Raw genomic sequence first — 57671 nt, forward strand, 5'->3', positions numbered from 1 at the left:
TCGCCTCGCCCAGCGATCCGATCGACAATCTCCAATATTCCGACGAGGAGATCGCGGCTGCCGTCTGGGAGGCGCAGTCCTGGGGAAGATACGTCATGGCCCATGCCTACACGCCCCAATCCATCACGCGCTGCCTGAACCACGGCGTCCGCAGCATCGAGCATGCCAACCTGATCGACGAGGCGACCGCGAAGCTGGCGGCGGAAAAGGAAGCGTTCGTCGTCCCGACCCTGGTGACCTACGACGCCCTCAACCGGTTCGGCGCCGGCCTGGGCTTCCCGCAGGTCAGCCTGGACAAACTGCAGGTAGTGCTGTCCGCCGGCCTGAAATCGCTCGAGGTGTTGCGCCGAGCGGGAGTCCGGACCGGCTTCGGGACCGACCTGCTGGGGGACATGCACCAGCACCAGTCGTCCGAGTTCTCGATCCGCCGCGAGGTCATGAGCGCCGCCGAGATCCTGATCTCCGCCACCTCGGTGAACGCGGCCCTGGTCCAGAAGGAAGGCGAACTGGGCGTGGTCCGCGCGGGGGCGCTCGCCGACCTGCTGCTGGTCGACGGCAACCCGCTTGACGATATCAACCTGCTGGAGCATCACGGCCGTAACCTGGCGATCGTGATGAAGAACGGCAGGATCTACAAGGATGCGCTGGCCGCCTGACGGGCCTTCGACCGGACCCGGACGGGGCTGGCGGGCGCGTAACCCTCCGGATCATTCTGTCCAAGTCGACGACGGCGGCGGCGTTCCAGCCCCGCCCGTCGGACGGTACTCCTTCGCCCGTGCGATGAGGCTCGCTGGCGCGTCGCCGCTTCTGTGTCTTCGACAGAAGCCGGGTGCGTACTCCACACTCCCCCTGAAAGGAGATCCCCCGATCGGGCCGGGAAAACTTGATGCAGGTTATGGTATCCCGGGAAGTCTCAAGTAATCGTTCGGTCCGGCTGACATGCAGCCGACGCAGAATCGGAGTTCTGACCATATCTTCTGAAACGATTTCTGAACTGATGTCTAAGGGCTGGTTCAGGTCGTAGGGATCGTATGAAACGAAATCATGTTGTCCCACCCGCAACTGCATCGGTCCTAAAGAAGGCTCACCGGATCGGCCCAGATCCGGAGCAAAATGTATCTACAAATCTTTATGGGGACGACTGCCATGAGCGAGACCCGTTCGGATGAGGATCTGATCACTCCGCAGGAGCTTCGACACATCTCCGAAGAGAAGGAAATGGAGGAGATCCGCGCAGCCCTCGAACAACAGAAGAAACTGGAGGCGCAGCAGCAGGATCTCTACCAGGCCTTCATGAACCAGCACATCCGGCCGGACGCCAAGGAGCGGTTCACGGCGGCGGTGCGCCATGCGGCCGAACGCGGCCTCAACGAGATCCAATTGCTCCGTTTCCCGAGCGACTTCTGCACGGACGGCGGCCGGGCCATCAACAATTTCGACCCCGACTGGTCGAACAGCCTGACGGGATTCGCCAAGGAGGCCTTTGATGCCTGGGACCGGCATCTCCGGCCGTCCGGCTACAAGCTCCGCGCCCAGATCCTGAACTATCCCGGCGGCATGCCGGGCGACGTGGGAATATTCCTGCGCTGGTGACCGGGCCCAAGGCGCCGATCGGCCGGAAAACGTCTTAACGGGCGGCAGCGGGCCGCAAGCGGGGAGGTGCGAGGGTCATGTCCATTCTCCGGCAATCCTGGCGGCCAGGGAGGGAACGGGGCAGGCGCATCGTCCTGGCCGGCTTCTGCGCCGCCGCGCTGGCCGCCTGTTCGCCGGAGGAGGGCGCGCAGCAGGGGGCGGCGCCGCCTCCCCCGGTCGCGGTCGCCGTGGCGCCGGTCGCCCGCAAGGACGTCACCGTCGGGGCGGGGTTCGTCGGCCGGGTGGTCGCGGCCGAGGATGTCGATATCCGCGCCCGGGTCTCCGGTTTCCTGGAGAAACGACTCTTCACCGAAGGCCAGGACGTCCGGGCCGGCGATCTCCTGTTCACCATCGAGCAGGCCCCGTACAGGGCGCAGGTCGCCCAGGCCAGGGCCAACCTCGCGAGCGCCGAGGCGGCCGCGGTCAATGCGGCCGTCCAGTTGCAGCGCGCCCTCGACTTGGTGAAGAACAAGAACATCTCCGAAGCCGTCGTCGACCAGCGCCGCGCCGACGACGCGATGGCCAGGGCCGCCGTGCTCCAGAACCAGGCCGCCCTGGAACAGGCCGAGATCAACCTGGGCTATACGGAGATCCGCGCTCCCCTGTCCGGGCGGATCGGCCGGTCGAGATATTCCCCGGGCAGCCTGGTCGGGCCCGAAGCCGGCACCCTCGCCGCCATCGTCAGCCAGGATCCGGTCCACGTCACCTTTCCCGTGAGCCAGAGGGAGATCCTGCAGTTCAAGCGCCGCGCCGCGCAGACGGGCGAGGGGGCGAACCGAGCCATCGTCCGGCTCACCCTGGCCGACGGGCAGGCCTATCCCCATCCGGGCCGGGTGGACTTCCTCGACGTCAAGGTGGACCCGGGCACGGACACGCTGACCGTCCGGGCGGAGCTGCCCAATCCCGACCGGCTCCTCACCGACGGCCAGTTCGCCACCGTCTCGGTGGAACGCGAGGCGCCGGAGCAGGCCCTGGTGGTGCCTCAGGCCGCGGTCCAGGCCGACCAGGCGGGCACCTTCGTGCTGGTCGTCGGCGGCGACGGCAAGGTCGAGGTCCGCCGGGTGGCGCTGGGACCGGGCCGCCACGGCGAGACGGTCGTCGAGAAGGGGCTCCGGGAGGGCGAGATGGTGATCGTCGAGGGCGCCCAGAAGGTCCGTCCCGGGCAGGCGGTCGATGCGGCGCCGGTCCAACAGCCATCGGGAGCCTGAGCCATGCTGTCGAGCGTGTTCATCCGGCGTCCCCGGCTGGCGATGGTCATCGCCATCGTCACCACTCTGGCCGGGCTGATGGCCATCGCCATCATCCCGGTCGCCCAGTACCCGGACATCGTGCCGCCCCAGGTCAGCGTCACCGCCGTCTATCCCGGCGCCGGGGCCGCCGTCGTGGAATCCACCGTGGCCCAGCCGATCGAAGCCCAGGTCAACGGCGTCAGCAACATGCTGTACATGAAGTCCACGAGCGGCAACGACGGCAGCTATACCCTGACCGTCTCCTTCGCGCTCGGGACCGATCCCGACATTAACACGGTCAATGTCCAGAACCGCGTCAGCCTCGCCGAATCGAAGCTCCCGGAAGAGGTGAGGCGGCAGGGCTTGAGCGTGAAGAAGAAGTCGGCGGCGCTGCTCCAGGTCGTGAATCTCTATTCGCCGAAGAACACGTATGACTCGCTGTATGTCAGCAACTACGCCACCATCAACATCCTCGACACGCTGGCCCGCATCGACGGCGTCGGCGACGCGTTCCTGTTCGGGGCGCTCGAATACAGCATGCGGGTCTGGCTCGATTCGGACCCGATGACCAGCCTCGGGCTCACGCCCGCCGACGTGGCGAACGCGATCAGGAGCCAGAACACCCAGGCCGCCGTGGGCCGCATCGGGGCCGAACCGATCGGATCGGACCAGGCTTTCCAGCTGAACATCCAGACCAAGGGCCGCCTGGCCGACCCGGACGAATTCGAGGCCGTGGTGATCCGGGCCAATCCCGACGGCTCCGTGGTGCGGGTGCGCGACATCGGCCGGGTGGAGCTGGGGGCGAAGTCGTCGGACTCCTTCAGCCGGGTGAACGGCAATCCCGGCGTCTCGATCGCGATCTATCAGTCGCCGGGCGCCAACGCGGTCGCCGTCGCGGCGGCGATCCGGGCCGAGATGGACCGCCTGGCTCAGCGCTTCCCCGAGGATCTGGCCTACAGGATCGGCTACGACACGACGCTGTTCGTCACGGCCACCATCGAGGAGGTGATCCATACGCTGGTCGAGGCCTTCGTCCTGGTGGTCGTGGTCGTCTTCCTGTTCCTCGGAAGCTGGCGGGCGACCCTGATCCCGACCGTCGCCGTGCCGGTGTCCCTGGTCGGCACCTTCGCCGTCATGCTCGCCCTCGGCTACTCGGCCAACACCATCTCGCTGCTGGCCCTGGTGCTGGCGATCGGCATCGTGGTCGACGACGCCATCGTCGTGGTCGAGGCGGTCGAGCGCGTCATGGAGGAGGAGGGACTGCCGCCGAAGGAGGCGACGGCCAAGGCGATGGGGGAGATCACGGCGCCGATCATCGCCATCACCCTGGTCCTGCTGTCGGTGTTCGTGCCGATCGGCTTCATCCCCGGCCTGACCGGCGAGCTGTACCGCCAGTTCGCGGTCGCGGTCTCGGTCTCCATGGTGCTGTCGGCGATCAACGCCCTGACTCTCAGCCCGGCGCTCTGCGGCATTCTGCTCAAGCCGGCCCACGGACCCCGGCGGGGGGTGATGGGCCGCGTGACAAGGGCGATCGACCGGACCCGCGACTTCTATGCCGCCGTCGTCGCCCGGCTGGTGCGGCGGGCCGCGTTCGGCATCCTGTTCCTGCTGGTCGTGGCGGGAGGCGTCTACGCCCTGTCCAGGGCCACGCCGACCGGATTCCTGCCTCAGGAGGACCAGGGCGCCTTCTTCGTCGAGTTGCAGCTGCCCCAGGGATCGTCGGTCAAGCGGACGCTCGCGGCGGTGGAGCAGGTCGAGGACATCGTCCGCCCGATCGGCGGGGTGGTCGACGTGACCTCGGTGGTGGGCTACAGCATGATCAGCGGCCTGTCCCAGTCCAACGCCGCCTTCCTGATCGTCACCCTGGCGCCCTTCGGGGAGCGGACCGATCCGCAGCTCGGCGTCGGGGCCATCACGGCCAGGATCCGCCGGGAAGGCGCCGCCGTCCGGACCGCCGCCGTCATCCCCTTCCAGCCGCCCCCGATCATCGGCCTGGGCACCACGGGCGGGTTCGAGTTCCAGCTCCAGGACCTCGCCGGCGGCACGCCGGAGGACTTGGCGGCGGCGGCCCGCGGCCTGATCTTCGCGGCCAACCAGCAGCCCGCGCTGTCGGGGGTGTTCACGACCTTCGCGGCCGACACGCCGCAGCTCTATCTCGACATCGACCGCAACAAGGCCCAGACGCTGGGCGTGGCCATCGACGACATCTTCACGGCCCTCCAGGCGACGCTCGGCGGGTTCTACGTCAACGACCTGAACCTGTTCGGCCGGGTCTGGCAGGTCAACCTCCAGGGCGAGGCGGACGACCGCGACCAGGTGACCGATGTCTACCGCATCAACGTGCGCAATGCGAAGGGCGAGATGGTGGCCCTGCGGTCGCTGGTCGAGGCGCGCCTGATCCTGGCGCCGCAGTCCCTCACCCGGTACAACAACTACCGGAGCGTGACCATCAACGGCAGTCCGGCGCCGGGCGTCAGCTCGGGCACGGCGCTCGCCGCCATGGAGCGGCTGTCGGCCGCCACCCTGCCGTCCGGCTACGGCTACGAGTGGACGGGCACGGCGCTCCAGGAGAAGCAGGCGGCCGGGCAGACCACGGTGATCCTGGCGCTGGCGGTTCTGTTCGCCTACCTGTTCCTGGTCGCCCTCTACGAGAGCTGGAACATCCCGGTCCCGGTCCTGCTCTCCGTCAGCGTGGGGCTGCTCGGCGCCTATGCCGCGCTGATCCTGGCGGGGCTGCCCGGCGACGTCTATGCCCAGATCGGCATCATCGTGCTGATCGCGCTCGCCAGCAAGAACGCGATCCTGATCATCGAGTTTGCCAAGGAACAGCGGGAGCGGGGCCTCCCGGTCGCCGAGGCGGCGGTCGCGGGCGCGCGGATGCGCATCCGCGCGGTCATGATGACCAGCTTCGCCTTCATCCTCGGGCTCGTGCCGCTGGTGACCGCGCAGGGTGCGGGCGAACTGAGCCGTCGCGGCGTCGGCACCGCCGTGTTCGGCGGCATGCTGGCCGCCTCGCTGGTCGGCGTCTTCCTGATCCCGGTCCTCTACGTCGTGTTCCAGCACCTGCGGGAGAGGGTTGGCCGCGAACCGCCCGCGGAGCCGGCGGCGTCGCCCTCGGCGCCTGCCGTCGTGCGCCCGGCGATGACCGGGGAGCTGCCGCGCGGAGCCCACGGCGACTGACGCCGGTGCCGGTCAGAGAAGCCGGTCCAGGCCGTCGCACACGGCGGTGAGCACCTGGATCCGCGCGGCCCGCTTGTCGTTGGCCGGCACCAGAACCCAGGGCGCCCCGGTCGAGCCGGTCCTGGCCACCATCTCGTTGACCGCCATCAGGTAGTCGTCCCAGCGCTCGCGGTTGCGATAGTCCTCCTCGGTGATCTTGTAGCGCTTCCGCGGGGTGTTCGCGCGCTCCTCGAACCGGCGGAGCTGCTCGTCCTTGTCGATGTGCAGCCAGAACTTCAGCAGCAGCGAGCCGTGGTCGGTCAGCTGCCGCTCGAAATCATTGATCTCGTCATAGGCCCGCCGCCACTCCTCGGGCCGGGCGAAGCCTTCGACCCGCTCGACCAGGACCCTGCCGTACCAGCTCCGGTCGAAGATCAGCATCTTGCCGGCGTGCGGCAGGTGCCGCCAGAAGCGCCAGAGATAGTGGCGCGCCCGCTCCTCGTCGGTCGGCGCCGCGACCGGCACGACGCGGCAATTGGCCGCCTTCATGCTCCAGACCAGCCGGCGGATGGCGCCGCCCTTGCCGGCGCTGTCCCAGCCCTCGAACGCGAGCACGGAGGACAGGCCTTCCCGCCTGGCCCTCAGGGACAGCTTGTGGAGGCGCCGCTGCTGGTCCTCCAGCCGGTCGCGGTAATCCTCCTCCGCGATCCGGCGGGACAGGTCGAGGCTGCCCAGGACGTCCACCGGCCGTGCCGCCGGCTTCAGGGCCTCGGCGGTCCGGGTCGCCGGCGCGGCATCCGCCTCGTCCAGCCGGGCCGTGAAGGCGGCCAGCAGGTGCTCCGCGGCGCGCAGGTCGCGATGGCGGGCGTCGGTGCTCTCCACCACGGTCCAGGCGGCGCCGCCCGCGCTGGTCTCCTGCAGGTAGCGTTCGCACAGCGGCTTGATCTCGTCGTAATGCTTGAAGATGATCCAGTCGCGCTGCTCCAGCTGCCAGCCGGAATCCTTCCGCTTCAGGCGGCGCCTCAACTCCTGCCTGGGCAGGTGCAGCCAGATCTTCACCAGCAGCATGCCGTCGGCCACGATCGCGCGCTCGAAGGTCCGGACATGTTCCATCCGGGCGGCGAAGCCGTCGCTGTCGATGCGGCCGAGATAGCGGTCGGCGATCGCGTCCAGCGCCAGTCCGCCGAAGAAAATGGCGGCGCGCCCCCGGGGCGGCAGCGCCATCCAGTAACGCCAGAATCGGGGCCGCTGCCTTTCCTCCTCGGTCTCCTCCTCGAACACCTGGGTATCGAGATAGCGGGCGTCCAGCCACTCGTTCAGCCGGTCTATCAGCTCCTCGCAGCCGATGCGGTCGTCGCCGGCGACCGCGATCAGGACCGGCACGTCTTTGCGCCTCAGGTGGAACTGCGCTTCCAGCAGCCGGGCCCGGAGGTCGGGCATGCGGGCCTTGTAGTCCTCCTTCGCCAGGGTGCTGCCGATTTCCGCCACGTCGAACATCGTTTCCCCTCCCGTAATGATCTTTCGTGATGGTCGCCGGGTCACCGGCCGCCCGGCACCGGCGCGTCCTCGTCCTTCCCCCACTCCTGGATCAGGCTGTAGCCGATCGCCAGCAGCGTCGGGCCGAGGAAGATCCCGATGAATCCGAAAGCGATGATGCCGCCCATCACGCCGAAGAGGATCATGAGGATCGGGAGGCTGCCGCCCCGGCTGATGACGTAAGGCTTCAGGAAATTGTCGATCGTGCCGACGACCAGCAGGTTCCAGATGATGATGAAGATGCCCCATTCCCGCTGCCCCTCGGCGAACAGCCAGGCCGCCGCCGGTATCCAGGCCAGCAGGAGGCCGCCGGGAAAGAGCGACAGGAAGAACGAGAGGAAGCCCAGGAGGAAGGCGCCGGGAACCTGCGCGACCCAGAAGCCCGCCGTCGCCAGCACCGCCTGGACCAGCGCCGTGCCGAGCACCCCGTGGACGACGCCTTTGATGGTGCTTCCCGCGATCTCCATCAGCCGGCGGGACCGGTCGCCGGCGACCCGCCTGAACACGGCGTCGGCCATCCGGACGACGGCGGTCCCGTGCACGTACAGGAAGAACGCGGTCAGGACGCTGACCGCCGTTTCGAAGATTCCGCCGGCCAGGGCGGCACCCTGGGCGAGAGCCCAATCCCGGGCAGGTCCGACATAGGGCCGGAGGGATTCGGCCAGCCCCGCCCCGTCATGGGCCATCTCCTCCCAGGCGCGGGTCAGGTCGGGACCCAGGAAAGGCAAGTCGGCGATCCACCGCGGCGGCGGCGGCGGTCCCTGCTGGAGCAGCGACCGGATCCCTTCGGCGAGGCCGACGACGCCCTCCGCCAGGCGCGAACCCAGAATGACGAGGGGCAGCAGCAGCACCAGGGCGACCAGGAGGGTCATCACGACGGCGGCCGGTCCCTCGCGCCCGCCGAGGCGCTTCACCAGGAAACGGTAGATCGGCCAGGTCGAGAAGGTCAGGATGACCGCCCAGAGGATGGCGGCCAGGAAAGGCCGGAGGATGACGAAGCAGCCTACGGCCAGGGCGAGGAGAAGCACCAGTCCGGCGGCTTCCTGCACGTAGGCCCGCGGCCCCGGCGCGGCGGCCGGTGCCGTTCCGGGCTTCGGCGTCGTCGCGACCATGTCCTCAGGCATCCGGGTTCTCCAAAGAGCACCTCGAGGATCACCGGGCAGCCCTCCCGGCCGGGTCAGCTTTCAGCCAAGTCTACGGCGATCACCCGTTTTTCCGTAATCCGGGATTTCCCCTACGCCGGCTTGGCCGAGCGCCAAGGAAATGCCCTCGCGCACTTGCCTTACGGGGCGGGGCAGGCCCTTATGCTCCAGGCTCGCCCCTTACTGGTTCGGATCCTGGTGTAAATGCGGAATGAAAAGTCGGAAAGCGGAAATCCGATCCCTGGATACGGTTCAAGACATCGAAAGGAGTGGTCGGATACGGGTGCCGCGATATTCGTCGTGACCATCACGGCCTGCATGGCGGCGGTACCGCTTATCGGTAACGGGTACTTCTACTTTTCCGATGATTTCCAGATGATGATCATGCCGGTCATGCTGGAGATCGCCCGCCAAGTCACGGAATGGCAGATGCCCTTCGTCACCGGGCGATCCTGGCTCGGCGGTGCCATCTCCGCGGAATACCAGTACGCTATCTGGAACCCGGTATCGGTTTCCCTCTATGTCCTGATGGACCGTTTCGGCCGTTTGGACCAAGCCGCGGCCTTCTTCTCGATCTTTCATCTCTGCCTGCTGTCGGGCGGCATCTTCACGTTGTGCCGGGGATTTGGCATCCCGCGGGCCGGAGCCGTCGCCGCCGCGCTGGCCGGCGGAACCAGCATGTGGGTGGTTTATTGGGGCCAAGCGTGGGTGAACGCCCTGGTCGGCATCGCTTGGCTGCCCTGGGCGTCGGCCGCGCTCCTGCTGGCCTACCGGCGTGCGCTTCATGTCGGGCCGGCGGCGGTCGTGACCGCCCTGTCCCTCGTCAGCGGCTGGCCCTATACGGCAATCGCCCTGATCGTGGGCGCCGGCATCGCCCTTGCCGCGAGCCTCGTCCTGACCGGCCGGTTCCTGGCCTGCGTCCGGGTCGTCCTCGCCATGGGCCTGGGCGGCGCCATCGCGGCTCCGGCCTATCTTCCGCTGCTGTACTTCCTGCTGGAAGCGTCGATGCGCTCCCACGGCGCATCCTCGGATGTCCTCACGGCGCATTTCGACACCCTCCTCGCCGTCAGCCTTCCGATCTTCCCCAACGTCCTGAAGACCTTCAGCGGCGTGGAGCGCACCGCGCCGTCCCCGCCGATCCACTATGTGTCCTGGTTCATCCTGCCCGTCCTGGCCAATGCCCGCTGGACGGCCCTCGGCTTGAAGGACCGGCGGGGAGGGCTCGGCCTCGGCCTGGTCCTGGTGGCGGCCGCCTTCGGCCTGCTGTCCATGTACGGGGCCGGCTGGTATTTCCGCTGGCCCTTCCGGCTGCTGCCCTACTACCACATCGCGATCGCGGTCCTGGCGGGATGGCTGATGACCCGGACAATGGGGGACGGGCAGGGGGTCTGGAATATGGGCAGGACCGCTCTCGCCTTCGCCGTTCCCCTGGCGCTCGGGTTCCTCAACCAGTCCGGCATGGCCACGGACCAAGCCATCCTGCTCTCGTGGATCTGCGTGCTGGTCCTCCTCACCCGGTACTTCCAGAGGTCATGGCCGGAGTACTGGATGGCGATCCCCGTGGTCGGGCACGTCACCATTTTCGTCTACCTGACGGCCGTCTTCCCCCACAACGGCATGGTACCGCGATGGACGCCTCCGGTGGAGCGGCAGGCCCTGCCCGGCATCGTCGATGCCCCCGGGGTGCGGCAACTCGCCCTTTACCAGCCGCCCGGGCGGGATGCGTCCTTCGGTTCCGGCAAGGCTTTGGACGATGCTTTCTGGTCCGAGCTGATGCCGGGAAACAACCTGCTCCACCATGACGTGGAGGCGATCAACGGCTACTCCGCCCTGGACCCACGGGGACTGCGCGAGGCCTTCTGCATGGATTACATCGGGGCCAGCTGTCCCGACGCCGCGAAGCGGATCCTTTCGCCCGCCACGTCCGCGGATGGCGCCGCCGGGCTTTCGCTGCTCGACCTCACCCGGGTCGAGCGCGTGGTCGCCCAGCGGGGGCTCCATGCCGCGATTTTCGCCGCGGAGGCGGGAGGCACCTGGGTCCGGGCCGGATCGGGCAGGCATGCCGATGTCTTCGTGAGGCGCGAGCCGCTCCCCCCGCGGCCGGGCAGCGTCTCGGTCCAGCCTCCGGACGTGCAGCTGCGGCTGGTCGAGAGGGGGCCGGACCGCGAGGCCTATCATCTGGACAAGGGGCATGGCGGCGGGCGGGTCGTCTGGGCACGGGCCTGGTATCCCGGGTACCGCGCCTTCCTGGCCGGCCGGCCTCTCGAGGTCGAGCCGGTACTGGGATTCCTTCCGTCCGTCGTGCTCCCTCCGGGCGAAGGGGGCGAACTGGTCCTCGACTACGTCCCGGCGGGGCTGCGGCCGGGCTTGGCGATCGCCGGCATCGCCCTGGCACTGGCCGGCGCCTTCTCACTCGGAAGCCTGCTGCTGAAACGGGAAAGGCGGGCAGGGGAGGGGATGTCGGTGACTGCCGAGGGCTAGGCGCCGGGCCGCAAGGATCCGCCGGCCCGGCAACCATGATGTTCCCGATGTGTCACAACCAGGGCTCGGGGGAAAGCACTGTGATGGAGGATTGTGGCGCGGTAACCGACAAGGGAAAGCCGTCGCTTCGGCTGACCGGAACCGCCGGGCGGCGATGCCGAAGACTTGACGGCGAGGAGAAGGAGCAAACATGGACATGGATCTGTGGCATCTGGGAATCCTGCTCATTCTGACTTGGCTGGCGTGGTTGAACAGGCGCATCATCGTGTACTATCTCCGCTCGCGGCACCTCTTGAACCGGACCTTGGCCCGATATGTCTTGTTTTCATCCTCGGATGTCGTTCTCTCGAGCCTGATCCACCTGGGTGGATTCATCGGCGTGATTCTTGTCTGCGAGGCCTACTATAGTTGGCATATGAGCGTGGCCGAGTACAACCTCCCCCGCTGAAGTCCCCTCGCCGCAGACATGTCGCCCTGCTCCCTTCTGCACGGAGGATGCCGAGGCCTGCGCCTTCAGGACGAAGTCGTAGGCGAGCCTCCGCCAGGGCCCCGCGCTCCCGTCCGGCGCGTCGCCGGGAGCGCCCTGCGGGCACGCCACGACCAGAGAGGGCTTGACGCCGAACGCCGCGTCGTCGGCGAGGTACGGGCCGTCGGCCGGGAAGAGCTGGGTGACCAGCGTCTCGTACCCCTCCGCCGCGATCCTGAAATGGATGTGCGCCGGCCGGAAGGGATGTCGCCCGGTCGCGTTCAGCAGTTCTCCCACCGGGCCGCCTGCCGGGATCGGGTAGTGGGACGGCAGGATCGACCGGAAGGCGAAGCGGCCCCGGCCGTCGGCGCGGAAGCGCGCCCGCAGCGTCGGTTCCGTCAGTTCCGGGCGCTGCATGTCGTAGTAGCCGTTCTCGTCCGCCTGCCAGACATCGACGACGGCGTTTGCGAGCGGCCGCCCGTCGCCGGACGACACGGAGCCTTCTACATGGAGGCGCTCGCCCGGCTGCCCCCGCGCCATGTCGGCGCCAAGCGGCAATTCGGGGGCGTCGGCGGCGTGGAACGGGCCGGGCGGAGCGGTCTCGGTGGTTCCCCCGGCTGTCGGGTGGTTGATGGAATCGACCAGCATGGTGACGCCGAGCACGTCCGACAGCAGGACGAATTCCTGGCGTCCCTCGGTGCAGGCCCGGCCGGCGCGGGCCAGGAATTCGAGCGCGGCGCCCCACTCCTCGACCGTGAGCTCGACGTCTTGCACGAAGCCGTGCAGGTGCCGCACGAGGCTCGCAATGACGGCCTTCAGGCGCGGATCGCCGGTGTCGGCGAACCGGTCGATCACCTCCCGCGTGAGGGAGTTCCCGTCGAGATCCGTCATGAAATCCGGCATGGCGGCCGTCACCCGGGAATCATGACGCCCAGATAGGGCGCTGTCGGCTTCTCGGACGGGCCGGCAAGGTCCGGCACCTTGTGCTGCACCGGCTTGAGGCTCCTGAGATAGGCCGCAAGGGCCTGGGCATCGGCGTCGGTGAGCTTGCCGTAGCTGTGATAGGGCATCACCGGGGCCAGGACACGGCCATCCGGGCGGACGCCGGTGCGGACGGCCGTGACGATGTCGGCCTCGCTCCAGCGACCGAGGCCGGTTTCCGGCTCCGGAGTCAGGTTGGGCGGGTAGAAGGTTCCGAGTCCCGGGACTTGGAATCCTACCTCGGAGCCGCCGAGGTGACGCTGCGGATCGGGCTTTCCCAGCAGTGCCCCGGTGGTATGGCAGCCGCCGCAATCCATGATGGATGCTAGATATTCGCCCCGCTTCACGGTCTCCTCCGCGGCGGTCGGCGAGGTCGTCACGAGGGCCGCGCCGAGCAGCAGCGAGGTGGCGGCGGCACCGGCGGTCAGAATAGTGCGCATGGTCCGAAAATCCCTTGATCATCGTTGGATGACCGGAGTCTTACCGCGCGCGGCTTTCCCGGGCTCTCGCCGGACTTTTCCTGAACTGTCCGGAATTTTCCCGGATCTCCTACTCGGGCACCCCGGCTTTCCTGAGCCCTTCGATGAACACGTCGCGGTGGGCGAACTTGCCCAGGTTGCGGCGGAGCACGCTCAGGCAGAGGGGGGGACCCACCCTGTTGCGGATCTCGATGAACTCCCGGGCCTCGTCCAGCAGGCCCAGGTGGCCGCAGCAGCTGATCAGGGTGTTGTAGTGCCCGGAATATTCCGCGAAGGAGGAGACCGAGGCCCGTAGGAAGGGCAGCGCCTCCTCGAAATGCTGCGCCCCCAGGAGCGCCAAGCCGTGGATCGCCGTGTAGAGCCCGGAGAAGCCGTCCAGCGGGCTCATGCGCAGCGCGCGGCCGGTCTCGGCGATCGCCTCGTCGAAATGGCCTGCCCGCAGGAGCGCCCAGCCCAGCGCCGTGCGGCCGAGCGCGAAGCTCGGGTGGAGGCCGAGCGCGGTCCGGAGCTCCCCCAGGGCCCTCTCGTGCTGGCCCGCCGTGCTGAGGCACAGCCCCGAGACCATCCGGGCCCACGGATCGCTGGGATCGAGGGAAAGCGCATCCTGGGCATGTCCGGCCGCCTGACGGTAGCCCTCGCGCGCGTCGGGAAACCAGTAGCAGAGCGCCGCCCACCACAGCGCCCAGCTCAGCAGCGCGTGAGCGCGGGCATAGCCCGGCTCGATCGCGACGGCATGGCGCAGCAGGGCCTGGGCGTCCTCGTTCTGCCGGCGCCCCACCCGGTTGATCAGGCCCATGGCCCGCACGACCAACCCCCAGGCGTCGATGCTTTCCGGCGCCCTGCTGGAGACCCGGAACCCTTCCTCGGCGTAAAGGTGGGGCTCCACCGCGGCGACCACGCGCTCCGTGATGTCGTCCTGGACCGCGAAGATGTCCTGGAGGTCGCGGTCGTACCGCTCCGCCCAGATGTGCTTTCCCGTCTCGGCGTCGACCAGCTGGCCGGTGATGCGGATGCGCAGGCCCGCCGTCCTGACGCTCCCCTCCAGGACGTAGCGCACCCCGAGGTCCCGGGCGACCTGCCGGACGTCGGCCGGCCTGCCCTTGTAGACGAAGGAGGAGTTGCGGGAGATGACGAACAGCCAGCGCAGCCGCGCCAGCGCCGTGATGATGTCCTCGGTGATGCCGTCGGCGAGATATTCCTGCTCGGGATCACAGCTCATGTTGGCGAAGGGCAGGACCGCGATCGAAGGCTTGCCGTGGATCGTCGCCTCGGCGGGACCCGCGGCCGGCGCCGCGTGCCGGTCCGGTTCCCCTGCCGGACGGAAGGACAGTTTCGTATGGTTCTCCACGATGGAGAGCGTCTTGTCGGAGAACAAACCTATCAGCAGCTTGTCGACCGTGGATTTTCCCAACTTCGTCTTGAAGGCGAACTGCTCCCGCGACAGCCTTTCACGGGCAAGATAGTTCCTGATCGTCGCTGCGATACGCTTCTTGTCTTCCAACACCGCCCTCCGATGTCGGCAGAGGTCGCCCCTTTCGGAAAGATGCCGGCCATTATCCGGAAAATCCAGACATATTCCGGATAGACCCGCGGAAACGAAACAGGCGTACAAGAAGGGCGTTCCGGGACCGGCGACCCCGTTCCGCAAGAAAACCCAGGACTTCGCCGCCGGCATCCCGATGCCCTGGAAGTGGAGGAACAAAGGATGACAAGCCTGTTCGAGACCGCCGCACCTGAATTTCTTCCCGATCGGCCGATCTCCGTCGACCCGGACCTGCCTTCGCCGGCTCCCCTGATGGCCCTCTCGACCGGTTTCTGGGGCTTCAAGACCCTGGCTGCGGCCCATGAGATGGATCTCTTCACCCGGCTGGCAGGCGGGGCGAGCACGACATGCCTGGAACTCGCCGAGGCGCTCGGGATACTTCCCCGTCCGGCGGAAATGCTGCTGACCGGGTGCGCGGCCCTCGGCCTCCTGGAGAAGCGCGGCGGCCGATACCGTAACGCGCCCATCAGCGAGTCCTATCTCGTGCGCGGCAAGCCCGATTATTTCGGCGGCTGGATCGAGATGGCCGACAAGCGGCTCTATGCCGGCTGGGGCAAGCTCGCCGAGGCGATCCGCACGAACCGGCCGACGACGTGGGATCCGGCCGTGCAGTCCTCGATCTTCGACGCCGAGGACCCGACGATGCTGGCCCTCTTCTGGGAGGCGATGCACGCGCTCTCGACCATGACCGCGCGCCGGCTCGGGGAGGCGGTGGACCTCGGCCGCTTCCGGCATCTCCTGGATATCGGCGGCGGCTCCGGCGCCTACGACATCGAGCTCTGCCGGCGCTATCCCCATCTTCGCGCAACCGTGTTCGACCTGCCCCACGTGACCGCGATCGCCGCCGGCAAGATCGCGCTGGCCGGGCTGGGCGGGAGGATCGGGACGGTTCCGGGCGATTTCTTCGGCACGGCGCCGTTCCCCGGCGGCCACGACGTCCACCTGCTCTCGATGATCCTGCACGACTGGAGCGAGGAGAAGGACCGGGCGCTGCTGCGCCGGTCCTTCGAGGCGCTGCCGAGCGGCGGCCTCGCCGTGATCAGCGAGCTTCTGGTCAACGACGACAAGACCGGCCCGGCCGCTGCCGCGCTGATGAGCCTGAACATGCTGATCGAGACGGAAGGGCGGAACTACACGCCATCCGAATACGCCGGGTGGATGGAGGATGCCGGCTTCCGCGACGTGGAGACCGTCTGGTTCGACGCGCCGGGCGCCAACGGCGCGGTCGTCGGCCGCAAGCCCTAGACCGGCGCGGGCCGTCGAACGAGGGAGGATGCGATGAGCCTGGGGATCCGAAGCACGCTTCTGTACGCCAACGTCGCCCTGATAGCCTGCTCGCTGTCGGCCGTCTCGGCGGTCGTGCTCCTCCGTCATCTCGCGGTGGTCCAGGCCGTCGCGGACCGCGAGATCGAGCAGGTCGCCAACGACGTGGCGCACCGGGTTTCCCGATTCCTGGAGAACGGCCCCGCCGTCCTGGACAGGGTGAAGTACTTCGTCGAGCACCGGGACGCTGTCCTGGGCGACACGGACCGCATGACCGACTACCTGGTGTCCGAGGCCCGGGCGAGCCCGGCGCTGACCTGGGTGAGCGTCAGCAGCGCCGGAACGGGAGAGTTCCTGGGCGTGACCCGGCGCGACGGCGCGCTCGTCCTCAACCGGTCCGATCCGACGGTCGACGGCGGGATCGCCCGTGAATGGGAATTGCGCCCCGACGGGACCCGGGTCCCTATGGAGACCGGACCCGGAGTGCCGTACGACCCCCGCGGCAAGCCATGGTACGCCCTGGGAATCGACGCGGACGAGCCGCGCTGGACGGGTGCCTACGAGTTCGCCGAGGGCAGGCCGGGCATCTCGGCGGTGGTCGGACTGAGGCATCCCGGGACGGGCAGGGCGGCGGGCGTGGCGACCGCGGATTTCCATCTCAGCGGGATCGAGAACTTCCTGGCGGACCTGCGGGTCGGGACCAGCGGGCGCGCCGCGATCGTGGCGCCCGGGTCCGGCGGCGGTCCCCTCGTGCTCGGGGCCGGTCCCGACTTTCCGGAAGAGCTGCGCGCCGCGCTGTCGGCCGCCGCCGGATTCCCCGCGGGCCGGCCCGGCGGTCAGTACCGCGCCACGGCCGGCGGGCTCGTCCTCGACAGCCGCGTCCTCACGATCGGCGGCGGCCTGAGCTGGCAACTCCTCGTCATGCTGCCCCTCGCCGACGTCGAAGGGCCGATGTGGTCCGCCACGGCGGCGGTCCTGGTGACCGCCTGCATCTTCCTCGCGGCCGGAATCGTCGCCGCGACCGTGATCGCCCATGCCATCTCCAGGCCGATCCGCCTGATGAGCCGGGATCTCGCGGCGATCGGCGACCTCCATTTCCCGGGCAGCCGGCCGGTCCGCTCTTCCATCCGCGAGATCGACGCGATGGCGCGCTCGCTCGTGCGCATGAAGGCAGCCCTGCGGTCCTTCTCGACCTACGTGCCGGTCGACGTCGTCCGGCGCGTCCTGACGAGCGGGCAGGCGGCCGAACCCGGCGGCGAACTGCGCGTGCTGACCGTCCTGGTCTCGGACCTGGCCGGCTTCACCGGAATCGCCGAAGGCATGCCGCCGGGGAAGCTGGTCGGGTACCTGGGCAAGTATTTCGGCGCCCTGGAACGGGCCGTCCAGGACGCCGGCGGCGTCGTGGACAAGTTCATGGGCGACGGCATGCTGGCCTTCTTCAATGCTCCGCACCATGTTCGCGGTCACGCGGCCCGCGCATGCGAGGCGGCGCTCGACGCGCAGCGCTCCCTCGGCCTGCTCGACCTCGAGGACGGCGACGCGCCGCCGTCCCGGACGCGCATCGGCCTCGCCACGGGAGAGGTCCTGGTCGGCAATATCGGGACGGCCCAGCGCCTGTCCTACACGGTGATCGGGGACGCTGTGAACCTGGCGTCCCGGCTGGAGATGCTGAACAAGGCCTACGGGACCGCCATCCTAGTATCGGGCGAGGTTCGACGGACTGCCGGCAGCGGCTTCGAATGGCGCCACCTCGACCGGGTCACCGTTCCCGGACGGTCGGAACCGGTGGAGCTGTACGAACTGCTGGGCCGAACGGGGGAGGTCGACGGGACGACGCTGATGGTCCGGGATCTCCACGAAGCGGCCCTGAGGCACCTGGTCGCCGGCCGGTTCGACGAGGCTGCGCATGGCTTCCGCGCCCTCCTCGACAGGGCGCCCGACGACCGCCCCGCCCGGTATCTCCTGGAGCACACCATGGGGATGCGGGCGGAACCCGCCGGCGCGGCGCCATCGAGGGACTGGCGGGGCGTGCATGTCCATCGGTCCAAGATGTGAGGACGACGGTGGTTTCTCATGCTTCCGGTCGACTTCACCGGAAGTCTCGCCGGACTTGACCAACCTTGACCGCTTGCGACACCCGGCCGATCTCCCGCGGGTCCATGGCGACCGTCGGATTGGGATTCTCGATCAGCGTCATGGGACGGCTGACGGTCCTGCCGGAACCCGGGTTATGGCGGATACGGTTCCGGCGTTTCATGTCCATCGCGCGGCGGGCGTGTGCGCCCTGAACCTTCCGGCTCCTGGCTTTCCTGATTCGCGTGTGAGAAACGGCCTTCCACGCTCCGCCGTTACAGGGCGGCCAGGATCCGCACCCAGGACCGGATCCCCTTGCGGAAGCTCTTCAGGTCGTATTTCTCGTTGGGGCTGTGGATCCGGTCGTCGCTGAGGCCGAAGCCCGCCATCACCACGTCGATCCCGAGCTTGTCCTTGATCAGCGTCGTCACCGGGATGGAGCCGCCCCCGCCCACGAAGGCGGCGTCGCGGCCCCATTCATCCGTCAAGGCGGCCTGCGTCTTCTGGAATGCCGGCGCGCCCGTGTCGAAGGCCACGGCGGTCCCGGACCCATGCTCCATGAAATCCACCCTGCAATCGGCCGGGACCCGCGCCTTGACGAAATCCCGGAAGGCCGCGCGCACCTTGTGCGGGTCCTGGTCGAACACCAGCCGGAACGAGATCTTGGCCGAGGCCTGCGCCGGGATCACCGTCTTGAAACCGGCGCCCTGATAGCCGCCGCCCATGCCGTTCACTTCGCAGGTCGGCCGCGACCAGACCATTTCGAGAGCCGAGCGTCCCTTTTCCCCCGCCGGCACCGACAGCCCGACCTCGCCCAGGAAGGCTTCCGTGGAAAAATCGAGCCTGGCCCAGCTCTCCTTCAACGCTTTGGGCAGCTCCGGCACGCCGTCGTAGAAGCCTGGGATGGTGACGCGCCCGTCGGCGGCGCGCAGGTCGGCGATGATGCGGGCCAGGATGTGGTTGGGGTTCGCCGCGGCCGAGCCGTAGAATCCCGAATGCAAATCGCGGTCGGCGGCGTGGATGGTGATCTCCTCGCCGCAGAGTCCGCGCAGGCTGGTCGTGATCGCCGGCGTGTCCGGGTCCCACATGTTGGTGTCGCAGATCAGCGCCAGATCGGCGCGCAATTCCTCCTTGTTGGCGTCCAGGAACGGCGGCAGGTTCACCCCGCCCGATTCCTCCTCGCCCTCCAGCAGGATCGTGATCGGGATCGGCAGCTTGCCCGTCACCGCCTTCCAGGCGCGGCAGGCCTCGACGAATGTCATCAGCTGTCCCTTGTCGTCCGCGGCCCCGCGCGCGACGATCATCCGGGATCCGTCCGCCCGCGTCTCGACCGAGGGCGCGAAGGGGTCGTGGTCCCACAGTTCCAGCGGATCGACCGGCTGCACGTCGTAGTGACCGTAGAACAGCACCGAGGTCCCCGGCGCCGAGCGATCATGCGCGACGACCATCGGATGGCCTGCCGTGTCCCGCACGCTCGCGTCGAAGCCGATCGAGGCGAGATCGGCCGCGTGCCATTCGGCGCAGGCCCGCGTCTCGGCGGCATAAGCCGGATCGGTCGAGATCGACTTCAGCCGCAGCGTGGCGAACAGGCGGTCCAGCGCCGCGTCGAGATCGGCGTCGGCACGGGCGAGGACTGCATCGAGTTCGGACATTTCCAGGTTTCCTCCCTTGGTTTCCTTTACCTTCCGCAGAGATTCACGCGGAGTCTCCGCCCGGGCCGCAGGCTCAGAACGGCCAGATGACCGGCACCACGAAGATCACGAGGATGAAGCACCAGATCAGCATCGGCAGGCCGAGCTTCCAGTAGTCGCCGAACCTGTAGGCGCCCGGCTCCATCACCATCAGGTTCGTCGCCGTCGCAACCGGCGTGAGGAAGGCTCCGGCGCAGGCGACGCACACGCACATCAGCACCGGCTGCGTGGAGATGCCCATCTGCTGGGCCGCGACCACCGAGATCGGAATGATGATGAGGGCGGTGGCGGTATTGGAGATCACCTGCCCCAGGACCGCCGAGAACACGAAGAGGCCGGTCAGCAGCGCATAGGGACCGGCATCCCCGACGATCCCTACGAGCGTCTCGGCGAGCAGGCGCGCGGCACCGGTCTGCTCCATCGCGGTCGAGAGCGGCATCATCGCGCCGACCAGGATCACCGTCGTCCAATTGATCGAGCGATATACCTGCTCCACGCTCAGCACCCCCGAGATCAGGACGATGCCGGCGGCCAGCAGCCCTGCCACGGCGGGCGGCACGAGCCCGGTGGCCAGCAGGAACACCATGAGCGCCAGCGCCGCGAGCACCGTCCCCGCCCCGCGTCCCATCGGCACGGCCTGGCGGCGCATCAGGTCGGGCGAGTTCACCACCAGCACTTCGGCCTGGTCGAGCCGAGTGTCGAGCGCCTTCCAGGTGCCTTGCAGAAGCATCGTGTCGCCGGCCGCCAGGGCGTCGCCCGGCATCAGGTCGACGCCCTGTCGCTGAAGCGCCAGCACGATCAGGTCGCCGCTTTCGGTGATCATTCCGGGAAAGAAACGCTCCCCGATCAGGGGCGACCGCGGTGGGATCAGCACTTCCGCAAGCCCGGAGTCGCGGTTGAAGAGCTGGTCGGTGATCTCCCCCTCGGGCGCGTCCTCGCGGAAGGCGAGGTTGAACTCCCGGGCGACTTCGGCCGCCTGGTCGGCGGGTCCGCGCAGGACCAGCAGGTCGCCCTCGCCGATGGTGTCGCGCCGGATCAGATGACCCCGTGCGTCCTTGAACGTCACGAAGGCCAGATCGCCCCGTCTGGCGAGGCCGATCGCCTGGCGCGTCTTGCCGATCAGGGGAGATCCGGCGCGAACGTGCAGCTGGTACACGTCGCCCGACAGGCGATACTGCTCGAACAGGGTGGTCGCGAGCCGGCTCAGGTCTGGCGGAAGGGTCCTGCTGGTGCGGTTCGGCAACAGGCGTTCGCCGAACAGCACCACGATGCCGATACACCCCAGCACGATCGGCGCGCCGATCAGCGCGAACTCGAAATAGCCGAACCCGCCGCCGCCTGCATCGGCCGAGGCTTCGACCACGAGCACGTTGACCGGACTGCCGGTCAGCATCAGCAGGGAGCCCCCATGGGCTCCGAAGACCAGAGGCATCAACAGCTGGGACGGCGACCGGCCCAGCCGGATGGCCATGACGACGACGACCGGCAGAAGCGCCGCCACCGCGCCGTTCACGCTGATCAGGGCGCTCAGGATTCCGACGAAGCCCATCATCAGCACGATCAGCCGTATCCGGCTGTCGCCGGCCTGCCGGATCAGGAGCTGCCCGGCCCAGGCCGTCACGCCGGCCACCTCCAGGCCGGCGCTGACGACGAAGAGCGCTGCGATGAAGATGACCGCCGGGTCGCCGAAGCCTGCCAGGCTCTGGTTCAACGTCAGTATGCCCGTCGCCCAGAGCGACAGCGCGGCGCCTACGCAGACACCGATGACCGGCAGACGGTCCCATATGAACAGCACAATGATTGCAGCGATGATAGCGAAGACGGTCCAGATCTCGCTCACGGATCCAACCTTCAAGTCTCTTGCTGATGCCGATATTGCCAGCGCGGGCGCACCGGTCGCCAGACAGAAGAATTATAAACTCCTTGATTAACATGCAAGGTATAATATCGAAGGCAGAAACATTGGTTGCAAAAGATTATGATATTTTTGGGCGCGTGACTTTGCCACGCGCAAGCAAGCAAAGTCTTGAAAGTTCGCCTTCCGGATGAAGAAACACTTCTGAAACTGTTTCAGCAGGTTCCAATTCTCTTGACGAAAGAGACACTAACTGTTCTGGTGCTCGGTTTTTTGGTATTAATACTATGCTGAAGTATCCTCGCAGTCATCGTTCAGAGCATATTCCTACAAACCTTGTCTCAAGGGAGGGGCGATGGCGGACCAGATTGGATACCCGACGCCGAGCCGGACGCAGACGGTGGCCAGGAAACCGGGTGCTCTGGACAGGTTTCTCACGACGATCGAGCGCGTTGGAAACAAGGTGCCGCACCCGGGCATCATCTTCTTCATCCTGATCGGCATCGTCATCGTCCTGTCGGCGATATTCGGCCTTCTGGGAACCTCGATCACCTACGAGGTGGCCGATCCGGTTTCGGGCGAGATCGAGACGCGCACGACGGACGTGCGGAGCCTGCTGTCGCCGGAGGGCCTGCGCTTCATGATCACGTCCCCCGTGGCCAATTTCCTGGGCTTCGGATCGGTCGGCGTGATCGTCATCGCCATGGTCGGCGTGGGCGTCGCCGAGGAATCCGGGCTGATCGCGACGCTGGTGCGCAAGATCGTCCTCATCGCACCCCGCTCGATCTTCACCTTCATCGTCGTGATGCTCGGGGTCGTTTCCTCGATCGCGGCGGACGCCGGCTACCTGGTGCTCGTCCCGCTGGGCGCCGCGGCATTCCACAGCCTCGGACGGCATCCCCTGGCGGGACTGGCGGCGGCCTTTTCCGGTGTGGCGGCGGTATTCCTGGTCAACGTCTTCGTCACGCCCACCGACGCGCTGCTGGCCGAAATGACCAACGACGCGATACGCCTCGTCGATCCGGCGCGCCAGGTCACCCTCGTCGGCAACCTTTATTTCATGATCGTCTCAAGCCTTCTGATGGCTGTCCTCTGCACGCTCATCACCGAGAAGATCGTCGAACCGCATCTGGGACCGTACACGGGCGGCGTGCCGGTGCAGGCCGCCGAAGGATTGGCCCCGGAGCAGTCTCGGGGCCTGCGCAACGCCGGCGTGGCGCTTGCGGTTTTCGTGGCGGCGATGGCGCTCCTGACCGTACCGCCGAACTCGGTGCTGCGAAACCCGCAGACCGGGGAGATCCTGTCGGGCTCGCCGTTCATGGACGGCCTGATCATCCAGATCAGCGCGCTTTTCTTCGCGGTCGGCTTCGCCTATGGGAAGGGAGCCGGCACGATCAATAATCTGACCCAGGCGATCGGCATGATCGTGAAGACCTTCGGGGGGCTCGCGGGGCTGATCTTTCTCCTCCTGGTGATCGCGCAGTTCATCGCCTTCTTCAACTTCACCAACATGGCGGTCGTGCTGGCCGCCAACCTCGCCGACATCCTGCAGGACGCTCCGATCAACGGGGTCGGCTACATCATCATCTTCGTGCTGATCATCTTCCTGATCGATGTCCTGATCACCGGGGCCGTCGCGAAGTGGGCGATCTTCGCTCCCGTGTTCATTCCGCTTTTCATGCGACTGGGCGGGGACCCGAACCTTGTCCTGGCGGCCTATCGGGTCGGGGATTCGCCGATGAACGTCATCACTCCGCTGAACGTGTATCTCGGGGTCATGGTCGGCTTCGCCGCGAAGTACCAGAAGGACGCCGGTATCGGCACCATCGTCTCCCTGATGCTGCCATACACCGGGATCCTCGTGGTCGCCTGGACCCTGCTCCTGATCGCCTGGTACCTGCTCGGCATCCCCCTCGGGCCGGCCTGACCAAGGGAAACGCCTGTCTCAACATAGGGAGAAAACCACAGATGTCCGATCTGATCTGCGTCGCGTTCAAGGACAAGGAAACGGCCGACAAGGCCCTCGACGAATTGCGGGAGATGCAGCGGGAATACCTCATCGACCTCGAGGATGCGTGCGTCGCGGTGCGGGAGCTGGACGGCAAGGTGCGCCTGAAGCAGGCGGTGAACCTCGTGTCGCTGGGAAGCGCCAAATCGGGGCTTTCCGGCATGCTCTGGGGCTCGCTGGTCGGCCTGCTGTTCCTCAACCCTCTCGCCGGCATGGCGCTGGGAGGCGTCATCGGCGCCGGAACGGGCGCGCTGGCCGGCAGCGTGACCGATTACGGCATCCCGGACGATTACATCCGGAAGATCGCCCGGACCATCGAGCCGGGGACCTCCGCGCTGTTCGTGCTGGTGCGCAGGGTCAATCCCGACAAGGTGCTGCCCGAACTCGGCAAGTACCAGGGCACGGTGCTGCGCACGTCGCTGACGACCGAGCAGGAGAACCGCCTCAAGGAGGCTTTGAACTGCGCCACTGCGCAGGCGACGGCATGACCGGAAACCCGCGTCGGGCTTCGCCCGGCGCGGGGCATTCAGATCGACCAGCGCCTGTCGCCGACGAAGGCGATCGTCAGCCAGCGATCGCGTTCCGATCCGCCGATCGCCGCCCCGATCTCCTCGCGGATCTCGTCGAGGCGCCGGATGCTGTCGATCCGGAACGTTTGCGGCACGATCAGGTGGATCTCGATGAAACGGGAGCGGCCGACCTTGGCGACATAGGTCTCGTAGCCCTCGAAGCCGTATTTCTCCACCGTCGCCTCCGCGACGGCCCGGACGCTGCTGTCCAGGTTGCCCGGCGCGGCGAGGAGGATTTCCGAGATCGCCTGCCTCACCGTCCTCACCGGCACCGGAAGGATGATCAGCGCCAGCAGGGCGAGGATGGCCGGATCGACGTAAGGCGCAAGGGCCTCGAAGCGCGTGCCCCGCAACATCGCCGCGGCGATGAAGGCCACCAGCAGGGCCAGGGTGATCGTTCCCGACATCAGCCAGCCCTTGAGGTCGAGGGCGACGAACTCCGACCCGATCGCGCGGTTCGCCCGGCGGCCGGCGAAGAACATCGCGAAGCACGCGGCCGCGACGACGGCGGCGTAGACGATCGCCCAATCGAAGGAGAGATCGCGCCCGCCGGCCAGCAGCAGGCCGACCGCATTCACGAAGGCGTAGAAGGCGAGGAGGATCAGCAGGGCGCTGTTGAGCGCCAGCGCCATCGGTTCGAGGTGCCAGAAGCCCAGCTGGAAGCGCTCGCTCTTGTCGCGGGCGATGAGCCGCGTCACCATCAGCGCCAGCGCCGTCATGGAGGCGTCGACGGCCGAGAACATGCCGTCGAAGATGATGGAGAGCGATCCGGACAGGATGCCGAAAAGGACCCCGGCCGCTCCGATGAGGACGGTGACGAGGATCGAGCGGCGTAGGACTTTCTGTTCGGCGTCGGCTGCGGGCATCATCGAACTCCAACTGATTGGGCAGGCTGCTTTGCTCCCCGGCGGTTCCCGCCAGTCCCTCAGTATTCCCATTCGTACAGCACGCCGATACTGGCGCCCGAGTTGGTCCCGACATCGGTGCGGAGCCTCAGGTTCCTGGTCAGGGTGATCTCGACCACGGCCCGGCTGCCCGCCTCGCCGACGCGCTGCTCGGCGCCGACATAGACGTCGCGCGAGACGTAGCGGCCGGCAGCGACGCCGGTACCCGACAGGCCTTCGCCCGGCTTGCCGCTCAGCAGCTCGAGCCGGTCGATGCCCAGCGTGCCGCGCACCCTGTCGATGACGCCGGGAGCGCCGCCGATGCCGGTGAGACGGCTGATGGAGTGCGCGATCTGGACGGCCTCGATCGCGCTGAGATTGCTGAACGGCTTGTTGAACAGGACGCGCGAGAGGATCTCGTCCTGCGGCAGCTCGGGCGAGGAGGTCAGCGTGATCCTGGGGGCGGACGCGCGTCCCGTGACCACCACCTGCGCCGTGATGTCGGCGGTCCTGGCCTGGGCACTGATGTCCAGCATCGGATCGGCGCTGCCGTCGCCGGTGAAATCGATGTCGGCCCGGGTGAATTCGAACCATGTGGTCAGCAGGTCGAGCGTGCCGCTGACCAGCCTCAGCCCGCCGCCCGGGACCGGCTTGGCCGTCGTGCCGCCGACCGTCGCATCGGACGACAGTTCGATCGCCAATCCGCGGCCGCGCACGAAAATCCGGTTCTCCGCCTTCACGGCGATGTCGAGCCGGAGCCGGAACGGCGACGCCGCGGACAGCTTCGCCGGGGCGGTGCCGCCCGGCCGGTTGATTTCCTCCACCTGGATCTCGGCCACGGCGGACGGCATCCGTTCCGGTATCCGGATCTCGGCATGCCGGATCGTAACCGGTCCCTGGAGCAGCGGGGCGTCGAGCGGTCCGGTCAGGGTCAGCACCGTGTCGATCCTCGCCGTGACGAGGTCGGTCTGGACGAGCTGCGCATCGCCGGCCCGGATCCGCAGGTCGAAGGCCCGTGGGTCGTCCGGATCGACGTTCACCGAGCCGGCGGCCTCGACGGTGCCGCCGCCCGGCGTACGTCCGTCGAACCGGTCGACCGTCAGGCGACTGCCGTCGCCGCGCAGCCGCAGGGCGATCCCGTTGATCACCGCGCCCGCCGCCCGGTTCTCGTAACGCCCATCGGCTATTCTGGCGTCTCCACCCAGCCGCGGATCGCCGAGCGAGCCGGCAAGGTCGAGATTGACGTCGAGTCGCCCCTGCGCCTGGTCGCCGGTGTCGGCGAGCAGGTCGTTCAGGATCGCGAGTTCGACATGGCCGCGCAGTACCCCGCTGACGGGGACGTTCCGCGGCAGGTCCACCGTCAGCGGTTCCCGGCGCAGCACCAGCGGCAAGTCCGCCTGGAACCGCATGTCGACACCGTCGCGTCGGCGGGTCGCGGCCTTGCCGTCCAGGGCCAGCCGGCCGTCCCGCCACCGGCCGGTGGCGCCGATGTCGATGCCGGTCAGTCCCGCGGCCTCTCCGCCCCTCAGGCTCACGTCGGTTGCCCGCAGGTCCAGGTCGGCGCGCGGATCGGCGAGGGTGCCGCCGAAGACCGCCTTCCCGTCCAAGCGGCCGGTGACTTCATGATCGGGCGTCGCCAGGGAGACCAGCGCCAGCGGGATCCGGATCAGGGTGGCGGTGCCGTCCAGGGCGTTGCGGACCAGTCCGCCGTCCAGGGCGACGCGGGCCTCCCGGCTGGCGAGGAGCAGGTTGCGGACTTCGAGGATGTCGGGGCCGATGGTCGCGGTCGCCGGACCGGCCAGCCGGAACGGCTCGCCGGCATAGGCGCCGTCCAGCTTGTCGACTCCGAGCCGCCGGAGAGCTCCTTCCCGGGTCAAGCTGCCCGCGAGCCTCACCCGTACGGGCTGCGCCGGAGCGCCGGCGACGGCAACGCCCATGCCGTCCAGCCTGCCGTCGAACCGAATCCCGCCCGGCGCGGCGCTGACGTCGGCGTTCAGGTCGAGCCGGCTGGCCGTCAGCACGGGACCCTCCGGACCGGTGACCGACAGGTTCCTTGCCCCGAGGGCGGCGGTCGCGGCCTGCCGGCCCCGAGCATCGTCAAGCCTGACCTCCAGCCGGCCGCTGCCGCCCAGCATCCGGCCGGCCAGGGCGGAGAAGGCGCCGAGATCGCCGATGTCGCCGGCCAGCCGGCCCGTCGCGGTCATGCGGTCGAGCGCCATCCTGACGGCGCCGGTGATCCGGTCGTGCCCGGCCCACAGCGATATCCCGGTCAGGTCGAGGCGTTGTCCTTCCAGCGTGAAGGCGGATCTGGCATCGAGCGGCTGCCGGCCCACGACGGCCCTGGCGTCCAGGGTGCCGCGCGATGCTCCCGGCGCCAGGGTCGCCCGCACAGAGAGATCGGCGCGCGGCACGGCGCGGCCTGACAGGACGAGATCGCGGCCGGCCAGATCGGCCCGGAGTTCCAGCGCGTCGAGCGGCCCGGTCGCGGTGCCGTCCACCACGGACGATCCGGCCACCGCGGTCTCCAACGGTTCGGCGAGGACGTCGAGGCGGGGCAGGCTGGCGCGCCACTCGGCATCCAGTGCGCCTCCGCGGAGAGTCGCCGACGCCGTGAGCGCCGCATGCCGGCCCTCGATCCTTAGGCCGGACAGGTCGATCGAGCCGTCGGCCCCCACGGTCACGAGACCGGCCAGATCCACCTCGCGGCCGACCAGGGCGTCGACCGCGGGATGGATCCGGCCGGTGCGCAGGCCGGTGGCGGTGCCGGTCACGTCCGCCCGGACCAGGACCGCCTGATCGCCGGCGGTCAGGTCGGCGCCGAGCACGGCCGCTCCTTCGAGCGGCACCCCGGCGATGCCCGCCAAGTGCTTCAGGTCGGGCATGTCGAGCGCGACCCGGGCGCCGACTGCCCGCCAGTCGCGGACGAGGGCGGTGGCGCTCAGGGTCCCGATGGCGGCGCCGACCCGAATGCCGTCTACGCGAATCTCCCCGGTGCCGGGAAGGACCACGGCGCTGCCGGAAATCCTCACTTCCGGGCCGGCCAACCGGGCGATGAGCGGGTCCCCGGCGGCGATCCCGTCGATGGCGAGATCGGCGGCGACGGTCGGTGCGTCGGCCGGCCCGGCGGCTTTCCCCGAGAGCCGGACGTGCTCCCATCCGACCTCGGGAGCGAGGGTGCGCAGCGACGAACCGGCATCGGCCTCCAGCGCATAGTCGAAGTCGAGCTCCGGGGGATCGAACCGGTAGGTGCCGGAAAGCTCCAGTGTTCCGGCTGCCAGCTTCACGCGGGCGCCGGTGAGCGCGATCCTGCGGCCCGGCTCGAGGGCGGCTTCCGCCTGAAAGGCGACGCCGTCACCGATCAGCGCGGCGGTTCGCGGGTCGAGCAATCGGTCGAGCGGTCGGGAGAGGGCGGCGTCACCGCTGATCGTCAGGCCGTAGCCCGCAGCGCCGTCCGCACCCGGAATACCGCGGATCGTGGCATCGGCGGCGACGCGCGCTATGTCGCCGGCGCTGCCGTCCAGCCGGCCCCGCCAGCCGGACAGGGGGCCGGAGCCGCGCAGGGCGAGAGTGATCGGCGGCAGGCCGGGAACGCCGGCAGCCCGTGCGATCACGCCGCCCTCCGGCTCCTCCACCGTCAGGTCGATGTCGAAGCGTTCGGCGCCCGGCGCGTGGCTCAGCGCCAGCTTGCCGGTGCCCGGCCGGTCCAGGCGGCCGATCCCGAGGTTCGCGCCGATCCCGGCGCCGCCGCGGCCCAACCGGGCGCTGCCGTCGATCGTCAGGCTGGCCGCCTCGCCGCCGAGCACGGGGGCGCCCAAGTCGAGCTGCCGCACCGTCAGCCTTCGGAGATCGAGGCCGACCAGCAGGTCGGGAAGCCGGGGCAGGCCGGAGGGTTCGTTCTCGGGTGGAGGCTCCGGCGCGCCGGCGGGGAGTCGCTCCAGGACCATGCGGCTGACATCGAGGCCGCTGATCCGGACCTCCCGCCGGAACAGGGCTCCCGGCGTCCAGTCCAGCTCGGCCTGATCGACGGTGAGCCATATGCCCTGGCCGTCGGCGATGGCGAGGTCGCGGATGGTGGCATCGAGGCTCCAGCTGAATCCGAGGCTGCCGATCGTGACGGTGCGGCCCGGGCCGCTCAGCAGGTCCTGGATCCGGCCGGTGACCCAGCCGGGACCGCTCTCCCCGGATCGCCCCTGGATCATGACGGCGCCTGCCGCGCTGGCGAGCAGCAAAGCCGCAGCCCACCGGCGAACCCGACTTCCCATGAGACTTCGCCTTCGCTTGCGATGCTTCCGCGCCCGCGCTCATTCGGGAGGCGGAGCATCGCGGTTCACCTGGCTATCCCGCTTGGCCATCCAGCCATAGCGGATCAATTCGTATTCGAAGGGCGACCCCGTCGAATGGTACCGGAAGGGCACGCGGTAGCGGGCATCGATCTGCTGGATTCCATAGGGAACGTAGTCATAGGCGGTGGCGTCCAGGATCGAGTTCGGGATGGCGAAAGCGAGGGTCGCCCAGTCCACCGCCGTTCCGACCGCGTCGCGCAGGTTGGACGGGCCCAGGGCGGGCAGCACCAGGTAGGGTCCGGCGTCCACGCCCCAGATGCCCAGGGTCTGGCCGAAATCGGCATTCTGCCGCGGAACGCCCAGTTCGGTGGCGACGTCGAACAGGCCGAACAGCCCGACGGTCGAGTTGATCATGAACCGGCCCAGCGTCGGGGTCGCCTTGTCGGGGCTTGCCTGAAGCACCGAGTTGGTGAAGGTGGTGATCTCGCCCAGGTTCTGGAAGAACGACGACACCCTGCGGCGCACGAAACGGGGGACGACGAACTTGTAGGCGTCCACGACCGGAACGAGGACATACCGGTCGAGCTGGGCGTTGAACTTGTAGATGCGGCGGTTGGCCCCCTCCAGCGGATCATGGACGAGCAGGACGTCGCGGGCCCGGTCCGGATCGGCCGAAACCGCGGCCAGATCCCGGCGGGGCGGCTCATGCCGCCCGGTCCCGGCCGGACCGGCGCATCCGCCGGCCGCTAGCAGGAAGACGAGGGCCAGATGCGCGGCGGGGCGCCGGGGCAAGCGGCGCCTCATCGGGAAAAGAAGTCGGCCATGAACGCGGCGACGGCACGGTGCTGGAGGTTTCCCATATGGCCGCCGTTGGGGAAGATACGGGCGCGCGGACCGAACAGCCGGAGGAGTCCGTCCAGGTCGCCCGGCGCCAGGATCACGTCGTCGCGGTTCGTCATCAGCCAGATCCTGTCCTCGTGCGAAAGCCACTCCCCGATGGCGGAGAGGCTTGTCCCGTCGAGCAGATCCTGCCGCGTGCGTCCCGGCTCCCGGTCCAGGTAGGTGTCCGCCAGCATGTCGTCGAAGTAATCGAGCAGGCTCGTGCGAAGCGCCACGGCCAGGTACTCCGACAGGGGCGTCGTGGACAGGAACGGGAGATCCCGGGGGAAGATGTACCCGGCCCCGGTCATCACGTCGGAAGTGAAGACAAGGTTCGCCGCGGATAGCCGGAAGGCCAGGCCGATCGCCGTGGCGAGCTGGTCGTCGGAGGGGCTGAGCCTCCGGTAAGCCTCGATCTTGAGATCCGGATCCTGGAAATCGAGGGCGTCGGCGCCCGGATATGCCGCCAGCCGGGTGACCGCCCGGTTCAGGAAAGCATCCAGCCCATAGATCCCGTCGGGCAGCCCGCGCACCAGCATGGCATCGATTTCCTTCACGGAGCGGTAGACGCTGAGGGGCGGATTGATCAGGAGGACCCGATCGAACCCGAAACCCGCCTGCCCCAAGCCCGGCATCTCGTCATCAAGCTTCGCGACGTGAGCGGCATGCCACCCGCCCAGGCTGTAGCCGGTCAGGTAGTATCGGGAAATCCCGACGGATCTTCGAAGCCGGCCGTCGATCAGGCGCATGAGGCCGTGCAGGTCGGCGGCGTCCGATTCCGGATACCCCGGCAACCGCGTCGTGCTGGCGTTTACGATGAAGTTCGCATGCGTCGGCGACGGAAGAAGGACGACATGCATTCCGGCCGCATGCAGCACCTGGCCGAGCATCAGCATATGGCGGGACTGGTCGTCGGCGCCGGTACCCGCGATCACGAAGACCAGCGGCGCCTCGTGGTCCTGAAGAAGGGTCGAATAGCGGAGGCGGTCGGTGTGCCAGAACCCTTCGGGCACCTCCCTGGCTTCGAAGACCTTGAGCTCCCGCCGGACGACCCTGGCGTCCGCCGGGAGCTGGACCCGGAACTCCGCCGGCGTGCCCAGCACCGTCGCGGTCCAGGGATTGTCGAAGGGATAGTCATAAGGCAGGGTGGCGGGCGGGCCGGGGCTGGGATCGCCCCCGCCCGGCGGCGGGCGCTGCGCGCAGCCGGCCGCGAGGAGCAGGCAGAGCGCCGCGACCAGGATGCGAGCCGGCGAGGTCACCGCCGGACGACGACTTCGGCGGCGGCGAGGCGCTGGAACAGGCGCCGCCGGCGATCGGGAGGCAGCCACTCGTACAGGAACATCTCGAGCGGTTTCCAGATCGAGACCCATCCCAGGATGACGAAGCTTTCCTGCACGATCCGCGTGATCGGGCGGGCGGGAAGGTTCTCCGTCACATGCCAGGCGAGCAGGAGGCAGGTGGCGAGCGTCGCGAAGCCGATCAACCCCGCGCGGCGCCCGGCCCTGAACAGCTCCCTGATCCTCTTGGACTCGGCTTTCGCGCTCGAGGCGAAATGGTCTGTCAGGGCGTCGGCGATATCGGGCGGCGAGGGCGTCGGCACCTCCTCCGTCGCTTCGGCGGCCGGCAGGTGGATGACGATGCGGACCGGCTGGTTCGCCGGCAGCTCCTTCGTCCTCTGGAGAAGATACTCGTCCGCCTCCTCCGTCAGTCTGCCCGCGCGGAACGGCGACGGGTCCAGGTCGGCGAAGAGTTGCGAAAGCCTGCCCAGCCTGATGTCGATGTCGCCGCCGGTCCGCTCCGCCGGCATCGCCGCTCGGTTCATGTCGACCCCTCCAGCTTCCGCTCCCGGCCGGCGAACCACGTCACGTACAGCGTCGGCAGGAAGACGAGCGTCAGCAGCGAGGCGACGAGCAGGCCGCCCATGATCGCGAAGGCCATCGCCCCCCAGAACACCGTGAACGCGATCGGGATGAGGCCGAGCACGGTGGAGGCCGCCGTCAGCATGATCGGGCGGAACCGGGAACTGCTCGCCTCGATCACGGCGTCCGTCACGCCCATTCCCGACTTGCGCTCCGCCTCGATCTGCTCGATCAGGATCACCGCGTTCTTCGCGATCATGCCGACCAGGGCGAGGACGCCCAGGATGGCGACGAAGCCGAGCGGCTGACCGAACGCCAGCAGCGCCAGGACGACGCCGATCAGCCCCAGCGGCACCACGCTCAGCACGAGGATCAGCCGCTGGAAACTCCTGAGCTGGACCATCAGCACGGTCAGCACGAGGAACAGCATCAGCGGCACGACGGCGAAGACCGACGCGCGGCTGTCGGCGCTTTCCTCCGCGATGCCGCCGACCTCGATGCGGTGACCCTTCGGCAGGGTGGCTGACAGTTCCGCGATCTTCGGGGCCAACTCGTCGATGACCGATTCCGGCAGGATGCCGCCCGCCACGTCCGCCTGTACCGTCAGCGTCGGCACCCGATCGCGGCGCCAGACCAGCGGATGGTCCTGCCCGTACTCGAACGTCGCGAACTGCTTCAGCGGGACGGCGCGCCCGTTCGGCAGGGACACTTCGAGGGTGCGCAGCGTTTCCACGGAAAGGGTCTGCCCCCGGATCTCCCGCGCCAGGACGTTGACCAGATAGATCCCGTCCCGCACCTGGGTGACCGTCGTCCCGGAAATCGCGGTGTTCAGCACGGAGGATGTCGCCGCGGAGCTCAGGCCCAGGCGCCGCGCCTCGTCCTGGTCGATCCGGATGCGCAGCTCGCGAGCGGTCTCCATCCAGTCGAAGTTGATCCGCCGCGTCTCCGGGGCGGTCGCCACGACCTGCGCCAGCCGGAGGGCGATCTCGCGCACCTCGACGGGATCGGGACCGCTGACGCGGTACTGGAGCGGCCAGCCCACGGGCGGGCCGAGTTCCAGCGGGTAGACGCGCCCGACCACGTCGGGGAACTCCTCGGCCAGCAGCTGCTCAAGCCGGGGTTGCAGCCGCTCGCGCGCCTCGATGCTTTTGGTCACGATCACGGACTGGCCGACGAAGGGGTTGGCCAGCTGGACGTTCAGCGGCAGGTAGAAGCGGATGGCGCCGCGCCCGACATAGCTGCTCCAGCTCTCGATGTCGGGGTCCTCGCGCAGGCGCGCGTCGAACCGCTCGACCGCGCTCTGCGTGGCATGGATCGACGCGTTCTGCGGCAGCCGGAGATCGACCAGAAGCTCGACGCGGTCCGACGGCGGGAAGAACTGCCGGGGAACCAGGCCCAGCAGCAGGACCGAGAGGACGAAGAAGCCGAGCGTGACCCCGATCGTCAGCCAGCGCGCCCGGATCGCCGCGGCCAGCACGCGGCGATACGCCCGCAGCACGAAGTTCGGCTCCGTGCCGACGGCCGCCCTGGGCGGGCGCAGCAGCATGGTGCCCAGGAGGGGCGCGAAGATCATCGCGACGAACCATGAGGCGATCAGCGCGATCCCGACGACGGCGAAGATCGAGAAAGTATACTCGCCGGCCGAACTCTGCGCGAATCCGATCGGAACGAAGCCCGCGATCGTCACCAGCGTCCCGGCCAGCATGGCGAAGGCCAGCGTCTTGTAGGCGTATACCGCCGCCACGTTCATCGGGTCGCCGGCCGCGAGCCGCCGCGTCATCGCGTCGATGGTCGTCAAGGCGTCGTCCACCAGCAATGCCAGCGCGATGATCAGCGCACCCAGGGAGACGCGCTGAAGGTCGATGTCGACCAGATCCATCACCGGGAAGACGATGGCCAGCGTCAGCGGTATGGCGATCGCCACCACGGTCCCGGCGCGGACGCCGAGCGCCAGGAAGCTGACGGCCAGCACGATGAGGATCGCCTGCCACAGGGAGGTGGTGAAGTCGGAGACCGCCTCGTCCACGGTGCTCGCCTGATCGGCCACCAGCTCGGCCTGGATGCCGATCGGCAGGTCGGCGACGATGCTGGCCATCTCGGCCGCGATATTATCGCCCAGCGCCAGGATGTCGCCGCCGTCGCGCATCGCGATCGCGAGCCCGAGCGCCGGCTCGCCGTTCACCCGGAAGGCCGGCTGCGGCGGGTCGGCATAGGCGCGACGGACTTCGGCGAGATCGCGCAGCCGCAGCATGCGGCCCGCCGCCACGAAGTTGACGTCCAGGATGTCCCGCTCGGATTCGAAGGCGCCCGAGACCTGGAGGGACAGCGCCTCCTCGCCGGTGCGCAGCACGCCGGCGGGTCTCACCATGTTCTGGGCCTGGAGCGCCGCGATCAGCGCGCCCGGATCGACCCCGAGCCCGGCCAGCGTCTCCGCCGAGAAATCGACGAAGATACGCTCGTCCTGCTCGCCCAGGATCTCGATCTTCGAGACGTCCGGCACGAGCAGGAGGCGGGAGCGGACCTCCTCCACATGGTCGCGCAGCTCGCGGTGCGTGAAGCCCTCGGCGGTGAAGCCGTAGATGATGCCGAACGTGTCGCCGAAATCGTCGTTGAAGCCCGGCCCGACGACGCCCTCGGGCAGGGTGTGGCGCATGTCGGCGACCTTCTTGCGCACATCGTACCAGGTGTCGGCCACCGCCTGCCCCTGGGCGCTTCCCACGAGGTCCACGAAGATCACGGTCGTCCCGGCGACGGTGTAGCTGCGCAGCCGGTCGAGGTTGGAAACCTCTTGCAGCGTCCGTTCGAGCCGCTCGGTCACCTGCTGAAGCGTGTCGTCCAGCGTAGCACCCGGCCACTGGGCCTGCACCACCATGGTGCGGATCGTGAAGACCGGGTCCTCCGCCCGGCCGAGCTTCAGGAACGACAGGGTTCCGGACACGACGATGCCGATCATGAAGAAGACGACCAGCGAGGGGTTCCTGATCGACCACTCGGACAGGTTGAAGCCGCTCACGGTGCGGCCCCCAGGATGCGGACCTGCTGTCCCGGCCGGAGCGCCTGCACTCCCGCCGTGACGACGACGTCATAAGGCTCCAGCCCTTGCGCGACGACGACCCGCGCCAGGTCGAAGCGATCGACGTCGATGTTGCGCAGCGCCACGGTGCCGCTGGCCGGATCGACGATCCAGACGGCGGGCTGGCGGTTCGACTGCGTCAGGGCCGAGGCGGGAATCTCGATCGCCCCGCCCCCGCCCAGTTGCATCGACCCGACGACGGTGGAGCCCAGCCGCATCGCCTCGGGCGGGTCGTGCAGGCCGATCCGGATCTGGAAAGTCCGGGTCACGGGATCGGCCTGCGGCGCCACCTCGCGCACCCGGCCGGTGGTGCTCACCGCCGGGTCCGAGGCCAGCGCCACCGTGATGACGGGGTCGGCGGGCGCACTCTGGATCAGCCGCGCCGGCACGTCGAAGACGGCGTCGCGCCCGCCCTGGCGGGCCAGTTGCACGATCATGCGGCCCGCCGCCACGACCTCGCCCGTTTCGGCGCCGCGGGCGGTGACCGACCCGGCGCTGTCCGCGACCAGTTCGGTGTATCCCAGCTGGTCCTCGGCGTTGTTGAACTGGGCCTGGGCGGCATCGAGTTGCGCCTCGGCGGACTGCCTCGCTTCGAGCGCCTGGTCGTATCGCGCGCGGGTCGTCCAGCCCTGGGCCAGCAGGGTTTCCTGCCGCTCGTAATCGTTGCGCACCCTGGTCAACTGGCCCATGGCGGCCGTCAGGTTGGCGCGGGCCGTCTGGAGGGCGTTGCGCGCCGATTCGGGATCGAGCCGGGCGATGACTTGGCCGGCCTCCACCCGGTCGCCCACGTTCACCGGTCGCTCGATCATCCGTCCGCCGACGCGGAACGACAGGCTGACCTCCTCCTGCGCCTGGACCTGTCCCGTCAGGGTGACCGTCTCGCCCGCCTCGCGCTTCTCGACCGTCACCACCCGCACGGGACGGATCGGCTCGGCCGCGCTTTCCTCGTCATCCCCGCACGCCGCCAGCAGCGTCAGCGACGCGACCGCGAGCACCAGGGGCACCGGCGAGTGTCGGGATTTCCGCTCGGAAGCACGGATCCAGTTCTGTCTTCGGTACATGGTCGCTCCCCAATGTGCCGGTTCACGGCGAGCTTGTTCGGATCAGAAGGAGCCGAGAAGGTTCGTCAAGACGATCAAGACGGCCAGCGCGAGCATCGGAATGGCGCAAGCGACGATGAAGATGTCGCCGTAAGCCTCCCGGTGCGTGATCTTGCAGACGGTGAGCAGGGTGATGACGGCGCCGTTGTGCGGCAGCGCATCAAGGGCGCCCGATGCGACCGCCGTCACCCGATGCATCGCATCGAGGGAAACGCCGGTCGCGTGCGCCAAGTCGACGAAAGTCGGGCCCAGGCTGTCGAGGGCGATGCTCATGCCGCCGGAGGCCGAGCCGGTCATCGCGGAAAGGACCGAGACCGAGACCGCCACCGACATCAGCGGGTTGCCCCCGCCGACCCCCAGGACGGTCTCGCTGATCAGGTCGAAGACCGGCAATGCTGCGATCACCGCGCCGAATCCGACGAGGCTCGCGGTATTGAAGATCGGCAGGACCGAAGCGTCGGCACCCTTGTCCAGGCTCGCCCGCAGGTCGGCCAGCCGGCGCCAGTTGCCTGCGATGAGCAGGAGGATGGCGAAGAACAGCGCCACGATGACCGCCCAGACGCCCCGGACGCTCTCGATCGTCGTGGCCCCGAACAGGGGTTCGGCGAGCCACGCGGTGTCGAGCATCGGAATCACGATCCGGATGAAGGCGAAGTTGGTCACGATCACCACGACGACGGGCAGCACCGCCAGCGCCACCGGGGGCAAATTCCCGTCCCGGTGCGGTTTCCCCGGCGCGGGGTCCCCCGACAGTTCGGCGATGTCGAACCCCTCGCCCTGCGCGTGCTCGCGCATCGCCACGTCCGGTCCCGGCACGCCGTCGGCATGCGCGCCGTAGCCCTCGCCCGCCGCCCGCGCCCGGGCGGCGCGGCGGTTCAGCCAGGCCAGCCCGAGCAGCAGCATGACGAGACCGGTGATGATCCCGAGCCCCGGGGCGGCGAAGGCCGTGGTGCCCAGGAAAGGCATGGGGATCGCGTTCTGGATGGCCGGCGATCCCGGCAGGGCCGACATGGTGAAGGTGAACGCGCCGAGCGCCAGCGCCCCCGGCATCAGGCGCTTCGGAATATCGGCGGCGCGGAAAAGGGCGGCCGCCACCGGTATGATCGCGAAGGCGACGACGAACGCCGAGACGCCGCCATAGGTCAGCACGGCGCAGCAGAGCACCACCGAGACGATGGCGCGCTCCGGCCCCAGCCAGGCGCTGACCGATCCGGCGAGCGATTTCGCCGATCCGGTATCGTCCATCAGCTTGCCGAAGATGGCTCCCAGCATGAACAGCGGGAAGAACGAAACGATGAAGGCGCCGGTATTGGTCATGAAGATCTGGGTATAGGCCCCGAGGATCGGCAGCCCGCCGGTCAGCAGCGCCGCGAGAAGCGCCATGGCCGGAGCCAGGATCAGCAAGGTCACCCCGCGATACGCAAGGTACATGAGCAGTCCAAGCGCCAGGAGGACCGCGACGAGATCGAGCATGCCGGTGGTTCCGTGCGGTGGTGGCCGGCGCCGTCCCAGCCCCGAGGGGGCGCCTGGGCCGCGGAGCCGGCGGCCGGTTTCAGGCGGTTTCGGGATACCGTGCGTCGTTGGGATACCGTTCGAAGTCGTTGCCGAGCGCCCTCCAGTCCGCCAGCCACCGTTCCGCGACCCTTTCGCCCTCCTCGCGGAGCCTCGCGAAATGGGCGGGGCTGCGGTCGAACTTGGAGGTGTGCTTGAGGCCCCAGGCGGTCTCGCGTGTCATCTTGATCGTCCGGACATCGATGATCTTGCGGGTGTCCAGCGGCGGATGACTGTCCCCGTACCTCCTGATCCACTGGTTGACCGTCATGATGCCGTCCAGTTCCTGACCCAGGGACAGGTTGCCGGCCAGGTCGTTCACCCGATCGTCGATGTCTTCGAGGCTGATGTTCAACGAAGCGGGACGGAACTCCTGAGGATTTATCCGGACGATCCAGATCTCGTCAGGCTTTTCCTCCCTGGTCGCGGCGTCCAGCAGATCCCGCACGGGCGGATTGCGTGAGTACAGGCCGTCCCAATAATAGCCATTGCGGGTGACGGTCCTGCCCGTGTCGCATGTCGGGAACGTCATGTCGCCGATGACCTGCGCCGGCAGGACTTCGGGAAGCGTACCCGAGGCCGCCACGCCCTCCAGCGATATCGATCGGCGCATCCGCCACCGGACGATGTCGTACTGGTCGATCTCCCGCCCGTCCGGCAGCAGGCCCATCTGCTCAAGGGTCTTGTCGCTGTCGAAGATCTCGAAGTTGCCGCTGAGAACCTCGATGGCGCCGACGATGATCCGCAGATCGGCCTTCGCCAGCCGCGGCCAGTCGATCGAGTCGAAATCCGGGCACACCGCCTTGAGGAGAGCCGGGAAGCCCAGGTATTCCTGGCGGGCGCCCATCATCGACAGGCTGGTGAGACCCAGATCGGCCTTGGGGTCGTAGGGATTGGAGCCGGGAAACGGCATGCCCCGCGATTTCCAGTGCAGGAGCGTGCCGACGATCTGGTTGAGGGCGGTTTCGGCCGGGGTGGTCGCGGCGAACGTCGTCCAGAGATGATCCAGACGCTCGACGGCCTTGTCGATCGTACCGCAGTCTGCGTCGGCCGTGTTGGGAGCCAGGCCGTACCATGTCGCGAACGCGCACAGCGCGCCGGCCGAGGTGCCGCTGAGCGCGATGATCCTGAAGGTGTCGCCATCCTGCGGGTTCGCGTCCCAGCTCTTTTTCGTCGCCAGGATCGTCCTCAGCACGCCCCAGGTGAACGCGGCATGCGTGCCCCCGCCCTGGCAGGCGATCGCGACCTTTCTGATGGCCATGACTTTCCTATCTTCACTCGATGCAACGGAGACGTATTCGAAGATCCCGGCTCGCCTCGTTGAGAGAATTGCCGTTCACCGTCGTGAAGGGCTTGCCCCTCACGACGAACCTCCAGGATCAGGAAAGCCGCGGTGACGGAGGGGCCGCCCGCTTCCGTGATCGCGCGGCCGCGCGCTCCCGAACTACCTCATCGAAACATCGGTGTCGTAGGGAACCCTGATCTTCTTGACGGTCAGGTCGAGCGGCGCATCCGAAGTCGAGGCCGCGGTGCCCAGGTACATGAAGGTCCCGGCCGGCAGGGATGCCCCCGCGGGCAGCGTCGTGCCGGCGGGCAGGCAGGCGCCGGGCGGCAGAGACATGCCCGCGGGCAGCGTCGTGCCTCCCGGCAGGAACATGCCGCTGGGAAGGATCGAGCCCTTGGGCCAGGTCGTGCCCTCGGCCACCCTCTCGCCATCCGCCAGCATCGCGCCGTTGGGCATGGTCATGCCCTTGGTGATGGTGACGCCGCTGGTCAGGGCGACGCCGCTCGCCAGACCTATGTCCTCATCGACGTCCATGCCGTTGAGCAGGCACACGCCGTTCAGCAGCTTGACGTCGTTATCGAGGGTGACGTCATCGACCAGCAACAGGCCGCGACTGATGGTCACGCCGTCCACCACCATCTCCGCCGCCGTGGCCGGCCCGGCGAAACCGCAGAGGCCGACGCCGACGACCATGAGGCCGGCAGCCGCCGGCATGGCTTTCCAAGCACGTGTTCTGCGCATGACTTCTTCCTTTTTAAGAAGATGAAAATCCTAGACTGCCGGTACTGGTTGCGGCCACCGGGACAAAAAGGCCTGTATTCTTCAAACAGCCTGATGTTTACTCGCCGCGCTCTTTGCTAAAGCGGTGCCTGATCAGGTCGATCCGCCCGAGGCGGCTGATCCGATGCGTTGCGCCATGGGCGCAACCTACGATCGTCGGCCTGCATCACCTCCGCCCTGCATCGAGCCGTCGGTTGCGCCCATGGCGCAACGCGGTGCGGCGAGTGGAACGGCAGGCTGCGTCAACCGAAGCGGTTCAACCTGATCGGAGCACGCAAGCTCACCCGATGCGTTCGCGTTGCCATTGCTCGAAAAGGCGCCTCTCCTCGATCTCCCGGCGGACCTCCTCGTCCTGCAAGGCGCGTTGGCGTTCGAAGTCGAGTTGCCGCCGCGCGCTGGCGTCCCGCGAGGCTTCGGCCTCCTGCGACCGCCGGATTTCGGCTTGCCGGTCCAACGTCATGTTGCCGGCGATGCCTCCGGCGGCGGCCCCGATGAGCATGCCGCTCGTGCTGTTGCCGAAGATCGCCCTGCTCACGCCGGCACCGGCTGCGGCGCCGCCGAGCGTGCCGACCCCGGCCGCCGCGGTTCCGCCGCCGGCCGTCTCGCAGCCCGCCAGCGCCAACCCGGCGACGATCCCCAGCAAGGAGATCCTCAGTCCGGCGCGGGGCGCTCCATGCGATTTCCTCATCTCGCAACTCCCTGGTCGGAGCTCGCCGCCTCGACCATTTCTTCGAAGGACAGGGCACCGTCACCATTCTTGTCGCCGGCCGCGAACGCCCGGGTCTTGTTGGCCATCACCTCCGAGAAGGTCAGGACGCCGTCGCCATTGGCGTCGATGCGGGAGAACCTGGCCGGGTCATGCGGCCCCAGTTCGCTCCGCGTCAGCGTCCTGCTTCGATCCTTGTCGAGCGAACTGAACCCGACCGCCGCATCCCGCGCGAGTTCGGCCTCGCTGACCAGGTCATCGGCATCGGTGTCGGCCGCGTCGAAAGCCAAGCGCTCGTACCCTGTCGCTCCCGACCCGCCGGCCTGCTGCGCAGGCGCGGACTTGACCGATCCGCCTGCCATGACAAAGGAGAAACACAGTGATGCCACGAGAAATCGGGCATAGGGGTTCAGCATAGCCCATCGTGCTCTTGCATATTGGCTAAGCATCCATGTGTCCTTTTTTCTCTTCCAGCGCAGACTCGCGCTCCCCATGTCGGATCAGCCTGACCTGTTTACAGTAGAGTTACTAGCTTGGACAAATTACTATATTGGTTAAGACATGAAAAAGCATTCAAAACGATAGGCCGATTAGCTATTTAGGCTTCTACAAAATAGTTCGAGGTTCTGCCCGTCCATATAAATTAGTATAAACCATGATCCTTTTGAAGGAAACAGCATATGTGTAATTGCTCACGGGGTTGGCGGATCGTGAGCCGTCAGGCGACGGCGAAGGTTCCGCCAATGAGGTCGCGGATGGCGGTCCAGGCGGATTGACCTTGCCGGCGGGCCGTTCCGATCACGGAGCGATAGCCTGCGTGGATGTCCGGTCCCCAGTCGGATCGGAAGCCGTTGGTGACCTTGCGGAAGACCACGGACGGGCGGATTTCCTGCTCGCTGCCGTTGTTGGTCGGCGGCACGCGGCGGTCGGCGAGGAAGACGAAGAACTTGCCCCGCCAGGCCTTGACCAGGCGCTGCAGCTCGCGTCCGGCCGGATGGGCGGCGGGGACGCCGACCAGGGCATCGAGGTCCCGCTCGGCTTTGGCGGCGTAGGCGGCCAGCGTACTGTCCTTCAGGCCCGGTCTTCGTTTGCCGACGCGGATGGCCCAGCGTAGATGATCGCGGATCTTCGGCGCGACCACGGTGTCGCCGCAGTCGATGGCGTACTGCACGTCCCTGAGAACGTGGGCCAGGCAGACTTGGTGGACCCGTCCCAGTTCCTGCTGCCCGGCGTAGCGGTCGGAGATCCACACTTCGGGCCTATGCCCGCCCAGGATCCCGGCGGGCACCGCCCGGCCCCGGCCCGGCGCGATGGTGTGCAGCACGGCTTGCCCGGAATGGAATACCCACTGCCAGTGGGTCACGCCGTTGACCCGCGTCGTGGTCTCGTCCGAGGCGATCACCGGGGCGCCCAGGAGTTTGGCCTTGATCGCCGCGCAGGCCGTGTCGAACGCCACCCCCATGCGGCGCAACGCATTGGCGATGGCCCCCTCGGAGATCGTCAGTCCGAACAACTCCTCCAGCATCCGCGACAGCCGCTCGAAGCCGACATGATGGCTGTGGTGCAGATAGGCCAGCAGCGCCCGGATGCCCGGCCCGAAAGGGGTGCCCGGCGGCATGGCGGCGGGCGGGGCGGCCCGGTAGCGCCGCCCGCAATCGCCGCACCGGCCGCCGAACAGCTCGACCCGCGTCACCACCGGGCGGATCACCGGAAGGTCGATGTGGTCGTAGCGGTGCCGGCACCGCTGGGCGGCCTCGGGCACCGCCGTCCCGCAATGCGGACAGCACTCGGCTAGGCGGCGCTCGGTCCGGTCCGGATCGTCGGCCAGCGGGCGCGACACTCCGGGCCGCGACGGCCGCGGCTTGCGCCGGCGCTTGGCGTCCGCCTTGCGCGACGCACCGCCAGGGCCGTCCTGCGACGGCGGAATGTGCGAATTGGCCGACGTCTTCCGCGGCTTCCCGACCAGCGCTTCCAGTTCGGCGACCCGCGCCGCCAGACGCTCGATCAGTGCCGCCTGCTCGACCAGCAGGGCGTCCTTCTCAGCCTCACTCAGGCGATAGCGCGGCGGTTTCTCCATCCCGAAGTGGACTCATATTCTAGGCCGCAGCGCAACCCTTTTCGCCAACCCCGTGAGCAATTACGCATATGTCATTTTTTTATTGTCGTAGAAGATTTCATCTGAAATGATACCTTTGAATTCTGTGCTTGCGGAAGGTTTTTTACTCGGATATTTTAGACTGGCGGTCTATTTCCTCGGCCGTTTCCCCATTCTCGACATCGGCCAAGAGCTCGGCGATCACGCGGAAGTGCCGCGGCGGCTTGGTTGTTTCGCCGCACCCTTCGCAGGCGGGGGGACAAAATCACAGAGTCGGCGGGTGGTCCCATCGGAACTGATGGAATCCGGAATACACAGAAGTAAGGTGGACGTGATGCGGGTCTGGGTCGCAAGGATGCTGAAGCGGGCTGCCGCGGTGCTGGCCATCGTCGCCGTGACGTTGCTTGGCATCCGCGCCTATGATTCCCAGCGCGGTCAACCGCTCGAGTCCTGGCACAAGTACGTTCCGGAGGAACTGACCGCCGATGAACTCGACGGCGGCAGCTGGGCCGATTACCTGAAGGCCGAGACGTCCCTCTTCGACAGGGTCCGGGAAGAAGTGACGCGGAAGCTGCCCCCGGAAGACCGGATCCCGGTCAACCGGTATTTCGACGGCAGCCCGATCCATCCGGGACGGTTTCCCCAGGACTGGAACCGCTCGTATGCGCTCGACCCCCAAGGCCCCCTCCGCGGCGCAGTCGTCTTCCTCCACGGCCTGACCGACTCGCCCTACAGCCTGCGCCACATCGCCCGACGGTACAGCGAGCATGGCTTTGCCTCCATAGCCATCAGGCTGCCCGGTCACGGCACCGTCCCGGCCGGCCTGACGGACATCGATTGGGAGGATTGGCTGGCGGCAACCCGGTTGACGGTCAGGGAAGCCCAGCGCCGTATAGGTCCGGGGCTGCCGTTACACCTGGTCGGATTCTCGAACGGCGGCGCGCTGGCGATGATGTATGCGCTCGACGCCCTGGACGACGATCGGCTGGTGCGACCCGACCGGATCGTTCTGATTTCGCCGATGATCGGAATCACCGCATTCGCGCGCTTCGCCGGACTGGCCGGGTTGCCCGCGATCTTCCCGGCCTTCGCGAAGGCCGCCTGGCTCAGCGTCCTGCCGGAGTTCAATCCCTTCAAGTACAACTCGTTCCCGATCAACGGGGCGCGCCAGTCGCACCTGCTGACGGAGGCGCTTCAAAGGAAGATCGCGGCCCATGCGTCGGAGGGCCGCTTGGGTGAACTGGCCCCCGTCATCACTTTCCAGTCGGTGATGGATTTCACCGTCAGTACGCGCGCGATAGTGTCCGCGTTGTATGCCCATCTGCCGGCCAACGGCAGTGAACTCGTGCTGTTCGACGTGAACCGCAACACCAAGTTCGGTCCGCTCCTGAGTTCCGCCTCCGATACCATGTTGACCCGGATCCTGCCCGGACCGCCCCGGGCGTTCCGGACCACGATCATCACCAACGCCAGCCCCGACAGCGCCGACGTGGTCGAGCGGGTCGTGGAGGCGGGGACCGACGCCGAGGTGACGCGCGATCTGGGATTGTCCTATCCGATCGACGTCTACTCGCTGTCGCATGTCGCCCTTCCGTTCCCGACCAGCGACCCCCTCTACGGATTGCACCCCGACCTCTCGGAGGATTTCGGCATCAACCTGGGCGCCCTGGCCGCCCGGGGGGAGCGCGGCGCCCTGATCGTCAGCATGGATTCCCTGCTCCGCATGTCGTCCAATCCGTTCTTCGGCTACCTCATGGGGCGGATCGAGGAAAAGCTCGCGCCGGCCCCGCAGCTGAAGGCCGGCGACGGCCGTTGACCGGTGCCCAGGCATTGCCGGCATCCGGTCCGATCGCCCCACCGCTCAGCTCACGAGATCGATCACTCCAAGGATCGTGTCGGGGGCCGCTCCGTAACGGATCAGCGGGATATCGACCGATTCGAAACGGATATGCTCACGGTTCTTGTACAACAGCCGCCCCGTGCAGCGCCAAGCTTGGCCGCCGGCCAGCACGCGGCTGAAGTAATCGTGCAGATGCTCGCTGATCGCGCCCGGGGTCTCGGGTGCGATCACCTGGCCGGTCATGTTCTGGCCGATGATCTGGATCGCCCGCTCGCCGTAGAGACGGAACTGGAAGCAGCCGTCCAGCGCGCGCACCACATAGATGTTGGGGATCAGCGGCGCATGCTTCGTGACGTCGAAGGACGACCAGTTCGGAACCCCGTCCCGGCCGGCCTCGGCCCACCAGTGCCACAGTTTCTCCGTCAGGCGGCTCTGGAAATTGCGGCACCGAACAGTGGCTTCATCAATGGGCTCCTCGACGATGCCCGGTTTACTCTGCTCGCATTCGTTCGGGTAGGCTGAATACATCTTCATCCGAGGCGGGCCGTTCGACACCGGGCGATCCTAGCATGACCAAGCCGATTTTAACGGTGGAGGATTGCACAGCCGTTAATTTATTCACCGATGCTCCCGATTGCGGGAAATTATTGGAGCGGTGAAGGTATTGGCTCCGCTTCGGGGACCCGATGGCCGCGGGCCTTACTCCTGGGCCGCCACGATCGTCCGGCCGTCGGCGCCGTGGACGACGAGCATCCCGTCGTCCGGCATCTCGTGCCGCGCCGCCGTTCCCAGGATCTTCAGGAACGCGGCTTCGCGCTGGAGCAATCCCGGCGGACAGGCCCGCCGCGTCGTGACGACCGGTCCGATCGACAGGCCCTCGCCCGTGACGGCAAAGGCCGCACGGTATGCGTTGCAGCCCGTCGTACCGGACAGCCGGCCGTCAAGCGCGAAGACCAGCGTGGGCGGGGAGCCGTCGGCGCCGGCGGACCTGGGAATGGCCGAACCGGCGACCTCCCTGACGGACCAGCGGCGGCCCTGCAGCAGCGTCGCCGGATCTCCCCCGCAGCCCGTCAGGTTCCGCCCGTCGATCGTGACGGTCACATGGTCCGGGTAGGGCATGCCGGACATGGTGTCCGCGCAGGTCCGCGCATCGATCGCGACGCGCAGCCGGTGCGCCTCCGTCGCAGCGTCATAGCGGCGGCCGCCGGGAACCGTCTGCTCCGCCGGGCGCGGGACCGTGATCCGCGCCGCTCCGTAGTCCGTGACCAGAGTGATACGGTCCTGGGCGATCTCCAGCGACCAGCCCGGCTCGTTGCCGCGTGCCGCATAGGCGGAATCGGCTGCCGCTGCCGGGCAGGTTCCGGACAGCAGGGTCGCGGCAATGGCCGGCAGAAGAATGACCCTCGGCATCATGGAAGCCCCGGAGGCGGTCCGCCAGATTTTCACGCCGGCCGCGAAAGATCCAGAGAGCGGCGTGGTCACCCCGATCGGGTGCGGGATGCCCGGCGTCATCCTCCTGCGCACCGGATTTCCTTAAAAATCGGTCTATATTTTCCGACCCATGGAGATGCATCAGATACGCTATTTTCTGGCGGTCGCCCGCACGCGAAACTTCACCCGCGCCGCGGAGGAGTGCCATGTCAGCCAGCCCTCGCTGACCCGCGCGATCCAGAAGCTCGAGGGGGAACTGGGCGGCCCGCTGTTCCGGCGTGAACACAGCCTGTCGCACCTGACCGACCTGGGCCGCATCATGCTGCCCCACCTGGAGCAGACCTACGGGGCGGCGCAGGCCGCGAAGTCCATGGCGGAAGGGTTGCGCAAGGGCAGCCTGGCGCCGCTCGGCCTGGGCGTCACCGCGTCCCTCGCCCCCGACCACCTGGTCGGCCTGCTGGAAACGCTGAACCGATCGCTGAACGGGCTGGAGCTGACGCTGGAGTCCGAAGCCCACGCCGATCTCGTGCGGGACATGATGCAGGGCGACTTCGATGTGGCGATCCTGGAGGAGGCGGCCGACCTTCCCGACCGGCTTCGCAGCTGGCGGCTCTTTCGGGAGCATTACCGGGTGCTGTGCCGGACCGACCACCGCTTCGCCCAGCTGAATGCGATCGAGCCGGCGCTGCTCGACGGCGAGGTCTGGATCGACCGGCCGAGCTGCCTGTCCAGCCCCCGTTTCCGGCAGCTCTGCGCCCTTGCCGGCGTCATGCCGGCGTTCCGCCACCGCGCCACCGGCGAGGCGCATCTCCAGCGCATGGTGCTGGCCGGCTTCGGCTGCGCCCTGGTTCCCGAGACCCTGCCGATCGCCGACGGGCTGGCGACGCGTCCGGTCCACGACCTCGACCTGTCGCGGACCGTGCTGGTCGCGACCGTGATCGGCCGCCGCCTGTCGCCGGCGTCGGACGCTTTCCTGAGAGCGGCGCGGGCCCGTGCCTGGGCATCGGAGGAGCCGGGCGCTCAGCCGCCGATGTCCCGCAGGACCTGAAGCACCGCTTCCGGCTCGGCGCGGCGGCGGAAATCCACGTCGGCCTCGGCGAAGCGGACGATGCCGTGCCGGTCCACCACATAGGTGGCCGGCACCGGAATGAACCAGGCGTCGCTGCCGTAATGCCGGGCCAGGTCGCGGCCGATCCCGAGATAGGCCGCGCGGACCCTGTCGCTCACCCTGACGGCGAGCCCCATCCGGAGCGCCAGGCCGTGGTCGACGTCGACCAGGATCAGGCCGCCCAGGTCGAGCCGTTGCCGGAGCGCCTCCGCCCCGCCGCCGGTCTCGCCGGTCACCGCGACGAAGCAGGCGCCGAGCCGCCGGACCTCGGAGGCGGACTCGGACCAGGCCGCCATCTCGGTGCGGCAATAGGGGCACCAGCCGCCCCGGTAGAAGCTCAGCACCACCGGCCCCTCCGCCAGCAGGTCGCGGGACGAGACGTACCGGCCGCGGCTGTCCGGCAGGGCGAATGGCTCGAGCCCGTCGCCGACCGCCGGGCTGCCGGCCGCGGCGCCGGCCGCGCGCAGGTCGGCGACGAACCCGTCATAGAGGGCGTCCCAGGCCGGATCGAGCGACCGGTTTATCTCGTCCAGCCTGTCGGCGAGCGGCGTCATGGCCCGGTTCCCGATCGCGAGGGCGTCATTCCAGCGGCTTCAGGCTGCCCAGCAGCGTGGGGATCAGCTCGCTGACCGTGGGGTGGATGTGCACGCAGCGCTGGATCACGGTATAGGGCGCCTTGGCCGCCATGACGTCCAGCAGCGAATGGACGATCTCATCCCCCTCTATGCACAGCAGCGCCGCCCCCAGGATCAGCCGGGTCTCGCGGTCCACGAGCACCTTCATGAAGCCCTGGGTCTCGCCGCGCTCCTTGGCGCGGCCGACGCGGGTCATGGGCAGCACGCCCTTCAGCGCCGGCCGGCCGGTGGCCCGCACCTCGGCCTCGGTCATGCCGACGCGGCCCAGGGGAGGGTCGGTGAACAGGGCATAGGCCGTGATGCGGTCCGACACCCGGCGGGGATCGCCGTCGAGCAGGTTGGCCGCGACGATCTCGAAGTCGTTGTAGGAGGTGTGGGTGAAGGCGCCGCGCCCGTTGACGTCGCCCAGGGCCCAGATCCCTCCGGCCCCGCCCTCCTCTACGCTCGCCCGGAGCTGGTCGTCGACCTGGATGAAGCCGCGCTTGTCCACGGCGACGCCGGGGGCCTCCAGGTTCAGGCCGTCCGTGTTGGGCACCCGGCCGACCGCCAGCAGCAGGTGGCTGCCGTCGATCCCGACGGGACTTCCCCCGGCGGTGGCGGTCAGCCTGATGCCGGAGCCCCGCTTCCCGACCGCGATGTCGCGGACCCCCAGGTGGATGTCGATGCCCTCCGCCGCCAGGATGCCGCGCACCGCGTCGGAAACCTCCGGGTCCTCCCGCGCGATCAGGCGGTCGGCATACTCGACCACCGTGACGCGGGAGCCGAAGCGGCGGTACATCTGGGCGAATTCCAGGCCGATATAGCTGCCTCCGGCGACGACCAGATGCTCCGGCAGCGCGTCGAGCGTCATCATGGAGGTGTTGGTGAGGAAGGGCACGCCGGACAGGCCGGGCCAGTCGGGCACCGCCGGCCGCCCGCCGGTATTGATGAAGATCCGGGGCGCGGTCAGGGTCTCGCCGTTCACCTCGACCTCGCGGGGACCGGTGAAGCGGGCCGATCCCCAGACCAGCGTCAGGTTCTCCGTTCCGCCCAGCCAGGCCGCCAGGCTGTCCAGCGACGCCTGCACGATCCGGTCCTTGCGCTCCTTGACCGCCTTCATGTCGACCCGGACCTCGCCGCCGGTCACCACGCCGTAGTCCGCGGCGCGGCGCGCCAGATGGGCCACGCGGGCGCTGGCGACCAGCGTCTTGGTCGGGATGCAGCCGTCGTTGACGCAGGTCCCGCCCAGGTGCTCCCGCTCGATGACGGCCGTCCTCATGCCCGCCTGGGCAAGCCGGACCGCCAGGAAGGGACCGGCCTGGCCGCTCCCGATGATGATCGCGTCGAAGGTCCTCGCCATGTCGCCCGCTCCCCCGGTCGATGCTCGGCGCCGCCTCAGGGGCGGCCCGTTTTCTCCGATGTCCGCAGATTGAACCCCAGAATCGCCGCCAGCGCGAGGGCAACTCCGACTCCGGCCACCGCGGCGGGCCAGCCGAACCGGTCGAAGACCGGCCCGAGCGCGGCGCTCCCCGCCAGCCCGCCGGAGAAATAGGCCGCAAGATAGACCCCGCTCGCCGCCGCCCGGTCCCGGGCCGCCCGGCTGACGAAGCCGGTCGCCGTCGCCTGGGCGAAGAAGGTCCCGGCCCCCGCCAGCACCATGCCGAGCAGCACTTCCCACAGGACCGGGCCCAGCAGCAGGGGCAGCCCCGCGGCCGCGACCCCCAGGCCGGTCCACAGGGCGGGGCGCACGCCCCGGCGCGCGGCGAACCCGCCCGCCAGCGGCGTCAGCACGATCGAGGGCAGGAAGACCAGATAGACGAGCCCGACCGACATCATGCCGAGACCGAGCGGCGGTGCGACCAGCACGAAGTTGACGTAGGTGAAGACGCCGATGAAGGCGAACAGGATGCAGAAGCCGATCCCGAACGCGGACAGCACCGGCACCGTGCAGAGCCGGCCGAGGCGGCGCCACGGCGGGGCCGCCGGTCCGGCGGAGGCCGGCGCCGGGTGGCCCCGCATCATGGTCCAGGCCAGCGCCGCGCCGGCCAGGTTGAGGGCGGCGAACAGGACGAAGTTGCCGGCCAGCCCGAAGCCCTCGCTGACCGTCGCGGCGGCCAGGCGCCCGACCAAGTTGCTGGCGACGTTGCCCGTGACATAGGCCGCGAAATGCGTGCCGCCGCTGCCCCGCTCGCCGAGCCAGGCCAGCGTCAGGGCGAAGGCGGTGGACATGCACAGCCCCTGGAGCACGCGGAGCGCCGTGAAGACCTCCAGGCCGGGCGCGAGCGCCAGCAGGAAGGTCGGCACCGCCAGCAGCGCGAGGCTGGCGGTGACGCCGGCTCTCCGGTCGATCCGGTCGCCGAACAGCGCGGTCGCCAGTCCGGCCGCCGCCATGCCGAGCGTGCAGGCATTGACCGCCATGCCCATCGCCGAGGGCGTCACCCCGTAGGCCGCGGCCAGCATCGGCAGGATCGCCTGCGTCGCGAACAGGTCGACCACGGTGAAGAACGCCATCAGGGCTACGATCGCGGGACGGAGCGCCGGAGCGGTCCTCATCCCGGGCAGGGCTCTCGTGACGGTCATGGCGGCTTCCTCATCACTGGGATGGGCATGGAGCGGGGAGGGGCCGGAGAGGCGGCCCCAAGTCACGTCATGCCCGGGTCCGCGTCCTTGACGTGCAGCAGGTCGGCGGAGAGCAGGACGGCGGTGCCCTTGCCGGTGTTCTTCCACCAGTGGGAAACGCCGTGCCGTTCCGCCGTGCTCTCGCCGGCCTTGTGGACGATCGGCACGGCGCAGGTGCTGGCGTATTCGGTGATCTCGCCCTTGATGACGTAGATGATGGCGGGACGGTCCCCGTGGCTGTGCCAGGGCACGACGCCACCGGGCTTCACCTCGATCCGGCGCAGGCGGAACTGACGGTCCTGGATGGCGGCCGGCTCCTTCGCCACGTCGATCGAGGCGACGACCTTGTCGGTGACGTCCTTGGCCGGGCTCGGGTCCGGCATGCGGAGGCCGACGCCCTCCTGGCCCGCGGGACAGGCGCCGGCCAGCGCGTCGGCAGGCGCCAGGGCCAGGGCGGAACCGAGCAGCAGGGATCCCAGCAGCCCCCGCTTCAGGGCGGTTTTCAGGGAAGGCACGGCGGTGGAACGATGCGTCATGTGAAGTCTCCCGGTTGCCACGCCCGTCGCGTGGTGACGGGACCGAGCATCGTCGGGACGGGCGCTCGGGGGAAATGCCGGTTGGCTAAGCAGTCGATACCCGCCGGCTATCGACTGCTTAGCCAACCGGCATTTCACGGCGGCGGCTCCCGGTGGGACAGTCCGGCCAAGATCACCGGACCAGTTCCACCAGAGAGGTCTCGCCATGGACACGCTGACAGTGAAGAATCCCGCATCCCCTGCCGCCGTCCCGATCGACGAGTTCGAGGGCAGGGTGGCGCTGGTCACCGGTTCGACCAGCGGAATCGGCCTCGGCATCGCGCGGGCCTTCGCCGCCCGGGGCGCCACCGTCGTGCTGAACGGCTTCGGCCCGGCGCGGGACATCGCCGAGGCGCGCAGCGCCATCGAGGAGGAGTTCGGGGTGGAGACGGCCTATTCGGACGCTGACATGTCCGACCCGGAGGCGATCGGCCGGATGATCGAGACGGCGGCATACCGGCACGGGCGGATCGACATCCTGGTCAACAACGCCGGCATCCAGCACGTGGCGCCGGTGACCGAGTTCCCGCCGGACAAATGGGACCGGATCCTGGCGATCAACCTCAACTCCGCCTTCCATACCGTGAGGCTGGCGCTGCCGGTCATGCGGCGGAACGGCTTCGGCCGGATCGTCAACGTCGCCTCGGCCCACGGGCTCGTGGCGTCCCCGTTCAAGTCGGCCTACGTCGCGGCCAAGCACGGCATCGTGGGATTCACGAAGACGGTCGCGCTCGAGGTGGCGGAGGAGCCGATCACCTGCAACGCGATCTGCCCCGGCTACGTCCTAACGCCGCTGGTCGAGCAGCAGATCGACGACCAGGCGAAGGTCCACGGCATCTCCCGCGAGGCGGTGGTCCGCGACGTGCTCCTGGCTCAGCAGCCGAGCAAGCGGTTCGCCACCGTGGACGAGATCGGCGCGCTCGCCGTGTTCCTGTCCAGCCACGCCGCCGCCTCGATCACCGGTGCCGCGATACCGGTGGACGGCGGCTGGACCGCGCACTGACCCTACCACCGGATATCGGAGAGCAGACATGCTGATGACCAGGACCGGGGTCGAACCCGGAACGGGTGCTGCGGCGAAGCCGCAATTCGACAAGGAGACGCTGGGCCAGATCGTGCTGGTGTTCCAGGGCGGCGGCGCCCTGGGCGCCTACCAGGCCGGCGTCTACGAGGCGATGCAGGAGGCCGGCCTGGAGCCGGATTGGGTGATCGGCACCTCGATCGGCGCCATCAACGCCGGCCTGATCGCCGGCAACCGGCCGGCCAGGCGGCTGGCGCGCCTCCAGGAGTTCTGGCGGAGGGTGCGGCACGGCCCGTTCCGGCAGCTGACCGCGGCCTCCTGGGGCGGCGGCCCGGAGGCGTTCAGCGCCCTGACGGCGGCGGCGGGAGTGGACGGCTTCTTCCAGCCCAACCCCTGGGCCTTCCTCGGCATGAAGACCGTCCTCGGGCCGGAGAACGCCGGCTATTACTCGACCGGTCCGCTGGCGAGGACGCTCGCCGACCTGATCGACCCGGACTGCCTGGGTGCCGGCCACCCGCGGCTGACGGTCGGCGCCGCCAATGTCCGGACCGCGGAGATGCATTATTTCGACAGCCGCGCCGCGCCGCTGACGATCCGGCACGTGATGGCCTCCGGGGCGCTGCCGCCGGCCTTCCCCGCGGTCCGGATCGACGGCGAGCTCTACTGGGACGGCGGCATCCTGTCGAACACGCCCGTCGAGGCGGTCTTCGACGACAATCCCCGGCGCAGCGGCCTCGTCTTCGCGGTCCATATATGGAACCCCAGCGGACCGGAGCCGGACAGCATCTGGAAGGTCATGAGCCGCCAGAAGGACCTTCAGTACGCCAGCCGGGCGGCCAGCCACATCGTCCGGCAGAAGCAGATCCACCGCCTGCGCCACGTCATCGCCGAACTGGCGGAGGCCCTGCCGGCCGACCGGCGCGACGATCCGCGCATCCGCGAGCTGGCGGCCTACGGCTGCCTCACCCGGATGCACGTGGTGCGCCTGCTGGCCCCGCCGCTGGCGGGCGAGGACCATTCCAAGGACATCGACTTCAGCCCCCAAGGCATCAGGGCCCGCTGGTCGGCCGGCTATGCCGACACCGTCCGCGTCCTGGCCGAGGCCCCCTGGACCCATCCCGCCGATCCGATCGAGGGTTTCATCCTGCACGATGCGAAGGCCGGCCGGGTCGTCGGTGAAGGCTAGCCGCCGGATGCCGCGGCGCCTCTCGAAAGTGGTGTGACGACACGAAATTGCCAGCAGCTCCATTGTCAGATTGCCCATTCTGTGGCTCTATGTGAAAAAACGCGCTGCCTGGGGCTACCGGCCGGCAGCCGAACCACGACCCGCGGGGAAGCTCAACAGAGGGGTTGCATATGAGGGAAAATCTCGACACCCAGGCGCAGCTATACTGGCGCGCCAATATCCAGACGGTCCTGGGCTGTCTGGTCGTATGGTTTCTCGTGTCGTTCGGAGCGGGGATCCTCTTCGCCGATGCCCTCAACGGCATCATGCTCGGCGGTTTTCCATTGGGCTTCTGGTTCGCCCAGCAGGGTTCCATCGTCATCTTCCTGCTGCTCATCGTCTTCTACGCTTGGCGAATGAACCGGCTCGACCGCCAGTTCAACGTCGACGAGATCTAGGCGACCGTTCGGAAGGCTCAAGAAAATGGAACTCCAGACACTTACCTACCTGGTGGTCGGAGCCACCTTCGTCCTCTATATCGGGATCGCCGTCTGGTCGCGGGCAGCGACGACGGGCGACTTCTATGTCGCGGGCAAGGGCGTCCATCCCATCGCCAACGGCATGGCGACCGGCGCCGACTGGATGTCGGCGGCTTCCTTCATTTCCATGGCCGGCCTGATCGCGTTCCTGGGCTACGGCGGATCGGTCTACCTGATGGGGTGGACCGGCGGCTACGTCCTGCTGGCGATGCTGCTGGCGCCGTACCTGCGGAAATACGGCAAGTTCACGGTGCCGGAGTTCATCGGCGACCGCTATTACAGCAGCGCCGCGCGGGTCGTCGCGGTGATCTGCCTGATCTTCATCTCCTTCGTCTACGTCGCCGGGCAGATGCGCGGCGTCGGCATCGTGTTCTCGCGCTTCCTGGAGGTCAGCATCGAGGTCGGGCTGATCGTCGGCATGGGGATCGTGTTCGTCTATGCCGTGCTGGGCGGCATGAAGGGAATCACCTATACGCAGGTGGCCCAGTACGTCGTCCTGATCACCGCCTACATCGTGCCGGCGGTCTTCATCTCCCTCCAGCTGACCGGCAATCCGATCCCGCCGCTCGGCCTCGGCGGCACCCTCGTGGACAGCCCCGCGGTCAGCGCCGACGGCGTCTACCTGCTGGAACGGCTGAACGCGGTCGTCACCGAGCTCGGTTTCGCGGCCTATACCGACGGGCAGAAGAGCGCCATCGACCTGTTCGCCATCACGGCGGCGCTGATGGTCGGCACGGCGGGGCTGCCGCACGTGATCGTCCGCTTCTTCACCGTGCCGCGCGTCCGCGACGCCCGTTCCTCGGCCGGCTGGGCGCTGTTCTTCATCGCCCTGCTGTATCTCTGCGCCCCGGCGGTCGGCGCCATGGCCCGCTACAACCTGATGGACACGCTCCAGGTCGGGGCCGTGGGTGCTCCGGACGGCAACCTGCTCTACGAGGAACGTCCGGCCTGGATGCAGCGCTGGGAGCAGACGGGCCTGCTCAAGTTCGAGGACAAGAACGGCGACGGCCGCATCCAGTACTACAACCCGGCGGGCATGAACGACGACCTGGAAAGGCAGTACGGCTGGGCCGGCAACGAGCTGACCGTGGACCGAGACATCATGGTGCTCGCGAATCCCGAGATCGCGAGGCTGCCCGACTGGGTGATCGCCCTGGTCGCGGCGGGCGGCATCGCGGCGGCCCTCTCCACCGCCGCCGGCCTGCTGCTGGTGATATCCTCCTCGATCTCCCACGACCTGCTGAAAAGCACCTTCGCCAAGGGCATGACGGAGAAGAACGAGCTGATGGCCGGCCGCATCGCCGCCGCCGGTGCCATCCTGATCGCGGGATACCTGGGCTACAATCCTCCCGGGTTCGTGGCGGAGGTGGTCGCCTTCGCCTTCGGCCTCGCGGCCAGCTCGCTGTTCCCCGCTATCATGATGGGCATCTTCGCGAAGAGGGTGAACCGGGAAGGGGCGATCGCCGGCATGCTGACGGGGCTCATCTTCACGATGGGCTACATCGTCTACTTCAAGGGGATCTTCATCGATCCGATCGGCGTCAACACGCCCGCGAACTGGCTGCTGGGGATCTCTCCGGAAGGGATCGGGTTCGTCGGCATGCTGCTGAACTTCGCCGTCGCGTTCGCGGTCAGCAAGATGACCGCGGCGCCGCCGCGCGAGATCCAGGATCTGGTGGACTATATCCGGTCGCCGCGGGGCGCCAAGGCCGCGATCGACCACTGAGCATCGATCCCTGATCATCGACCACCGGCCGGAAGGGCAGGGCGGCCGCCGTCCTGCCCTTCCGCGCCATCATGGGGCAAACCACCGTGGAGGCGGCCTTGAACATGCCGGTCCAGCCTGCCGCGGTCCGCGATTTCATCGCCGACCAGCCGGCCTTCGCGAAACTTCCCGAGGACGACCTGGATGCCGTCGCCGCCCAGGTCGTCCCGATCCACCTGAACAAGGGCGAGACGCCGGCATGGGCGGGCGACCCCGCCGGCGGAATCGCCCTGGTACGGAGCGGATCGCTGGAGGTCCGAACCGTCACGGGCGAACCCGTGGTCCGCCTGGGCGAAGGCGACCTGGTGCCGGCCTCCGGGATCTCCGGCGGCGACGCCGTGCTGCGGGTCGCCGTCCTGGAGGACGCCGTCCTCTACCGGATCCCGGCCGAACAGATCCTCCGGCTGAGGGCGGCCCACCCCCATTTCGCCCGCCTGCTCGATCCGCAGCCGGGCGAGCGGCTGCGCGCGGCCCATGGGCGGATGGACCCGGCGAGCCGCCGGGAGGTCAGGGACATGATCCGGCGCCCGCCGGAGGTGGCCACCCCCGGGACCAGCATCGCCGATGCCGCCCGGCACATGCACCGGGCCTCCGTCTCCTGCCTGGCGGTGGTCGAGGACGGGCGGCTCCTGGGGATCGTCACCGACCGTGACCTGCGCAACCGCGTGCTGGCGGCGGGCCGGGACCCGGCCGGCCCGGTATCCTCCGTGATGACGCCGGACCCGTTCCAGATCGACGATACCGCCCTGGTCTTCCAGGCGGAGATCCTGATGGGCCGCCACGGCATCAACCATTTGCCCGTCATGTGCGGGGCGGAACTGGTCGGGCTGGTGACCAGCACCGACATCCTGCGGACCCATGTCCGGTCGGTCGCCTTCATGGCGGGCGACATCGCCCGGCGGGATGACGCCGCGGGCGTCGCGGCGGCCGTGAAGCCGCTGCCGGACATGGTCCACGACCTGGTGGAAGGGGGCAGCAGCGCCTACGGCATCGGCCATGCCGTCTCGGCCGTTACCGACGCGACGACGGAACGGCTGCTCGGGCTGGCGGAGCGGCGGCTGGGCTCGCCGCCGGTGCCGTATCTCTGGATGGCGCTCGGGTCCCAGGCGCGGAACGAGCAGACCGCCTGCTCGGATCAGGACAACGCCCTCGTCCTGTCCGACGACTACGACGAAGAGGCCCACGGAGACTACTTCAAGGCCCTGGCGGAATTCGTCTGCGACGGGCTGGCGGAGGCAGGATATCCCCTCTGCCCCGGCGGCATCATGGCCCGGAACCCGCGGTGGCGGATGCCTCTGGAGGCTTGGCGCCGCGCCTTCGAGCGCTGGGTGCGGGAACCGCTGCCGGAGGCGCTGCTGAACGCCAGCGTCTTCTTCGACATGCGGCCGGTCGCCGGCCCGCCATCGCTGTTCCGCGACCTTCAGCGCCACGTCCTGGAACTGACCGGAAGCAACGGTCTGTTCCTCGGCCATATGGTCCGCAACGCGCTGACCCACCAGCCGCCGCTGGGACTCTTCCGGAACTTCGTCCTGATCTCCGGCGGGGAGCACCATCGGTCGCTCGACCTCAAGCACTCCGTCCTGGCGCCGATCGTCGATCTGGCCCGGGTCTACGCCCTGGACGCCGGCTCGCCCGTGGTCAACACCCATGACCGGCTGGTGGTCGCCGGCGAGACCGGCAAGGTCAGCCGGGACGGCGCCCGCGACCTGGTGGACGCGTTGGAGTTCCTGGGCCTCGTGCGGATCCGGCACCAGGCTCGGCTCATGAAGGCCGGCAAGACTCCGGACAACTACCTGTCGCCGCAGGAGCTTTCGCCGTTCGAGCGGGGGCACCTCAAGGACGCCTTCGCGGTGGTGAAGCTGATGCAATCGGCGGCCCTCGCCGCGTACCGCGGCGGCATGGCCTGACCGCGGCTGAACCGGGAACTCCACGGATGCTCCTCGATGTCCTGATCGCGGCCTGCGCCGCCTTCGCGGCCCTCGGCGTCATGCTGATCTGCTTCAAGGTGCTGCGCGCCACGCCGCCGCGCTGGCTCGGCCCGGTCGTCGCCGCCGTCGCGGTCGTCGCGGTCACCGCCACGCTGCGCTATCAGTGGGCCGGACGCATGGAATCGATGCTGCCGAAGGAGATGGTCGTCGTCGAGCGTCTCGCCACGCGGTCGCCGTTCGAACCCTGGTCCTACGTGAAGCCGGTGGTCACCACGCTGGTGCTGGCCGACAGGGATACGGCGCGAACCAACCCCGCCCATGCCGACCTCGTGCTCATCAACGTCCTGATCATGAGGCGCACCGAAGATACCCTGGTCACACGCCATCTGGTCGATTGCGCCGCCCGGCGCGAGGCGGTGTTTCCGGCCGGCGCCCCGTTCACGTCGGAAGGCCTGCCGGACGGC

Annotated in this window: 43 protein-coding genes (2 of these 43 only partly in view); 17 read left to right on the top strand and 26 right to left on the bottom strand. The window is 68.4% G+C overall.

The annotated features are described in order from the left end of the window. The 4 genes from IGS68_RS31275 to IGS68_RS31290 form a co-directional block, all read left to right on the top strand. A protein-coding gene (locus tag IGS68_RS31275; protein WP_201082196.1) for a metal-dependent hydrolase family protein crosses the window boundary here: on the top strand, nt 1-656 show its 3' portion. Its footprint begins 589 nt before the window's first position; only the last 656 of its 1245 coding nucleotides appear in the window; its start codon lies beyond the left edge, outside the window; the stop codon is at nt 654-656. A 490-nt stretch (nt 657-1146) separates the two neighbouring features. Beyond that, nucleotides 1147-1593: a hypothetical protein gene (locus IGS68_RS31280; RefSeq protein WP_247881450.1), complete on the top strand. Its 447-nt coding sequence runs from the start codon at nt 1147-1149 to the stop codon at nt 1591-1593. Nucleotides 1594-1670: 77 nt separating this feature from the next. Continuing rightward, nucleotides 1671-2840, top strand: coding sequence for an efflux RND transporter periplasmic adaptor subunit (locus IGS68_RS31285; protein WP_201082200.1), 1170 nt, complete (start codon nt 1671-1673; stop codon nt 2838-2840). A 3-nt stretch (nt 2841-2843) separates the two neighbouring features. Continuing rightward, on the top strand, nt 2844-6041 hold the full coding sequence (locus IGS68_RS31290) for an efflux RND transporter permease subunit (RefSeq protein WP_201082202.1): 3198 nt from the start codon (nt 2844-2846) through the stop codon (nt 6039-6041). A 12-nt stretch (nt 6042-6053) separates the two neighbouring features. Here the strand turns inward: IGS68_RS31290 and pap are convergent, their stop codons facing one another. Together pap and IGS68_RS31300 are read right to left on the bottom strand one after the other, a co-directional pair. Then, the gene (gene pap, locus IGS68_RS31295; protein ID WP_201082204.1) at nt 6054-7517 is read right to left on the bottom strand and encodes a polyphosphate:AMP phosphotransferase; all 1464 of its coding nucleotides are present in this window, start codon (nt 7515-7517) and stop codon (nt 6054-6056) included. 41 nt (nt 7518-7558) lie between these two features. Next, complete coding sequence (locus tag IGS68_RS31300) at nt 7559-8680, bottom strand: AI-2E family transporter (protein WP_201082206.1); 1122 nt, start codon at nt 8678-8680, stop codon at nt 7559-7561. A 393-nt stretch (nt 8681-9073) separates the two neighbouring features. Between IGS68_RS31300 and IGS68_RS31305 the strand changes: the two genes are divergently transcribed. Next, nucleotides 9074-11179 carry a hypothetical protein gene (locus tag IGS68_RS31305; RefSeq protein ID WP_206379359.1) on the top strand — a complete coding sequence of 702 codons (2106 nt, stop codon included), beginning with the start codon at nt 9074-9076 and terminating at the stop codon, nt 11177-11179. 325 nt (nt 11180-11504) lie between these two features. On the opposite strand, the gene IGS68_RS31310 is transcribed toward IGS68_RS31305, so the two are convergent. The 3 genes from IGS68_RS31310 to IGS68_RS31320 all read right to left on the bottom strand — a co-directional run bounded on the left by IGS68_RS31310 (nt 11505) and on the right by IGS68_RS31320 (nt 14606). Continuing rightward, on the bottom strand, nt 11505-12548 hold the full coding sequence (locus IGS68_RS31310; RefSeq protein WP_247881451.1) for a dioxygenase family protein: 1044 nt from the start codon (nt 12546-12548) through the stop codon (nt 11505-11507). 8 nt (nt 12549-12556) lie between these two features. After that, nucleotides 12557-13066: a c-type cytochrome gene (locus tag IGS68_RS31315; RefSeq protein ID WP_201082210.1), complete on the bottom strand. Its 510-nt coding sequence runs from the start codon at nt 13064-13066 to the stop codon at nt 12557-12559. A 109-nt stretch (nt 13067-13175) separates the two neighbouring features. Beyond that, nucleotides 13176-14606 (bottom strand): tetratricopeptide repeat protein, encoded by a 1431-nt coding sequence (locus IGS68_RS31320; protein WP_201082212.1) that lies wholly within the window; start codon nt 14604-14606, stop codon nt 13176-13178. A 273-nt stretch (nt 14607-14879) separates the two neighbouring features. On the opposite strand from IGS68_RS31320, the gene IGS68_RS31325 reads away from it, so the two are divergent. Beyond that, nucleotides 14880-15893 carry an acetylserotonin O-methyltransferase gene (locus IGS68_RS31325; protein ID WP_247881491.1) on the top strand — a complete coding sequence of 338 codons (1014 nt, stop codon included), beginning with the start codon at nt 14880-14882 and terminating at the stop codon, nt 15891-15893. A 33-nt stretch (nt 15894-15926) separates the two neighbouring features. Continuing rightward, nucleotides 15927-17966 carry an adenylate/guanylate cyclase domain-containing protein gene (locus tag IGS68_RS31330; protein ID WP_201082214.1) on the top strand — a complete coding sequence of 680 codons (2040 nt, stop codon included), beginning with the start codon at nt 15927-15929 and terminating at the stop codon, nt 17964-17966. A gap of 293 nt (nt 17967-18259) precedes the next feature. Here the strand turns inward: IGS68_RS31330 and IGS68_RS31335 are convergent, their stop codons facing one another. Both IGS68_RS31335 and IGS68_RS31340 read right to left on the bottom strand, forming a co-directional pair. After that, nucleotides 18260-19636 carry a M20/M25/M40 family metallo-hydrolase gene (locus tag IGS68_RS31335; RefSeq protein WP_201082216.1) on the bottom strand — a complete coding sequence of 459 codons (1377 nt, stop codon included), beginning with the start codon at nt 19634-19636 and terminating at the stop codon, nt 18260-18262. Between the two features lie 73 nt (nt 19637-19709). Continuing rightward, complete coding sequence (locus IGS68_RS31340) at nt 19710-21515, bottom strand: SLC13 family permease (RefSeq protein WP_201082217.1); 1806 nt, start codon at nt 21513-21515, stop codon at nt 19710-19712. A gap of 370 nt (nt 21516-21885) precedes the next feature. Between IGS68_RS31340 and IGS68_RS31345 the strand changes: the two genes are divergently transcribed. Further along, a complete protein-coding gene (locus tag IGS68_RS31345; RefSeq protein ID WP_201082218.1) occupies nt 21886-23457 on the top strand; it encodes an AbgT family transporter in 1572 nt (523 codons plus the stop codon). Between the two features lie 41 nt (nt 23458-23498). Continuing rightward, on the top strand, nt 23499-24026 hold the full coding sequence (locus IGS68_RS31350) for a DUF1269 domain-containing protein (RefSeq protein WP_201082219.1): 528 nt from the start codon (nt 23499-23501) through the stop codon (nt 24024-24026). 38 nt (nt 24027-24064) lie between these two features. On the opposite strand, the gene IGS68_RS31355 is transcribed toward IGS68_RS31350, so the two are convergent. The 13 genes from IGS68_RS31355 to tnpC form a co-directional block, all read right to left on the bottom strand. Then, on the bottom strand, nt 24065-24976 hold the full coding sequence (locus IGS68_RS31355) for a cation diffusion facilitator family transporter (protein ID WP_371821927.1): 912 nt from the start codon (nt 24974-24976) through the stop codon (nt 24065-24067). A gap of 56 nt (nt 24977-25032) precedes the next feature. Then, nucleotides 25033-29253 (bottom strand): translocation/assembly module TamB domain-containing protein, encoded by a 4221-nt coding sequence (locus IGS68_RS31360; protein WP_201082220.1) that lies wholly within the window; start codon nt 29251-29253, stop codon nt 25033-25035. A gap of 39 nt (nt 29254-29292) precedes the next feature. Further along, complete coding sequence (locus tag IGS68_RS31365) at nt 29293-30066, bottom strand: MlaA family lipoprotein (protein ID WP_201082221.1); 774 nt, start codon at nt 30064-30066, stop codon at nt 29293-29295. 8 nt (nt 30067-30074) lie between these two features. Continuing rightward, on the bottom strand, nt 30075-31412 hold the full coding sequence (locus IGS68_RS31370) for an alpha/beta fold hydrolase family protein (RefSeq protein WP_201082222.1): 1338 nt from the start codon (nt 31410-31412) through the stop codon (nt 30075-30077). Next, nucleotides 31409-31975 (bottom strand): hypothetical protein, encoded by a 567-nt coding sequence (locus IGS68_RS31375; protein WP_201082223.1) that lies wholly within the window; start codon nt 31973-31975, stop codon nt 31409-31411. Before IGS68_RS31375 ends, IGS68_RS31370 begins: the two co-directional genes overlap by 4 nt. After that, a complete protein-coding gene (locus tag IGS68_RS31380) occupies nt 31972-35025 on the bottom strand; it encodes an efflux RND transporter permease subunit (protein WP_201082226.1) in 3054 nt (1017 codons plus the stop codon). Before IGS68_RS31380 ends, IGS68_RS31375 begins: the two co-directional genes overlap by 4 nt. Beyond that, on the bottom strand, nt 35022-36146 hold the full coding sequence (locus IGS68_RS31385; protein ID WP_201082228.1) for an efflux RND transporter periplasmic adaptor subunit: 1125 nt from the start codon (nt 36144-36146) through the stop codon (nt 35022-35024). The genes IGS68_RS31380 and IGS68_RS31385 overlap by 4 nt, the downstream gene beginning before the upstream one ends. 42 nt (nt 36147-36188) lie before the next feature. Further along, nucleotides 36189-37658 (bottom strand): GntP family permease, encoded by a 1470-nt coding sequence (locus IGS68_RS31390; protein WP_201082230.1) that lies wholly within the window; start codon nt 37656-37658, stop codon nt 36189-36191. Between the two features lie 79 nt (nt 37659-37737). Further along, nucleotides 37738-38997: a patatin-like phospholipase family protein gene (locus IGS68_RS31395; RefSeq protein ID WP_201082232.1), complete on the bottom strand. Its 1260-nt coding sequence runs from the start codon at nt 38995-38997 to the stop codon at nt 37738-37740. A gap of 183 nt (nt 38998-39180) precedes the next feature. After that, nucleotides 39181-39762 carry a hypothetical protein gene (locus tag IGS68_RS31400; RefSeq protein WP_201082234.1) on the bottom strand — a complete coding sequence of 194 codons (582 nt, stop codon included), beginning with the start codon at nt 39760-39762 and terminating at the stop codon, nt 39181-39183. A gap of 319 nt (nt 39763-40081) precedes the next feature. Then, nucleotides 40082-40489 carry a hypothetical protein gene (locus IGS68_RS31405; RefSeq protein ID WP_201082236.1) on the bottom strand — a complete coding sequence of 136 codons (408 nt, stop codon included), beginning with the start codon at nt 40487-40489 and terminating at the stop codon, nt 40082-40084. Continuing rightward, the gene (locus IGS68_RS31410) at nt 40486-40923 is read right to left on the bottom strand and encodes an EF-hand domain-containing protein (protein ID WP_201082238.1); all 438 of its coding nucleotides are present in this window, start codon (nt 40921-40923) and stop codon (nt 40486-40488) included. Before IGS68_RS31410 ends, IGS68_RS31405 begins: the two co-directional genes overlap by 4 nt. 302 nt (nt 40924-41225) lie before the next feature. After that, nucleotides 41226-42584 carry an IS66 family transposase gene (gene tnpC / locus IGS68_RS31415; protein WP_201070572.1) on the bottom strand — a complete coding sequence of 453 codons (1359 nt, stop codon included), beginning with the start codon at nt 42582-42584 and terminating at the stop codon, nt 41226-41228. 352 nt (nt 42585-42936) lie between these two features. On the opposite strand from tnpC, the gene IGS68_RS31420 reads away from it, so the two are divergent. Beyond that, nucleotides 42937-44418 (top strand): alpha/beta hydrolase, encoded by a 1482-nt coding sequence (locus IGS68_RS31420; protein ID WP_201082885.1) that lies wholly within the window; start codon nt 42937-42939, stop codon nt 44416-44418. A gap of 45 nt (nt 44419-44463) precedes the next feature. On the opposite strand, the gene IGS68_RS31425 is transcribed toward IGS68_RS31420, so the two are convergent. Continuing rightward, nucleotides 44464-44997: a PAS domain-containing protein gene (locus tag IGS68_RS31425; protein ID WP_201082240.1), complete on the bottom strand. Its 534-nt coding sequence runs from the start codon at nt 44995-44997 to the stop codon at nt 44464-44466. A gap of 144 nt (nt 44998-45141) precedes the next feature. After that, nucleotides 45142-45966: an META domain-containing protein gene (locus tag IGS68_RS31430; RefSeq protein WP_201082242.1), complete on the bottom strand. Its 825-nt coding sequence runs from the start codon at nt 45964-45966 to the stop codon at nt 45142-45144. 43 nt (nt 45967-46009) lie between these two features. On the opposite strand from IGS68_RS31430, the gene IGS68_RS31435 reads away from it, so the two are divergent. Beyond that, nucleotides 46010-46921: a LysR family transcriptional regulator gene (locus tag IGS68_RS31435; protein WP_201082244.1), complete on the top strand. Its 912-nt coding sequence runs from the start codon at nt 46010-46012 to the stop codon at nt 46919-46921. On the opposite strand, the gene IGS68_RS31440 is transcribed toward IGS68_RS31435, so the two are convergent. The 4 genes from IGS68_RS31440 to IGS68_RS31455 form a co-directional block, all read right to left on the bottom strand. Next, the gene (locus tag IGS68_RS31440; RefSeq protein ID WP_201082245.1) at nt 46894-47535 is read right to left on the bottom strand and encodes a peroxiredoxin-like family protein; all 642 of its coding nucleotides are present in this window, start codon (nt 47533-47535) and stop codon (nt 46894-46896) included. The genes IGS68_RS31435 and IGS68_RS31440 overlap by 28 nt on opposite strands. 25 nt (nt 47536-47560) lie before the next feature. Then, the gene (locus IGS68_RS31445) at nt 47561-48955 is read right to left on the bottom strand and encodes an FAD-containing oxidoreductase (RefSeq protein WP_201082247.1); all 1395 of its coding nucleotides are present in this window, start codon (nt 48953-48955) and stop codon (nt 47561-47563) included. A gap of 35 nt (nt 48956-48990) precedes the next feature. Further along, on the bottom strand, nt 48991-50175 hold the full coding sequence (locus IGS68_RS31450; RefSeq protein WP_201082249.1) for an MFS transporter: 1185 nt from the start codon (nt 50173-50175) through the stop codon (nt 48991-48993). A 62-nt stretch (nt 50176-50237) separates the two neighbouring features. After that, nucleotides 50238-50750, bottom strand: a complete 513-nt coding sequence (locus IGS68_RS31455; RefSeq protein WP_201082251.1) for a cupin domain-containing protein — start codon at nt 50748-50750, stop codon at nt 50238-50240. 205 nt (nt 50751-50955) lie between these two features. Here IGS68_RS31455 and IGS68_RS31460 point away from each other — a divergent pair, with 205 nt between their 5' ends. The 6 genes from IGS68_RS31460 to IGS68_RS31485 form a co-directional block, all read left to right on the top strand. Then, nucleotides 50956-51792: a 3-hydroxybutyrate dehydrogenase gene (locus IGS68_RS31460; protein WP_201082253.1), complete on the top strand. Its 837-nt coding sequence runs from the start codon at nt 50956-50958 to the stop codon at nt 51790-51792. Nucleotides 51793-51826: 34 nt separating this feature from the next. Further along, on the top strand, nt 51827-52996 hold the full coding sequence (locus IGS68_RS31465; protein WP_201082887.1) for a patatin-like phospholipase family protein: 1170 nt from the start codon (nt 51827-51829) through the stop codon (nt 52994-52996). 170 nt (nt 52997-53166) lie between these two features. Further along, nucleotides 53167-53433, top strand: coding sequence for a DUF4212 domain-containing protein (locus tag IGS68_RS31470; protein ID WP_201082255.1), 267 nt, complete (start codon nt 53167-53169; stop codon nt 53431-53433). A 25-nt stretch (nt 53434-53458) separates the two neighbouring features. Beyond that, entirely contained in the window at nt 53459-55240 is a 1782-nt protein-coding gene (locus tag IGS68_RS31475) for a sodium:solute symporter family protein (RefSeq protein ID WP_201082257.1), read from the top strand. Between the two features lie 104 nt (nt 55241-55344). Beyond that, nucleotides 55345-57186 carry a DUF294 nucleotidyltransferase-like domain-containing protein gene (locus tag IGS68_RS31480; RefSeq protein WP_247881452.1) on the top strand — a complete coding sequence of 614 codons (1842 nt, stop codon included), beginning with the start codon at nt 55345-55347 and terminating at the stop codon, nt 57184-57186. 26 nt (nt 57187-57212) lie between these two features. Beyond that, nucleotides 57213-57671: the 5' portion of a hypothetical protein gene (locus IGS68_RS31485; protein ID WP_201082263.1), read on the top strand. Its footprint extends 123 nt past the window's final position; 459 of the gene's 582 nt are visible here — the first part of the coding sequence; its start codon is at nt 57213-57215; its stop codon lies off the right edge, out of view.

The sequence above is a fragment of the Skermanella sp. TT6 genome (assembly GCF_016653635.2).
GTDB lineage: Bacteria > Pseudomonadota > Alphaproteobacteria > Azospirillales > Azospirillaceae > Skermanella > Skermanella cutis.

Coding starts and splice junctions, on each gene's coding strand:
- IGS68_RS31280 (WP_247881450.1), top strand. CDS start 1,147: ATGAGCGAGACCCGTTCGGATGAGGATCTGATCACTCCGCAGGAGCTT.
- IGS68_RS31285 (WP_201082200.1), top strand. CDS start 1,671: ATGTCCATTCTCCGGCAATCCTGGCGGCCAGGGAGGGAACGGGGCAGG.
- IGS68_RS31290 (WP_201082202.1), top strand. CDS start 2,844: ATGCTGTCGAGCGTGTTCATCCGGCGTCCCCGGCTGGCGATGGTCATC.
- pap (WP_201082204.1), bottom strand. CDS start 7,517: ATGTTCGACGTGGCGGAAATCGGCAGCACCCTGGCGAAGGAGGACTAC.
- IGS68_RS31300 (WP_201082206.1), bottom strand. CDS start 8,680: ATGCCTGAGGACATGGTCGCGACGACGCCGAAGCCCGGAACGGCACCG.
- IGS68_RS31305 (WP_206379359.1), top strand. CDS start 9,074: ATGATGATCATGCCGGTCATGCTGGAGATCGCCCGCCAAGTCACGGAA.
- IGS68_RS31310 (WP_247881451.1), bottom strand. CDS start 12,548: ATGCCGGATTTCATGACGGATCTCGACGGGAACTCCCTCACGCGGGAG.
- IGS68_RS31315 (WP_201082210.1), bottom strand. CDS start 13,066: ATGCGCACTATTCTGACCGCCGGTGCCGCCGCCACCTCGCTGCTGCTC.
- IGS68_RS31330 (WP_201082214.1), top strand. CDS start 15,927: ATGAGCCTGGGGATCCGAAGCACGCTTCTGTACGCCAACGTCGCCCTG.
- IGS68_RS31335 (WP_201082216.1), bottom strand. CDS start 19,636: ATGTCCGAACTCGATGCAGTCCTCGCCCGTGCCGACGCCGATCTCGAC.
- IGS68_RS31345 (WP_201082218.1), top strand. CDS start 21,886: ATGGCGGACCAGATTGGATACCCGACGCCGAGCCGGACGCAGACGGTG.
- IGS68_RS31350 (WP_201082219.1), top strand. CDS start 23,499: ATGTCCGATCTGATCTGCGTCGCGTTCAAGGACAAGGAAACGGCCGAC.
- IGS68_RS31355 (WP_371821927.1), bottom strand. CDS start 24,976: ATGATGCCCGCAGCCGACGCCGAACAGAAAGTCCTACGCCGCTCGATC.
- IGS68_RS31360 (WP_201082220.1), bottom strand. CDS start 29,253: ATGGGAAGTCGGGTTCGCCGGTGGGCTGCGGCTTTGCTGCTCGCCAGC.
- IGS68_RS31375 (WP_201082223.1), bottom strand. CDS start 31,975: ATGAACCGAGCGGCGATGCCGGCGGAGCGGACCGGCGGCGACATCGAC.
- IGS68_RS31385 (WP_201082228.1), bottom strand. CDS start 36,146: ATGTACCGAAGACAGAACTGGATCCGTGCTTCCGAGCGGAAATCCCGA.
- IGS68_RS31390 (WP_201082230.1), bottom strand. CDS start 37,658: ATGCTCGATCTCGTCGCGGTCCTCCTGGCGCTTGGACTGCTCATGTAC.
- IGS68_RS31395 (WP_201082232.1), bottom strand. CDS start 38,997: ATGGCCATCAGAAAGGTCGCGATCGCCTGCCAGGGCGGGGGCACGCAT.
- IGS68_RS31400 (WP_201082234.1), bottom strand. CDS start 39,762: ATGCGCAGAACACGTGCTTGGAAAGCCATGCCGGCGGCTGCCGGCCTC.
- IGS68_RS31405 (WP_201082236.1), bottom strand. CDS start 40,489: ATGAGGAAATCGCATGGAGCGCCCCGCGCCGGACTGAGGATCTCCTTG.
- IGS68_RS31410 (WP_201082238.1), bottom strand. CDS start 40,923: ATGCTGAACCCCTATGCCCGATTTCTCGTGGCATCACTGTGTTTCTCC.
- tnpC (WP_201070572.1), bottom strand. CDS start 42,584: ATGGAGAAACCGCCGCGCTATCGCCTGAGTGAGGCTGAGAAGGACGCC.
- IGS68_RS31420 (WP_201082885.1), top strand. CDS start 42,937: ATGCGGGTCTGGGTCGCAAGGATGCTGAAGCGGGCTGCCGCGGTGCTG.
- IGS68_RS31435 (WP_201082244.1), top strand. CDS start 46,010: ATGCATCAGATACGCTATTTTCTGGCGGTCGCCCGCACGCGAAACTTC.
- IGS68_RS31440 (WP_201082245.1), bottom strand. CDS start 47,535: ATGACGCCGCTCGCCGACAGGCTGGACGAGATAAACCGGTCGCTCGAT.
- IGS68_RS31445 (WP_201082247.1), bottom strand. CDS start 48,955: ATGGCGAGGACCTTCGACGCGATCATCATCGGGAGCGGCCAGGCCGGT.
- IGS68_RS31450 (WP_201082249.1), bottom strand. CDS start 50,175: ATGACCGTCACGAGAGCCCTGCCCGGGATGAGGACCGCTCCGGCGCTC.
- IGS68_RS31455 (WP_201082251.1), bottom strand. CDS start 50,750: ATGACGCATCGTTCCACCGCCGTGCCTTCCCTGAAAACCGCCCTGAAG.
- IGS68_RS31460 (WP_201082253.1), top strand. CDS start 50,956: ATGGACACGCTGACAGTGAAGAATCCCGCATCCCCTGCCGCCGTCCCG.
- IGS68_RS31465 (WP_201082887.1), top strand. CDS start 51,827: ATGACCAGGACCGGGGTCGAACCCGGAACGGGTGCTGCGGCGAAGCCG.
- IGS68_RS31470 (WP_201082255.1), top strand. CDS start 53,167: ATGAGGGAAAATCTCGACACCCAGGCGCAGCTATACTGGCGCGCCAAT.
- IGS68_RS31475 (WP_201082257.1), top strand. CDS start 53,459: ATGGAACTCCAGACACTTACCTACCTGGTGGTCGGAGCCACCTTCGTC.
- IGS68_RS31480 (WP_247881452.1), top strand. CDS start 55,345: ATGCCGGTCCAGCCTGCCGCGGTCCGCGATTTCATCGCCGACCAGCCG.